Here is a 56,652-nt window from a genome sequence, read left to right as displayed (position 1 = left end):
AGATTGCCGGTCGGCTCGTCGGCGAACAGCACCGCCGGGCGCGGTGCATAGGCGCGGGCGATCGCCACCCGCTGCTGCTCGCCGCCGGAGAGCTGGCGCGGATAGTGACCGGCGCGCGCGCCCAGCCCGACCCGCGCCAACGCCTCGTCGGCGCGCGCGGCGGCATCCGGGGTATCGGTCAGCTCCAGCGGCAGCAGCACGTTCTCGCGCGCGGTGAGCGTCGGCAGCAGCTGGAAGTTCTGGAACACGAAGCCGACCCGGCCGCTGCGCAGCTCGGCGCGACCGTCCTCGTCGAGCGCGCCGAGCGGCTCGCCGCACAGCCACACCTCGCCGCTGCTGGCGCGGTCGAGCCCGGCGAGCAGCCCGAGCAGGGTCGACTTGCCCGACCCCGAGGCGCCGAGGATAGCCAGCGCCTCGCCGGCGCCGACCTCAAGCTCCAGCCCCTCGAGGATGGTCAAGCCACCAGCGGGGCCGGTAACATGTTTATCCAGTCCCACCGCCTTGGATACGGTCTGACTCCGTTGCACTGACATGATCCGTCTACTCCTGATTGCTGCTCTGTCGCTGTGTGCCCCCCTCACCCTGGCCGCCACGCCGACCCTGCTGGTGCTCGGCGACAGCCTGAGCGCCGGTTATGGCATCGACCGCGAGCGGAGCTGGGTGCGGCTGCTCGAACAACGTCTCGAGCAGGAGGCGCTGGCCTATCGTACGGTCAACGCGAGCGTGTCCGGGGAGACGACGGCGGGCGGCCTGACGCGGTTGCCGGCACTGCTCGAACGCCACCGCCCGGCGGTGGTGATCATCGAGCTCGGCGCCAATGACGGGTTGCGTGGGTTGAGCCTGGAGCGACTGCGCGCCAATCTCGACGCGCTCATCACCCAGACGCAGGCGAGCGGCAGCCGCGTACTGTTGCTCGGCGTGCGACTGCCGCCGAACTACGGTGCGGTCTACACCGATCGCTTTCAAGCGGTGTTCCGCGAGGCCGCCGCCGCACACGCGGTCCCGCTGGTGGCGGAGATGCTGCGCGGCATCGCCGAGGATCGCGCGCTGATGCAGGCCGACGGACTGCACCCCACGGCCGCCGCCCAGGCGCGCATCCTCGACAACGTCTGGCCGACGTTACACCCGCTGCTCGTCCCGCCGCGACACTGATCCCGAAGGGCCAGCGCCATTCATCACCCTTCTTTCAAGACCAGGAGAGCGCCATGCATCGCGTCACCATCGTCGGGTCGGGCTTCGCCGCCCTGACCGCCATCCAGCAGTTGCGCAAGTCGAACCCCGATGTCGAGATCACCCTGGTCAGCCCCGCGGCCGAGTTCGTCTATCTGCCCGGCCTGATCTGGGTGCCGCCGGGGCTGCGTCGGGGCGAAGACCTGCGCATCGACCTGACCCGCTTCCTGCAACGCATGCGGGTGCGCCACGTCGCCGCCGAGGCCACCGGCCTGAGCCACTGCGGGCGCACCCTGGAGACCACCCAGGCACCGATCAACAACGACGGGCTGATCATCGCCAGCGGCGGACGTTTCCTCAAGAAGCTGCCCGGCATCGAGCACGCCATCACGCCCTGCGAGGGCATCGCCGCGGCCGAGCGCATCCGCGAGCGCATCCGCGCCATGGACGGCGGCACCATCGCCCTGGGCTTCGCCGGCAACCCCAAGGAGCCGAGCGCGATGCGCGGCGGGCCGATGTTCGAATTCCTCTTCGGACTCGACAACCAGCTGCGCCAGGAGGGCCGGCGCGAACGCTTCGAGCTGGTGTTCTTCACCCCGGCGCCGCGCCCCGGCAACCGGCTCGGTCCCAAGGCGGTCGAGGGGCTGCTCGCGGAGATGCGCCGCCGTGACATCCGCACCCATCTCGGTCACAAGCTCAAGGGCTTCTCCGAGCACGGGGTGAGCACCGAGGGCGGCGACTTCGCCGCCGACCTGATCCTGTTCATGCCGGGGATGACCGGCAACACCTGGTTCGACAACACCGAGCTGCCGCGCTCGCCCGGCGGACTGATCGAGGCCGAGCGCACTTGTCGCGTGCCGGGTTACGACCGGGTCTATGTCGCCGGCGACTCGGGCAGCTTCCCGGGACCTGAGTGGATGCCCAAGCAGGCGCACATGGCCGACCTGCAGGCGCGCACCGCGGCGCGCAACCTGCTCGCCGAGTTCGCCGGTCAGACACCGACCGAGACCTTCCGCGTCGAGCTGCTCTGCATCGTCGACGCCAATCGCGACGGCATGCTGGTGGCGCGTAACGAGCGCTTCAACCTGGTGCTGCCGAGCCTGCGGGTCTTCCACTGGCTCAAGCGCTTCTTCGAGTGGAACTATCTGCGCCGCTTCCGTTGAGGGCGACGGGCGCCGGGGGAACGGCGCCGGAAGGGATCAGCTGAGGAACACGGGGCCGGCACATGCCGGCCCCGTCGCGTTCAGGGCCGCACCTCGGCCCCGGCGCCCTCCTTCTCGGGCGGCAGCAGGTCGGTCTTGTTCAGCCCCATCCACACCACCGCCGCGGTGGCGACATAGATCGAGGAGTAGGTACCGACCACCACGCCGATGATCAGCGCCAGCGAGAAGCCGCTGATCACCTCGCCACCGAGCATGTAGAGCGCGACCAGCACCAGCAGCGTGGTGCAGGAGGTGACCACGGTGCGCGAGAGCGTCTGACCGATCGAGGCGTTGATGATCTCGGTCACCGTGCCCTTGCGCATCTTGCGGAAGTTCTCGCGCACCCGGTCGAAGACCACGATGGTGTCGTTGAGCGAGTAGCCGATCACCGCCAGCACCGCCGCCAGCACCGTCAGGTCGAAGCTGATCTGGAACAGCGAGAACACGCCGAGCACGACGATCACATCGTGCACCAGCGCCACCACCGAGCCGACGGCGAAGCGCCACTCGAAACGCAGCGCGACATAGATGAGGATGCCGATCAGCGAGAACAGCACCGCCAGTCCACCCTGCTCGCGCAGCTCCTCGCCGACCTGGGGTCCGACGAACTCCACCCGTCGCAGATCCACCTCGCCTGCGGCGGCGGCGCTCAACGCCTGGAAGACGCGATCGCTGAGTTGGGCGCTCGTCCCCTCGTCGTCGCTCCCCGGCGCGAGCCGGATCAGCACGTCCTGACGCGAGCCGAAGTGCTGCACCGTGGCGCCGACGAAACCGCCGGCCTCGAGCGCCCCGGTGACTTCGGCGAGTTCGGTCGGGGTCTCGTAGCCGACCTCGATCACGGTACCGCCGGTGAAGTCCAGCCCGAAGTCGAAGCCGCGTAGCAGCATCGACAGCAGTGCGATCACCAGCACCGCGCCGGAGACGATCGCGGCTGCACGCCGCATGCCCATGAAGTCGATGTTCAGGGTCTTGGCCATAGCCTTGTTGCGCATGCCGATCTCCTCAGATGGCCAGTTTCTTGACGTTACGACGGCCATAGATCAGGTTGATCATGGCGCGCGAGCCGAGGATGGCCGTGAACATCGAGGTGACGATACCGATGAACAGGGTCACGGCGAAGCCCTTGACCGGGCCGGTACCGAAGCTGAACAGCACCACGGCGGCGATCAGGGTGGTGACATTGGCATCGACGATGGTCGAGAGCGCCTTGTCGTAGCCGGCGCGGATGCTCGCCTGCGGCGTGCTGCCGTTGCGGATCTCCTCGCGGATACGCTCGAAGATCAGCACGTTGGCATCGACCGCCATGCCCACGGTGAGCACGATGCCGGCGATGCCCGGCAGGGTCAGGGTCGCCTGCAGCAGCGAGAGCACCGCCACGATCATCACCAGGTTGACCACCAGCACCAGGTCGGCGACCAGACCGAACACCCGGTAGTAGAGCGCCATGAACAACGCCACCAGACCGAGACCGATCATCACCGAGCGGAAGCCCTGGTCGATGTTGTCCTGACCCAGGCTGGGACCGATGGTGCGCTCCTCGACGATCTGGATCGGCGCGGCCAGCGCGCCCGAGCGCAGCAGCAGCGCGGTGTTGTGCGCCTCCTCGCTGCTGTCGAGCCCGGTGGTCTGGAAGCGGCGCCCGAAGGGTTCGCGGATGGTGGCGACGCTGATCACCTCCTCGACCTTGTGGGTGCGCTTGACCGGCTCGCCGTCGACCATCTCGGTGGTGGTGCGGTTCTCGATGAACACCACCGCCATCGGCTTGCCGACGTTCTCGGTGGTCACATCGCGCATCCGCCGCGCGCCCTGGCCGTCGAGGTTGACGAACACCGCCGGGGAGCCGCTCTGACCGTCGAAGCCTGCAGAGGCGTCGGTGATCTGGTCTCCGGTGACGATCACCCGGCGCTTGAGCAGGATCGGCACGCCGTCGCGATCGCGATAGAGCCGGCTACCCACCGGCACCCGCCCGGAGACGGCATCGGCGACGCTGTGCTCGGTGTCGACCAGACGGTACTCGAGGGTCGCGGTGGCGCCGAGGATCTCCTTGAGCCGACCCGGGTCCTGGGCGCCGGGGAGCTGCACGACGATGCGCCGCTCGCCCTGACGGGCGATGCTCGGCTCGGCCACGCCGAGGGCGTTGACGCGGTTGCGCAGGGTGGTGATGTTCTGCTTGAGGGCGAAGTCCTTGATCTGCTCCTGCTCGGCCGGCTGCAGCACGGCACGGATCAGATAGGTGCCGCCCTGCTCGGCGCTGGAGAGCGCGAGGGCGCGGAATTCACGCCCGAGCAGCTTGTCGGCCGCGGCACGCGCCTCCTCGTCCTTGAACTTGACGAGGATCTCGCCACCGTCGCGCAGCACGGTCAGGTAACGCACCTTGTGCTCGCGCAACTGGGCGCGGATATCGCCGACATAGCGCTCGAGCGCCTGATCGAGCGCGCTCTCCATGTCGACGTCGATGACCACATGGATACCGCCACGCAGGTCGAGTCCGAGCGACATCGGGTTGAGCCCGAGCGCGCGCATCCACCCCGGCAGATCGGCCGAGAGGGTCAAGGCGGTGCGATACTGCTCGGCGAGGGTGCGCTCGATCGCCTCCTGACCGGCCAGCTGCTCACCGGAGAGGGCGAAGCGCGCGAGCAGCCGACCGTCCTCGCTCAGCTCGACGTCCTTGTAGGGCACCCCGGCGTTGTCGAGCACGGCGCGCACCTCGTCGACGCTCGTCTCGGTCACCTCGGCGCCGCGCGCGGCAGTGATCTCGATCGAAGGGTCCTGGGAGAACAGGTTCGGCATCGCCAACAACAGGCCGAGCAGGACCACGCCCAGGATCAGTAGATTCTTCCACAGGGGGTATCGGTTCATTGCATGTCCAAGTGCAAGGGCATTGGGGATGCCACTGCGCGCAACGGAAAAACGGGGACGCGGATCGGACACCGATCCAGGGCTGGGGGTGTGATCCGCGAGATGGGTCGGACACGATGACGCCCGAGGCCGCGACCGGCCTCGGGCGTCCGCACGATCTTAGAGATCCTTCAGCGTGCCCTTGGGCATCACCGACTCGACGGCCTGGCGACGCGCCTTGATCTGAACGCCATCGGCGATCTCGATCAGGATGAAGTTCTCGCCGAGATCGGCGATGCGCCCGGCGATGCCGCCGAGGGTCACGATCTCATCGCCCTTGGCCAGGGCCTCGACCATCTTGCGGTGTTCCTTCTGTCGCTTCGCCTGCGGACGGATCAGCAGGAAGTAGAAGACGACGGCGAACAGCACCAGAGGCAGCAGGGCCATGAAGGGGTCGCCGCCAGCAGCGGCCGCTTCGCCCTGGGCGAAGGCGTCGGAGATAAAGAAGCTCATATCGGTTCCTTCGGCGTTTGGATCGATCTCACCCGATCCAGTGGATGTGGAAACGGACCGACGCGGCCTGGACCGCGCGATCGCGGGAATTCCAGCGCGCGATTATCGCACAGCGCCGGCCAAGATACAGCGTCGCCACCGACCGCACCGGCGAGGCGTGTGCACGATGGCGCGGCACGCCATCAATCCGCCAGGCCGCGCAGCGCCTTGAATTCGGCGACGAACTCGGCCAGCCGTCCAGCGGCGATGGCCGCACGCAGCCCGGCCATCAGCTCCTGGTAGTAGTGCAGATTGTGGATCGTGGCCAGACGCGAGCCGAGGATCTCCTTGCAGCGATCGAGATGGTGGAGATAGGCGCGACTGTAGTGGCGACAGGTGTAGCAGCTGCACTCGGGGTCGAGCGGGCGCTCGTCGGTGCGGTGCGCGGCATTGCGGATCTTGATGGTGCCGTGCCGGGTGAACAGATAGCCGTTGCGCGCGTTGCGCGTCGGCATCACGCAGTCGAACATGTCGACCCCGCGACAGACCGCGGCGACGATATCCTCCGGGGTGCCGACCCCCATCAGATAACGCGGGTGGTCGACCGGCAGCTTGCCGGAGAGGAAGTCGAGCACCCGCAGCCGGTCGGCCTCGGGCTCGCCGACCGACAGTCCGCCGATGGCATAGCCGTCGAAGCCGATGCGCATCAGGCCTTCGAGCGAGTCGGCGCGCGGCCCCTCGTGCATGCCGCCCTGGACGATACCGAACAGTGCCGCGGGGTTGTCGCCGTGGGCCTCGCGCGAGCGCGCCGCCCAGCGCAGCGACAGCTCCATCGAGGCGCGCGCCTGGGCCTCGTCGGCCGGATACGGGGTGCACTCGTCGAAGATCATCACGATATCCGAGCCGAGCTCGCGCTGCACCTGCATCGACACCTCAGGGCTCATGAACACCCGACTGCCATCGACCGGGGAGCGGAAGTGCACCCCCTCCTCGGTGATCTTGCGCAGCTCGCCGAGGCTGAACACCTGGAAGCCGCCCGAGTCGGTGAGGATGGGTCGCTCCCAGTGCATGAAGTCGTGCAGGTCGCCATGACGGCGGATCACCTCGGTGCCGGGGCGCAGCATCAGGTGGAAGGTGTTGCCGAGCACGATCTCGGCGCCGAGCTCGCGCAGCTCCTCCGGGCTCATCGCCTTGACCGTGCCATAGGTGCCCACCGGCATGAACGCCGGGGTCTCGACCGTGCCACGGGGGAAGTGCAGCCGGGCACGCCGCGCCAGCCCGTCGCGGGCGAGCAGTTCGAATTCCATCAGGTTCTCCTCGGGATTATCAGGGGACGAGCCGGCCCACCACCTCGGCCAGATCGGTCGCGCGCCAGCCCGGCGGCGCCAGGCCCTCGGGCCAGGGACGCAGGTCGCGATCGATCCAGGCCGCGCGCAGCCCGCAGGCGCGCGCCGCGGCGACGTCGCGCTCGGGGTCGTCGCCGAGGTGCAGCGCCTCCTCGGGACGACAGCCGGCAAGCGCCAGAGCACGCTCGAAGAGCGCCGGATCGGGCTTGGCCGCGCCGACGTCGACGGCATTGAGCGAGTGCGCGAACAGCCCGCGCAACGGGGTGGCCTGCACCTCGGCATTGCCGTTGGTCAACGAGATCAACCGATAGTGCCGTCCGAGCATACGCAGCGCCGGGATCACGTCGGGATAGGGCGTGACCCGGTTGCGATGATCGAGGAACAGACGCAGTCCGGCCTCGGCCAGCCCCACCCGATAGCCGTGACGGGCGAGCAGCAGACGCAGCGAGCGCAACCGGATCTCGCCGAGATCATGGGCGTGATGCGGCAGGCGCTCGGCGAGCCGCTGGCGATGACGGCGCAGCGCGGTGATGTCGTGAGCCTCGGCCAGGCGTGGCGCCACCGCACGCAACCAATCGTGGAGCGCGCGCTCGGCCCCCTCGATCACCGGCTTGCAGGGCCAGAGGGTATCGTCGAGATCCAGGGTGATGAGACGCAGCGGCGGAACGGACATGCGGTGACCGGCGATCCTAAAGCTCCATTGTGCCCGTAATCGACAGCGCGCTCCAGACGCCGCGGCCAGCGGCCAGCGGCCAGCGGCCAGCGGCCAGCGGCCAGCGGCCAGCGGCCAGCGGCCAGCGGCCAGAAGATTGCACCGCGAAGGCGCGAAGCGCGCAAAGGGGTTTGGATAGGCAAGACTCCAACGCCGACGTGGGCCATCACTGGAGGCTGATCGCTGGAAGCGCATTCGAACCGCGAAGGCGCGAAGCACGCAAAGGGGTTTGGATGGGCAAGACCGCAGCGCCGACGTGGGCCATCACTGGAGGCTGATCGCTGGAAGCGCATTCGAACCGCGAAGGCGCGAAGCGCGCAAAGGGGTTTGGATAGGCAAGACTCCAACGCCGACGCGGGGCATCACTGGCGGCTGGCGGCTGATCGCTGGAAGCCCTTCTCACTCTTTGCGCCCTTTGGGCCTTTGCGGTTCAAACTTCCTGGCGGCTGGCGGCTGGCGGCTGGCGGCTGGAAGCCCTTCTCTTCTTCGCGCCCTTTGGGCCTTTGCGGTTCAAACTTCCTGGCGGCTGGCGACGCCCTACGCGAGCAGCGCGCGATGGCGTTGACGCAGCTTGGCGAGCTTGGGGTCGATCACCGCCTGGCAGTAGGGCTGCCGGGGGTGGCGGCGGAAGTAGCCCTGGTGCTCGGGTTCGGCCGGGTGGAAGGTCGGCGCCGGGGTGAGTTCGGTGACGATGGGATTGGGCCAGAGTCCGGCGGCATCGAGCCGGGCGATCATCGCCGCGGCCTGCTCGCGCTGCGCCTCGCCGTGATGGAAGATCACCGAGCGGTACTGGGTGCCGACATCGGCGCCCTGACGGTTGCGCGTGGTCGGGTCATGGAGGGTGAAGAACACCTCGAGCAGGGTCTCGTAGCCGATCACCGTTGGATCGAATCGCACCTGCACCACCTCCGCATGACCGGTATCGCCACGACAGACATCGCGGTAACTCGGTTGCTCCAGCGCACCGCCGGCATAGCCGGAGACCACCGTCTCCACGCCACGCAGCCGCTCGAATCCCGCCTCCAGACACCAGAAGCAACCGCCTCCCAGTGTCGCCGTCTCGTGCTGCATGCTGTCTCCTCCGGCGATCGCCATGTCGTTGAGCCTTCCCGGCAGGGACCGGGCTCTCGGCCCAGAGATTGCGACGCCCGGGTGGATGGACAAGGCCGGCGCCACCCCGAACGCGACCGCCCCCTGCCCGCCGGTCGGTTGCCGACTGATGGATATCAATGCGCCGCCACTACCTCATGACCGCATGCTTGACCTCGACATCTCGCTATCGGTCAAAAAAGACGTGGCTGGCGCCAGATTAGGCCCCAGAGCGGCCTTGACAAGAAAAACATTAATTAAGAAACTTATGATGTACTAAAGCTGGGGCTTTGGTGCATCCTTCAACCTCCTTTGGTGGTAATGATTTGAAGCGCGGCTCACCGCCGCGCTTTTTTTATGTCTCGCGCCCGGCCAGCAACCGCAGCCCATGCGGCAACTCGCCGGGATCGACCCGGGCACCGACCAGCAGCGCATCGATCGTGCGTTCGGCGGCGAGCCAGTCGCGCTCGGCACCACCCGGCGCGAACCCGCGCCGCTCGGCCAGATAGTAGGCCGCCTCGGCGATCATCCGCCGTCTCCGCGCCGCACCCTCCCCTGCAACCTCTTGCATCGCATGCCTCCTCGCATCGGTTCGGTAACACCTGCACGGCACAATCCTGCCTCGACACCGTCTCGACGGGATGACGACCGGCGGGCCAAGCCGCTTGCAGCGCCGTCGTGACGGCGCGATGCTTCATACACGAAACGAAGCAAAAAACGCCATCCACACTCTTGCAGAGGACCGACATGGCCGCCCCCAAGCTCTCCCTGTCACGTCGCATCCGACTCGCCCTGAAGCAGGCCTGGCGCACCCTCGGCGACTCGCGACCCGTCGCCGAACCAGACGCACAGCGCAAGCACGATGAAGGCGATCGGCGAGATGCGCAAGAGGCCGCGCTACAGCTGCTCGCACTGTTCCAGCGCGAGGGTCGTCTGGTCGATTTCCTGCAGCAGGACATCACCGCCAGCGACGACGCGACGCTTGGCGCCGCAGCGCGAATCGTGCACACAGGGTGTCGCCGAGTGCTCGACGAGCACCTGCCGCTCGCCCCGATCTGCCAAGCGCCCGAGGGCGCCCGCATCACCCTCGAGCCCGGCTTCGACGCCAACCGGCTGCACCCGAGCGGCGCACTGCTCGGCAGCCCACCCTTCACCGGCACCCTGATACACCCCGGCTGGGAGGTGCGCGCGGTCCGCCTGCCCGAGCCCGTCGCGGGTCACGACCCACGCATCATCGCCGCGGCGGAGGTGGAGCTGTGAGCACCCCGCGCCATGCCGTCGGCATCGATCTCGGCACCACCCATTGCGCCCTCTCCTGGATCGACGCCGCCAACAGCGAGGGCGAGCGGATCGCGCAGCACCAGCTGACGATCCCGCAACTGACCGCCCCCGGCACCCTGGAGGCAGGCGCGCTGCTGCCCGCCTTCCTCTATCTGCCGCACCGCGACGAGCTCGCCCCCGGCGCGCTCACCCTGCCCTGGCCGGCCGCGCCGAGCCCGATCGCCGGCGCGCTGGCCCGTGCGCTCGGCCTCGCCACCCCGATCCGGCTGGTGGCGAGCGCGAAGAGCTGGTTGTGTCACCCCGAGGTCGATCGCGAGGCGCCGATCCTGCCGCTCGAGGCCCCGGACGAGGTCGAGCGGATCTCGCCGCTGGCCGCGACCATGCAGTATCTCGCCCATCTGCAGGCGGCCTGGGACAGCGCCCACCCCAGGGACCCGCTCGCCGCCCAGGCGCTGACCATCACCGTCCCCGCCTCCTTCGATCCGGCCGCGCGCGAGCTCACCGCCACGGCGGCGCGCGCCGTCGGACTCGACGACTTCACCCTGCTCGAGGAGCCGCAGGCGGCACTCTACAGCTGGATCGCGGCAAGCGCCGGCGGCTGGCGCGAGCAGGTCGCGGTCGGCGACCTGATCCTGGTGATCGACGTCGGCGGCGGCACCACCGATCTCTCGCTGATCGCCGTCGACGCGCGCGAGGGCGCGCTCGAACTGACCCGGGTCGCGGTCGGCGAGCACATCCTGCTCGGCGGCGACAACATGGACCTCGCGCTCGCCCACCGGCTGCGCGCCAAGCTCGCCGCCGCCGGGGTCGAACTCGACCGCTGGCAGCTCCAGCAGCTCACCCACGGCTGTCGCGACGCCAAGGAGGCACTGTTCGCCGACCCCGCGCTGGAGCGCCTGCCGGTAGTCCTGGCCAGCCGCGGCGCGCGCCTGGTCGGCGCCAGCATCCGCACCGAGCTGACCCGCGCAGAGCTCGAGGAGACCCTGGTCGAGGGCTTCTTCCCCGAGGTCGCGGCCGACAGCCACCCCCAGGGTCGCGCCCGCGCCGCGCTCACCCGGGTCGGGCTGCCCTATGCGCAGGACCCGGCGATCATCCGTCACCTGGCCGCCTTCCTCACCCGTCACCGCGAGGCTGCAGCGCCCGCCGCGACGCTCGCACGACCGACGGCGGTGCTGTTCAACGGCGGGGTGTTCAAGGCCGAGGCGTTGCGCGAGCGGGTGATGGCCGTGCTTGCCGCCTGGTTGGCGCCGACCGGCGCGCCGCCGCCGCGCCAGCTCACCGCCACCGATCTCGATCTCGCCGTCGCCCGTGGCGCCGCCTTCCACGCCCATGCCCGCCGCCACGGCGGGGTGCGGATCCGCGGCGGGACCTCACATGCCTACTATGTCGGTGTCGAGGGCGCGGCCCCGGCGGTACCCGGGATCGAGCCGGAGCTTGCCGCGCTCTGTCTGGTCCCGCTCGGGCTGGAGGAGGGCTCGCCCGCAGCGGCGCCAGATCAGGAGTTCGGCCTGGTGGTCGGCGAGCCGGTGCGCTTTCGCTTCTTCGGCGCCGACCTCAGAGGCGATGACCGCGTCGGCGACCTGCTCGAGGAATGGTCGCCGGATGAGTTGAGCGAACTCGAGGAGGTCCAGGTCACCCTCACTGCGCACCGCCACCGCCCCGGCGAGGTGGTCGCGGTGCGACTGCAGGCGGCAGTGACCGAGACCGGCACCCTGGAGCTGACCGCACTGCCGAGCGACGGTGGCGATGAGCGCTGGGCGGTGGCCTTCGATACCCGCGGTCGCCACACCCGGCGTTAGGCGCCACCCGCAGCCGAGACGATAAGGGGTACACTGGATGCGTCGCGCCCCAGGGTCGCGAACCGCGCGCAACGACAGCAGCAGGAACCGAGTCGATGGCGAAACAGCCCACGGGATCGAAAACCAAGCCCAGCACCCGGCGGCGCCGCAGCGCGGCCAAGGACACGGTCGGGACCAACCCGCCGCCGACGCCGCAGACCACCGAGTCACCGATCTCGTCGGAGACGGCCAGCGCTGCGCCTGTCCCCCAGGAGCGTCCCACCACGCAATCAAGACTCGAGCCGGAGCAGCCGGAGCAGCCGGAGCAGCCGGAGCAGCCGGAGCAGCCGGAGCAGCCGGAGCAGCCGGAGCAGCCGGAGCAGCCGGAGCAGCCGGAGCAGCCGGAGCAGCCGGAGCAGCCGGAGCAGCCGGAGCAGCCGGAGCAGCCGGAGCAGCCGGAGCAGCCGGAGCAGCCGGAGCAGCCGGAGCAGCCGGAGGCTAGCCCGGTGGTGGCGCAGCCGCCAGCCCGTGAGGCTCCCGCGCCGTATCCCGAGTCCGAGCCCCCTCCCCCGGCCGCGCCGGCGCGCCCCGGGCTGTTCGTGGTCCATGTCACCCCGGAGCTGGCCACCGTGGCCAAGGTCGGCGGGCTGGCCGACGTGGTCTTCGGACTCAGCCGCGAGTTGGCGATCCGCGGCAACCATGTCGAGATCGTGCTGCCGAAGTACGCCTCGATGCGCTACGACCAGATCTACGACCTGCACGAGGTCCACCGCGACCTGTGGGTGCCCTGGTACGACGGGGCGATCCATTGCAGCGTCTATTTCGGCTTCGTCCACGACCGCAAGTGCTTCTTCATCGAGCCGCACTCGGGCGACGACTTCTTCGATCGTCCGGCGATCTACGGCTATCCCGACGACGTGCTGCGCTATGCCTTCTTCTCGCGCGCGGCCATCGAGTTCCTCTGGCAGAGCGGCAAGCACCCCGACGTGATCCACTGCCACGACTGGCAAACCGCGCTGTTGCCGGTCTATCTCTACGAGTTCTATCAGCGTCTGGGGATGACTCACCCCCGGGTCTGTCTGACCATCCACAACTTCGCCCATCAGGGCGTGGTCGACGGCGAGTTGCTGCACGCCACCGGGCTGCAGCACCCCGCGCGTTTTCATCACCACGACCGTCTCGGCGACCCGCGCTACCCGGGCATGCTCAACCTGCTCAAGGGCGGCATCGTCTATTCCAACTTCGTCACCACGGTCTCGCCGCGCTATGCCTTCGAGACCAAGGACCAGGGACAGGGCTTCGGTCTCGAAGGCGTGCTCCACGCCCACCAGATCAAGTACGGCGGGGTGGTCAACGGCATCGACTACGACCTCTGGAACCCCGAGATCGACCGCCACATCCCGGCGCGCTACGGCATCGAGACCATCGAGACCAAGTACGACGACAAGCGCGCGCTGCGCCAACGGCTGATGCTCGCCGACAACGAGAAGGCGATCGTCGCCTTCATCGGCCGGCTCGACCCGCAGAAGGGGCTCGAGCTGGTGCGTCACGCGATCTTCTACACCCTCGAGCGCGGTGCCCAGTTCGTGCTCCTCGGCTCCAGTCCGGACCCGGCGATCAATGCCGACTTCTGGGGGCTCAAGCGGATGCTCAACGACAGCCCCGACTGTCATCTCGAGATCGGCTTCGACGAGGAGTTGGCGCACCTGATCTATGCCGGCGCCGACATGATGCTGGTGCCCAGCCGTTTCGAGCCCTGCGGGCTGACCCAGATGATCGCGCTGCGCTACGGCACCATCCCGGTGGTGCGCGCCGTCGGCGGACTGGCCGATACCGTGTTCGACAAGGATCACGCCGCCCGCCCGCTGCACGAGCGCAACGGCTATGTGTTCAACGACTACGACCACGCCGGGCTGGAATCGGCCCTGGGCCGGGCGATCGCCTGTTACCACGACTATCCCGGTGACTTCCGCGCGCTGATGCACAACGCGATGCGTACCGACTATTCCTGGAACCGTCCCGGTCAGGACTATCTCAACATCTACGACTACATTCGTAACGGCTGAGGTCGGCGGCCATCAGCAGCCTGTGGCGAGTAAGGATCATGCGATGAAGCTCTACAACCTCTTCCCCCGGCTCTGTGGCCCTCTCGATGAATGGACGCCCCATCTCGAGCGTGCCGCCGACCTCGGCTTCGACTGGGTGTTCGTCAACCCCATCCAGAAACGCGGCCGCTCCGACAGTCTCTACTCGATCACCGACTACTTCGCCATCAGCCGCGACTTCCTCCGTCCCGGCTCGCGCACCCCGCACAAGCGTCAGGTCCGCGCCATGATCAGCGAGGCCGAGCACCTCGGCATGCGGGTGATGATCGATCTGGTGATCAACCACTGCGCGATCGACTCCAGACTGGTGCGCAATCACCCGGAGTGGTTCGTGCGCGAGGGACAGCGAGTGGCCAACGCCGCCTGCATCGAGGCCGACGGCACCCGGGTGGTGTGGGAAGATCTGGCGCAGTTCGACTGGCACAACACCAGCGATCGCGAGGGGCTGTTCGGCTACTGTCTGGAGGTGGTCGAGCACCTGATCGCGCTCGGCTTTCGCGGCTTCCGCTGCGACGCCGCCTATCAGGTCCCGGCGGCGGTCTGGCACCGACTGATCGAGCACGTCCAGCGCGATCACCCCGAGGTGGTGTTCGTCGCCGAGACCCTCGGCTGCTCGCCCGAGCAGACCCGCGAGACCGCCGCCGCAGGCTTCGACGCCATCTTCAACAGCGGCAAGTGGTGGGACCTCGCCTCGCCCTGGCTGCTCGAGCAGTACGACGCCACCCGCGCCCTGGTGCCCTCGATCGGCTTCCCCGAGAGCCACGACACCGCGCGACTCTATGCCGAGTCCGGCGGCAACCCTCACGCCCTGGAACAGCGCTATCTGTTCGCCGCGCTGTTCTCCGGCGGGGTGCTGATGCCGATCGGCTACGAGTTCGGCTTCGCCCGACGGCTCGACGTGGTCGCCACCCGGCCGACGCACTGGGAGACGCCCAACCTCGATCTCGGTGACTTCATCCGCCACGTCAACGCGATCAAGGACGCCCACCCGGTGTTCCAGGGCGAGGGGCCGGTGCGCATCATCCCGCTCGACAACCCGGCGGTGCTGTTGCTGCACAAGCGCGCCGAGGACGGCGCCGGCGAGGCGCTGATCGCACTCAACAAGGACATCGAGCAACGCCAGTGGCTGCACGTCGACGACCTCTACCGCCACCTCGAACGCCCGGCGCCGCTGCGCGACTGCTCCTTCCAGTGGGCGATGGACTATCTGCCCACACCCTTCGACTTCGAGCTGGGGCCGGGGATGGCGCGGGTCCTGGTCACCGGAGACTGACCCCGTCCTCGACGTCGGGAAAGCGCCAGGTCGCCGGCCCGGTACGTTCGAGCGCGCGCAACGGGTCGTCCGGCCCCCGGCCATAGCGCAGCAGGGCGACCAGATCGGCGCTCACCCGCGGATTGGTGGTGAAGTAGCCGTGTCCGAAGAAGTCGGTGCGCCGCCCCTCGTAACTGACCAGATCGATCCGACCGAGGGTCGCAAGATAACGCTGCGCGCCCGGGCGGATGTCCTCGAGGGCGATCTGTCCCACCCGGTCGCGACTGCGGAACAGGATGCGCGAGATCAGCAGGGCGCGATCGCGCGGCGAGGCATAGACGGTCAAGCGCCCGGAGAGCAGTCGGGGCAGCGGCCGGGCGGCACGCGCGCCGAGCAGGTCGGGATCGGAGACGAAGCCGGTGATCTTCTGCGCGGCCAGATCGATATCGATGTCCGGTGACATCAGCACCAGGTTGTCGATGCGATAGCGTGCGCGCGGATCCTGCCCCTGGATCAGCGCCTCGACGACCAGCTCGCGCAACGCATCGACCAGCACCAGGGTGCCGCGACTGTGGGCGAGCAGCTGGATGCGCTCGAGCCCCGGGGTGGCGGCGAGCATGCGCAGCGTCTTCTTGAGGTGCTCGACGGCGTACTCGGCCGACTCGGTGGTGGCGGTGTAGGAGGTCAGCAGATTGCCGCTCGCCGCCGCCGGCCAGGTGAAGATGGCGCAGACCGGCTCGCGGCCGAGAAAGTGACACAGCTCGGCGGCGGTGTAGGCGGCACTGGCGAAGGTCTCGTTGAAGCCGTGGACATAGAGCAGCAGCTCCTTGCGCGGCGTGGCGGCCAGACGCACCCGCAACTGCTGCTGGAGATCGGCGCGGGCGCGGGCGAAGCGACGCAGCCCGGCCGGATCGAGACGGACCCGATCGGCGGCGTCGCGGACGATGGCATAGGGCTCCTCGGGAAAGCGCCCGAGCTCCTCGACCCGCCCCAGCTCCAGGGTCACCGGTCGGGTGCGCCGCGCCAGCAGGCTCTGGCGCAACACCCCATCGCCGTCGAGTCCGGGGCCGATCCGCACCCGCGCGCTGCCATAGACCAGCCCGCGCAACCGTCCCTCGCCATAGGGCACAGCAGCATCGGTATCGCCGCCAGCACGGTCGGTGACATAGAGCAGCTCGAGATCATGGGGGTCGCGCGGCGCGCGGGTGAACAGCACCTGCTGCATTGACGGCTGCCCTGGCGACTGCCCTGGCGACTGATAGAGCAGCGGAGTCGGCATCAACTCGCGCGCCTTGCCGGCGCAGCCGCCGGTCAGCGCCCCGACCAACAGCACCCCGACCATCGTCCGCACCATCCACATGGCTCGTCTCCGTGCTCATCGCGTCACCTCGGCCCGGCTTCGAGCATAGACCAGAACCGTGCCGCGCCCCGCCGCCAGCGCCGCCTCATGCCGCGCACACGGTTTTATCGACGCGAACAATGGGGTAGATTTCGCTACAGCAGTCATCCACGAAACGAGGACCGGGCGATGGAAGAGGCGGCGCAGCAGATCGAGCTGAAGACGGCGCGGCACGTGATCGCACAGCTGCGTCTCCAGCCCACCGCCGACTGCGTGCTCGGCAGCGCGCCGGAGTGCGATGTCGAGATCCAGGGCGCCGAGGTCCGCCCCCGTCACGCCCGCCTGTTCATGCAGCGCGGCGCGCTCTTCGCCGAGCCGATCGATGGGGCACCGCTGATGGTCAATGGCCGCCCCGTGCAGGGCGCCGTCGGGGTCGGTCAGGGCGACTGGATCGCGCTCGCCGGGGTACTGGTCCAGCTCTCGACCGACACGGTCGCGCCACTGGCGCCGGCGCCCGAGAGCGCCGAGCGCATCGAGATCCTGGTCGGACGCCAGAGCGACTGCGGGCTGGTGATCGACTCGCCCCAGATCTCACGTCATCACGCCCGGGTGTCGATCATCGACGACCAGGTCTGGCTCGAGGACCTGCGCAGCACCAACGGCACCTCGGTCAACGGCGCACCGATCCGCACCCCGGTCACCCTCACCCCCGGCGACCGCGTCGCCTTCGCCAGCTTCGTGTTCGTGTTCACCGGCGCCGCGCTCGAGCCGGCCGAGATCGGCAACATGGTGCGGGTCGAGGTCAACGCCCTCACCAAGGAGGTCAAGGACCGCACCACCGGCGCCCCGCGGCGCCTGCTCGACGAGATCGACCTGGTGATCGACCCCGGCGAGTTCGTGGTCATCTTCGGCACCAGCGGCTCGGGCAAGTCGACCCTGCTCGACGCCCTCAACGGTCGCCGTCCGGCCACCTCCGGACAGGTCGCCTACAACGGCGTCGACCTCTACGGCGCCTTCGACCAGTTCCGCTCCGGTATCGGCTATGTCCCCCAGCAGGACATCGTCCATCGCAAGATCCGGGTGATCAGCGCGCTCGGCTACACCGCGCGGCTGCGACTGCCGCCGGACACCTCGCGCGAGGAGATCGCCACGCTCAGCGAGCGGGTGCTCGAGCGCGTCGATCTCAGCGAGAAGGCCCAGCTCGCCGTCGACACCCCGGAGCCGCTCAGCGGCGGCCAGCTCAAGCGCGTCAGTCTCGCTGTCGAACTGGTGGCCAACCCCAACATCCTCTTTCTCGACGAGGCCACCAGCGGACTCGACGCCGGCACCGACAAGAAGATGATGCGACTGTTCGCGCGACTCGCCGCCGACGGCAAGACGGTGGTCTGCGTCACCCACTCGCTCGAGAACATCGACTGCTGCAATCTCGTCGCCCTGCTCCATCGCGGCTGTCTGGTCTATTACGGCCCGCCCGGCGAGGCGGCCGCCTACTTCGGCGTCGAGCGTCTCTCCGACGTCTACGAACTGCTCGAACAGGGCGAGGCCGAGCAGTGGCGCGCGCGCTATCGCGCCTCACCGCTCTACCAGACCTATATCACCGCGCGCCGCGCCGCCACCCCAGCCCCGATCGAGGCCCCGCAGCAGGCCAAGGGCGCGCGCGCCAAGCGCCCCGGCACCTCGCTGCGCGCCGGGCTGCGCCAGATGCTCACCCTCACCACTCGTTATGCCGACCTGCTGCTCTCCGACCGGATCAATCTGCTGGTGCTGCTGCTGCAGGCGCCCCTGATCGCGCTGGTGGTGGGGGCGGTGTTCGACATCGGCGGCACCCTGCCCGAGCGCGCCGCCGCCGAGGGGCAGGTGACCTTCGTGCTGGTGCTCTCGGCGATCTGGTTCGGCTGTATCAACTCGGCGCGCGAGATCGTCAAGGAGCTGCCGGTCTATCTGCGCGAGCGCTCGGTGACGGTGCGCATCCCCGCCTACCTGACCAGCAAGCTGGTGCCGCTGGCGCTGCTCTGTCTGCTCCAGTGCGCCAGCTTCCTCGCCATCGTCACCCTGATGCTCGGCTTCGAGGGGCCCTTCCTCGAGCGTCTCGCCACCCTCTTCCTCGCCGGACTCGCGGCCACCTGCATGGGGCTGGCGGTGAGCGCCCTGGTCAACTCCAACGACAAGGCGATCGCCGCACTGCCGCTGCTGCTGATCCCGCAGTTCATCCTCTCCAACTCGGTGGTCGCGCTCTCCGGGGTGACCGAGCAGGTCGCCCGCTTCTCGGTGATCGCCTACTGGGGGCTGGACGCGATGCGCGCGACCCTCGACGAGACGCTGCGCACCCCGCTGCCGGGCAGCGAGAGGGCGTTGATCGAGGTGCAGGCGAGCTGGGACGACTCGATGCTCGCGCTCGGCGGCCTGGCGCTCGGCTTCCTCGTGCTCACCACCCTGTCTCTCAAGCTCAAGGACCGGCGACTGTGAGGCTTGGCGAACACGGATCCTGGGGTTAGAGTGAGGCACTGAACACGCAACGCATAACCCCGCACGCCCCCAGCAACGAGCGAGACGCGCCGTGGAAGACCAAGAGCTGAAGACCTGCCCCAAGTGCGGCGCCCAGAACCTGACCGCCGAGCTGCCGGGACGCGACTACCGCTGCGGCGACTGCGGACTCGAACTGGCCCACCTCGATACCACGGCGCAGGGGGTGATCCGCGGCGTCATCCGCTGGTTGCGCGAGCCCGGCGAGATCATCAACGAGCGCTACCGGGTCAACTCGGTGCTCGGCAAGGGCGGCTTCGGCGTCACCTACCTGGTCGACGACCTGCGCCTGCACGGCAAGCACCGAGCGTTGAAGGAGATCCCCGAGATCCTCTTCGACGAACACGAGACGCGCCTGCTCGGACGTCTCAGCCACCCCGCCGTTCCCGACATCACCGACCGCTTCACCGACAGCGAGATGGTCTGTCTGGTACTGGAGTTCGGCGGCGATCGCACCCTGCGCGGCGAGCAGGAGCAGCGCGGCGGGCGCATCCCGCTGTTCGTGCTGCTGCCCTGGATCAACCAGCTGTGCGCCGCGATCGGCTATCTGCACGACCAGGACCCGCCGGTGGTGCATCGCGACCTCAAGCCCGACAACATCCTGCTCGACGACAGCGGGCGGATCATGCTGATCGACTTCGGCATCGCCAAGGAGGCGGCGCCGGACACCGCCACCCGTACCCTCGGGCGCGCCGCCAGCCAGGGCTTCAGCCCCCCCGAACAGGTGCTCGGCACCGGCACCGATCAGCGCTCGGACGTCTATGCGCTCGGCGCCATCGTCTACAACCTGCTCAGCGGCAAGATGCCGGCGGCGGCCTACGAGCGGGTCACCGGCGCGACCCTGGTGCCGCTGTCGCAATTCCTCCCGGAGATCCCGCCGGCGGTCGACGCCGCCGTGCTCCAGGCGCTGGAGCTCAACATCAACCAGCGCCAGCAGTCGATCGCCGAGTTCGCCGAGGTCTTCGAGCGACTGGCCGGCGGCAACGGCACCAGTTCGCCGACCGTGGCCGCCACCACCGTGCTCCCGCAATCACCCGGCGGCTTCAACCCGACCGCGGCCACGCAGACCGGTGCGCAGATCCACTCCTTACCGCTGCCGACCCATGCCACCGCCGCAACCGGCCAGGTCGGCGCCACAGCCGCGCCCCCCCCGACCAAGCAGCCGGGCCGCAGATCACCGCTGGCCCTGGTGGTCGGTCTGCTGCTGCTGGCCGGCGCTGGGGCCGGGACCTGGCTGGTGCTGGACGGGTTGCCCGGCCACGAGGACGAGGCCGCCCCGGACACCGCACAACAGGACGCCACGTCAACCAAGACAGAGGCTCAATCCGAGCCCGCCACCTCCCCGACGAGCGAGGGGTCCGCGGCAACGGCCGCTGCTGCGGCCGCAGCAGCGGCCGGCGCGGGTGCCGCGCTGGTCGCGCCCCGCAGCGAGCGCCCCACACCACCGCCACAGACCGCCAGCATCCCCAGCGGCCCGCTGCCGAGCATCTTCTCCGATCAGCAGCCCGACGCCCCGAGCACCTCGACCCGCCGCCCCGGATCGCTGCAGGACCTCTTCGAGCAGCAGCGCGCGCCCAACCTCTCGCAGCCGGTGGTCTCGACCCCCAAGCCCGAGACCAAGGCGGCAGAGGAGCCGGCACCAGCCGTCGAGCCCAAGCCGCAACCCAGGCGCGAACCGGTGGTGGTCGCCAAGCCACCACCCGAACCGCCCAAGGCGCGGCCCCGGCCCGCGCCCAAGCCCGCGCCCAAGCCAGCCCCATCGAGTGGCGGTAGCTCGGGGTGGGGATTCAAGTACAAGGGGGCGGAGCGCAGCTACTGACCTCGCCCGCCCCGGACAGGGATCGTTCGTCGCCCGCGTCGAGGGACCGGGCGGCGGCACGAGTGACGCCACGCCCGGCGTGGCGTTCGGCCCATCGTGTGATACATCGAGGAATCGCCCATGCAATCAGCTCGTCCCCGAACCACCCGCCGTCCGTGGCTGCGCCACGCGCTCCTGGCCCTCACCACCCTGATCCTCGCCCTGACCGGCAGCGGCGCCGCGCTGGCCCAGAGCGGCTACGGCTTCGCCGCACCCGGCGGTTACGGCCTCAAGATCTACCGCACCGACTATACGCTCTACCCCTTCGTCCAGGTCTATCTGCGCACCTTCGACTCGGACATGCAGCCGCTGATCAACCTCAACGAGCTCAACATCGGGCTGATGGTCAAGGGCCGTCCCTACAACCCGATGAAGCGTCAGTACGGCATCCAGTCGATCCGTCAGCGCGAGGAGGCCACCCGCAGCGTGCTGGTCATCGACGCGAGCAAGACCATGTCCGGCGCACCCTTCGAGGAGACCCTGCGCGCCGCCATCGGCTATATCGAGAGCAAGCGTCCGCAGGACGAGATCGCGGTGCTGGCGGTACGCGACACCAAGCAGGGCTACGAGCTGGTCTCGCAGTTCGAGCGTGACGAGCGGGTGCTCGCCCGGCGCATCGCCGACATCCAGCCCGACGGCATGAAGACCCGGCTCTACGACACCATCGGTGCCGGCATGCAGATGTGCGCGATGAGCGCCCAGGGCTCGGTGGCCGGCGGCAACTACGTGGTCTCCTGCTCGCTGGTGGTGTTCTCCGACGGCAAGGACGAGGGCAGCTCGATCACCCGCAACGAGCTGATGACCCGTATCTCCAACCTCAGCGTGCCGATCCCGATCTACTCGCTCGCCTATTCACGCATCGACCCGAGCCACTTCCAGAACCTCGAGGCGCTGTCGAAGAACTCCTTCGGCGTCTACTACCTGGTCGGCGAGACCACCGCACGCATGCAGCGCATCGTCGAGGAGATCCAGAACATCCTCCAGAGCGACTACGTGGTCACCTTCCGCTCCTACATCCCGGTCGACGGCGAGAGCCACAGCCTCAAGCTCGGCGTCGAGTACCCGAGCGGCAGCGGCAAGTACGTCTATGACGACACCAGCTTCGAGGCGATCCAGCCGCCGCCGATCCCGGCGATCCGCTCGGCCATCACCAAGTTCGAGCAGGCCATCCCCAAGCTCCCGGCGGGTCAGACCCCCTATTGGGATGATCCCGCAGCGGCCCCCGAAGCGGCCCCGACCATGCCCCAGTGAGGCACGCCGGTCCGGGCCGCTCGGCCCGGACGGCCCTCGACACCGAATCGACAGCATCGCGAGGAAGCAGATGATGAAAACACCATATCGTAAGGGTCTGACCGCGGCGGCGCTCGCCGCCACGGTGGCGGTCAGCGGTTGCCAGACCACCGGCGATACCCAGGATCAGGCCGCCGGCGCCGGCATCGGCGCGCTGGTCGGCGCCGGCATCGGCGCGCTGGTCACCGGCGATGCGCGCGGCGCGGCGGCGGGCGCGGCCATCGGTGGCGCGCTCGGCTGGAGCGTGGTCGCACTCAATCAGTACCAGTCGCGTCAGGTGCGCTCGAGCGCCGCCGACAGCCGGGTCTACGGTCTGAGCAAACCGGTCGAGCGCACCCAGGTCAAGATCCGCCGCGGCTCCAACTCGCCGCGTACGGTCGGCCGCGGCCAGTCGGTCGATCTGGTCACCGACTACTCGGTGATGCTGCCCCCGAGCGTCTCGCGCACCTCGGTCACCGAGAGTTGGACGCTGAAGAAGGATGGCCGCTCGGTAGCACGCCTGCCGGCCAAGACCAGCACCCGCTCCGCCGGTGGCTGGGCCGCCCAGGCCGAGATCACCATCCCCAGCGACGTGCCACCGGGGACCTATGTGATCGAGCACCGCGTCAAGGCCGGGTCGAGCTACGACACCGACGAGTCGACCTTCGTGGTGCGCGGCTGAGCGCGGCACCGACCGGACGATGCCGCTCCACTGGCTGCTCGGACTGGCGCTGTTCGGTGGGCTGTTCGGCGGCGGCGCGGACCAGGGCTGCGCCACCGCCGAGCGGACCATGCAGCGCATCGAGCGCGACTGGCCGCTGCGCGCCTCGGGCGACCCGCTGCGCCGTCACGTCCAGGCCCTCGGCGCCCGACTCGGCGCGATCGCCGGGCTCGACACCGAGGTGCGAATCCACCTGGTACGCAACCTCGAGCCGCTCGCCTTCGCCCTCGGCGGCGGCCAGTTCCTGGTCAGCGACGGTCTGATCGCACTGGTCGGCGACGAGGCCCAGCTCGCCGCGGTACTCGCCCACGAGATCTCCCACCAGCGGCTCGGTCACTTCTGCTCCGCCCCCGACTCGGCCGATCAGCGCATCGATCTCGGCGCCGTCGTCCAGCACTTCGACCTGCAGCGCGAGATCGCCGCCGACCGGGCCGCCGAGGCACTGCTCGCGCGCGCCGGGCTCGACCCCGGCGCCATGGCCGGGGTGCTCGTCTGTCTGCAACAGGGTCACGGCGCCAGCGCCCAGCTCAGCGCACGAATCGGCGCGCTCGCCCCGGCGCCACCGCCCCACCCCGAGCACGACTCGCCCGCCTTCACCAGAGTGCGCGCGCAACTCGTCGACGAACTCGACGGGCTCTGGTCGGAGAGCGGCGGCTGTCGTCCACGCTGAGCGCCGCATCACCGCTCAGCGCAACAGATCCTCGCGTCGGCGCTCGAACTCATCGTGCTCGATCTCGCCGCGCGCATAGCGCGACTCGAGGATGCGCAGCGCCTCCTCGCTGGCACATCCCTCGCGGCCGCGCCCATCGCGCCGCCCGGCACGCAGTGCCCAGACCACGCCCAGGATCACCAGGACCCAGAAGATCCAACCCAACCCACCGGGTATCCAGCCATGATGCATCGTTCGTTGCTCCAGAAGTCAGAGTTTCAGGGATTTGAGCCGCAGCGCGTTGGCGATCAGATCAAAAACTGAGGCCCACCGCGGCGGCGGCGACGATCGGCGAGCGCAGCAGGCCAAGGGCCGGATACAACACCCCAGCCGCAACCGCGACACCGAGCGCGTTGTAGACGAAGGCGAGGATCCGGATCGGCGCGGAAAGGCGCTGCAGAATCGATGGACAATGCCGCGATGACGGTGGACACGGGTCGGGTCGTGGGCAACGCTCATGCCACAGCACAGACCCGTCGCGGCATCGCTGGCAGACCGCATGACCGACCTCGGTGCTGGCCGCATGGAACGGGCGCGCCCGTGGGCGCGCCGGCCTGGGCTCAGTCGCCCTTACGCTGTGCTTCGACCAGCGCCTCGAGCAGACGTTCGATATTGGCCATGTGACGCTCCATGCGCTCCATGTGCGCCTGCTGCATCTCCCAGCGCGAGCGCATCATCGGCGGCGGCATGCCGGGGCCCATGCCCATCGCACCCGGGGACATGCCCGCGGGCGGCATCGGCCCCGGGCCTCCCATCGGCATCGGTGTGATCGCCGGGACCGCCTCTCCCTCCTCGGCCGGCACCGGCATGGCGAACAGCAGCGCGAGAAGCGCGGCGCCGAGGATGCGCACGGCAGACACATGCGTTGCAGACATCATCTCTGACCTCCCTTGATCGGCTGGTTGCAAACCTGCAGACGAGACATGTCCTCGTCAGGGTGAGTCGGAATCTCCCGACTCACCCGCGACACTGGGCGCAGAGGGCAAGGATTCAACCAGGCGGAAGGATCAGGCGGGGAGGTGATGCTGCAACCAGAAACGATGCAGGGCCGCGACATTCTGGGCGCAGAGCAGCGGCATCGCCGCCTCGAGCTGCTCGGGTTCCCAGTCCCACCAGGCAATCTCGAGCAGCCGCTCGATCTCCTCGGCGGTGAAGCGGACCCGGATCGGACGCGCCGGATTGCCGGCGACGACGGTATAGGGCGGCACATCGCGGCTGACCAGGGCGCGGCTGGCGACGATGGCTCCGTCGCCGACCCGCACGCCGGGCATCAGCATCGCCTCGCTGCCGATCCAGACATCGTTGCCGATGACGGTGTCACCGGCCGGGACATAGCCATCGAGGGCGCCGGCGAAGGGGGTGTCGTCGCGATAGAAGAAGGGATGGGTGCTGATCCAGTCGCTGCGATGGCCCTGGTTGCCGGCCATCATGAACACCGCACCACTGCCGATCGAGCAGAAGCGCCCGATGATCAGGCGGTCGACATCGTCGCGATCGGGATCGAGATAGCGCACACACTCATCGAAGGAGTGATGGTGATAGTAGCCCGAGTAGTAGCTGTATTCGCCGACCTCGATATTGGGGTTGCTGACCTGCTCGCGCAGTGACTTGCCGGCGAAGGGGCTCTCGAAATGGTTGCGCATCCTGACGCTCCGATCCATGACGCACGCGACACGAGGTGCGTCGACTCGCTGAAACCTCCGAGTGTAACCGCCCGTCGCGCCGCGCTGCTATCATCGACGCCCAGGTCCAGCCGCAGCCAGAGCGCGTCATGATCCCCCGCCCCTTCGAATACCGCTTCACCGTCCAGCTACACGACACCGATGCCGCCGGACGCCTGTTCTTCGCCCATCTGTTTCGTCATGCACACGACGCCTACGAGGCGCTGATGCGCGAGATCGGCCAGCCGCTACCGCCGATGATCGCCGCGCAGACGCTGCTGCTGCCACTCACCCACGCCGAGGCCGACTATCTGCAACCGATGCAGCACGGCGAGCGGATCTGCGTCGAGGTCGAGGTGCTGGAGCTGCGCCAGCGCGCCTTCAGCCTCGGCTACCGGTTCCTCGACGCCGCCGGCCGCCTCGCCGCGCGGGCGCGCACGGTCCACGTACAGATCGCCCTGGAGCCGGGGAGCGCGCGCAGCCTCGCCCCCGAACTGCGCGCGGCCCTCGAACCCCACCTCGCCGCCGCGCCGACCGAGTGAGGACCCGCGACGCCAGCGGCCAGCGGCCAGCGGCCAGCGGCCAGCGGCCAGCGGCCAGCGGCCAGCGGCCAGCGGCCAGCGGCCAGCGAGATTGAACTGCAAAGACGCCGAAGAGTCACCAGCCCCCGGCCATCAGCCCCCAGCAAGGAAGGATCGGTGGCTTGCCTTCAACCGCCGTGATCGACCGAAACCTCCACTGGCGGCAGGAAGCCGAAGGCTGGTGGCTGGTGGCTGGTGGCTGAAAGCTGACGGCTGACCTCAGCGCCCCGGCAACGGGCATTTGTGCCCATCCTCGTCGACCCGCACGAAGGTGATGCAGGTCGAGAAGATCTCCTGTTCGGCGCCGGTCTCGAGGTCGTCGGCGAAGACACTCACCGCATAGGTCAGCGAGCTGGTGCCACGGCACGACTCGACGGCCTCGAAGCGCAGCACCGCCCCTTCGCGCACGCTGTGATGGAACTCGACCCGATCCATCCCGACGGTGACCAGGCGACAACCGGGATTGTCGCGACTGGCGGCGATCCAGCCGATCTCATCGACCCACTGCAGCAAGAAACCACCGAACAGATAACCATAGTGGTTGAGATGTCCGGGTCTGACGACCTTGTAGTTTTCCATAAGTGTCCCTCGATGCAACAAAACCTTCAAAAAACCGCGTTTAACTGCGCTGGATCTATATAAAGCCCCGCACGACTTGGGTATTTTTCGCCCCCGCATTCGCTAACGACCTGATCGAGGGGGAAACATGCCCGACACCGCGGCCCTGGGCTGGATCGACATCGTCGTCATTCTGACCTATCTGTTGACGACCGCCTATCTCGGCTGGCTCGGTTATCGCGGCACTCGCTCGGCGGCCGATTTCCTCGTCGGCGGGCGTGGCACCCATCCGGTGGTGATGGCCATTTCCTATGGCGCCACCTTCATCTCCACCGCCGCCATCGTCGGTTTCGGCGGAGTGGCCGGGTTGTTCGGCATGAGCCTGTTGTGGCTGGTGTTCACCAACATCGCCGTCGGCATCCTGCTCGCCTTCGCGCTGCTCGGCGAGCCGACCCGTCGACTCGGCCATCAGCTCGGCGCCCACACCTTCCCCGAGCTGCTCGGCAAGCGTTACCAGAGCCGCGCCATCCAGCTCTTCTCCGGCGGGCTGATCTTCCTCTTCATGCCGCTCTACGCCGCCGCGGTGATGACCGGCGGCAGCGTCTTCGCCGCCACCCAATTCGGTATCGACTTCGAGGTCGCGCTGCTGGTCTTCGCGCTGATCACCGCCGCCTATGTCATCCCCGGCGGGCTCAAGGCGGTGATGTACACCGACACCCTGCAGGGGCTGGTGATGATGGGGGCGATGCTGTTCCTGCTGGTGTTCACCTATTCCTCCCTCGGCGGCATCGGCGAGGCCCACCAGGCGCTCACCGACATGGCCGACCTGGTGCCGGCGCCCCTGCAGGAGATCGGCCACCGCGGTTGGACGGCGATGCCCGAGTTCGGCTGGGGTTCGCACCAATATGACCTGTGGTGGATCGTGGTCAGCGGCATCATCCTCGGGGTCAGCATCGGCGTGCTCGCCCAACCGCAGCTGGCGGTGCGCTTCATGACCGTGCGCAGCCGCCGCGAGCTCGATCGCGCGGTCCCGATCGGCGCGGTGTTCATCCTGCTGATGGTCGGCACCCCCTATCTGGTCGGCAGCCTGTCGAACGTCTGGTTCGCCAAGAACGGCCCCGAGATCCACGGCCAGCTGGTCGAGACGCTCGACGGCGAGCACGACCACGCCCTGGTCCAGCCGATGGTGCAGGACGCCACCGGCCACTGGTCGGTCGACCCGGCGCGCGGCCCGGTGCCGCTGATCGTCGCCAGCCGCGATCCCGCACGCGATGCCAGCGGCGCCACCTTCACCCTGCTCGGCGGGCGCTCCACCGCGATCACCGCCGTCGGCGGCGATGCCGACCGCATCATCCCGGCCTATATCGGCGCGGCGCTGCCGCGCTGGTTCGGCGTGGTCTTCCTGCTCGCGCTGCTGGCCGCGGCGATGAGCACCATGTCGAGCCAGTTCCACACCATCGGCACCGCCGCCGGGCGCGACCTCTACGAGCGCATCAGCCGCGGCCGCCAGCGCGAACCGAGCCTCATGGTGATGCGTCTGGCGGTGATGCTGGGACTGCTGATCGCCGTCACCATCAGCTACGCGGTGCGTCAGGAGTACGTGGTCGCGCGCTTCACCGCGATCTTCTTCGGGCTGTGCGCGGCGAGCTTCCTGCCGGCCTATTTCGGCGCGCTGTTCTCGCGCCGGGTCACCCGCGCCGGGGCGCTCGCCTCGATGCTGGTGGGGATGGGCGTGTCGCTGTTCTGGCTGGTGCTGATCAAGTCCAAGGAGGCCGCCGCCATCGGTCTGGTACAGCACCTCACCGGCGGCGAGACCAGCCTGCTGGCCGATCACCCCAACTGGCCGATGGTCGACCCGGTGCTGATCGCACTGCCGGCGGCCACCCTGACGCTGATCTTGGTGAGCGCGATCACCCGCCCGCCCGAGCCCGAACACCTGGCCCGCTGCTTCCCGGAGCGCGCCGCCCGAGACTGAAACACCGGTCGCCATCACCAGCCGGCGCCCCGGACGACGCAACGACGCCCGGCCCGACCGGGCCCCAGCAGGAGAAGACGCATGCTCGGCATCGAAGACCCCTGGGTATGGCTCGCCTATCTCGGCAGCATCCTGGTGACCCTGATCTGTCTGCTCTATGGATGGATCCGACGCAACACCGCGGACGACGAACCCAGCGCCGCGGACCGACTCTGGGCACTCGAAGAACAGCAGGTGGAAGATGCGCTGCGCTAGGCTCACCCGTCCCCTCATCGCGCTCTCGGCGCTGCTGCTCGCGGCCCCGACCCAGGCCGCCGACGACGCCTTCGACTGGGGCGCCGACCTCAGACTGCGCCATGTCTCCATCGGCAACGTCGGCTTCAACAGCGACAGCCCCACCGCCGAACGCAACTTCCAGCGTTATCGCGCCAGGCTCTGGGGCGGCTATGAGATCGACCCCGGCGTGCGCCTCGACGCCCGGCTGATCTGGGAGGGGCGTCACTATGTGCTGCCGACCCCGGGCGCCTGGCCGTTGCCGGGGTTCGAGCGCAACTACAGCGGCGGGGTGCTCTTCGACCGGCTGGTGTTCACCCTCGAGGAGCCGGGCGGGCTGCCGCTCACCCTCAAGCTCGGTCGTCAGGACCTGATCTTCGGCAACGGCTGGCTGGTGCTCGAGAGCAGCCCCTTCGACGGCTCGCGCTCGATCTATTTCGACGCCGCCCGCGCCACCCTCGACCTCCCCGGCGACACCCAGCTCGACCTGGTCTACATCGACCAGAGCGCCGACACCGGACGCTTCCCGCAGGCGCTCAACGGCGAGCTCGAGGATCAGGTCGAGCAACACGAGAGCGGCGTCATCCTCTATGCCCGCAACCGCGCGCTGATCCCCGGCGCCGATCTCGACGGCTACTTCATCTACAAGCACGCACGCCCCAACGAGACGCCCGGCAACCTGCGCTTCAACAACGGCTATCCCTTCACCTCGCCCACCGAGCACGGCGACGTCTATGCCGCCGGCGCGCGCATCGACACCCCGCTCGCCGAGCGCTGGCGGCTGCGCGCCGAGGGCGTCTATGAATGGGGCACCCGTAACGGGCGCGATCTCGACGCACTCGGCTTCAACAGCCGGCTGACGCTGAACCTCGGCGGCGGGCTCGACAGCAAGCTCCATCTCGACTACGAGTATCTCTCCGGCGACGACCCCGACAGCGCCGGCGACCAGGCCTTCGACCCGCTGTGGGGACGCTGGCCGCAGTGGAGCGAGCTGATGATCTATCAGTGGCCGCTCGAGACCCGGGTGGGCGAGGCGAGCAACCTGCACCGCGCCAACCTCGGCTGGATCGCCCAGCTGCTGCCCTCGACCCGCCTCACCCTCGACTACCACGCCCTCTGGGCCGATCAGCACAGCACCCGCAGCGCCGCGCAGCTGGCCAACATCAGCGGCGCGGGCGACTTCCGCGGTCATCTGTTCACCGCCTGGATCAAGACCCGATTCAATGACCATCTCGCCGGCCACCTGATGGCCGAATACCTGCAACCGGGCGATTACTACGCCGCCCACCGCCGCGACAACGGCTACTTCGTCCGCGCCGAGCTCACCCTGAGCTGGTAGGGGCCGCGGTCCCCTTGGTTGCTGCGACGCAACAAGGGGACCGATAATGCAACCAGAATCCTTCTGCACTACGAGAGCGAAACCGAGACCATGACTGGAGAACGGCTTTTGTTGAGCGGCGACGACGCGGTCGCCCTGGGAGCACTGCACGCTGGCGTGCGGCTGGGCACCGGCTATCCCGGCACGCCCTCGACCGAGATCCTCGAGACCTTCGATCGCATCGGCGGCCGCGCCCAGTGGTCGCCCAACGAGAAGGTCGCGCTCGAGGTCGCCTGCGGCTCGGCCTTCGCCGGCGCGCGCACCATCGTCACCATGAAGCACGTCGGCCTCAACGTCGCCGCCGATGCCCTGTTCACCGCCACCCACACCGATGTCGACGGCGGACTGGTGATCGTCTCGGCCGACGACCCGGGCATGGCCTCGAGCCAGAACGAGCAGGACAACCGTCACTACGGTCGCGCCGCCGCCGCGCCGGTGCTCGAGCCGATCGACTCGCAGCAGGCCTACGACTTCACCTGGCTCGGGCTCGAACTCTCCGAGCGCTGGAAGATCCCGGTGATCCTGCGTCTGACCACCCGCGTCTGTCACGCCAAGACGGTGGTGCGTCCGCGCGCACCGCATCAGGACGACAGCGCACTGCGTTTCCGCCGCGACGTCCCGGCGCGGGTGATGATCCCCGCCTTCGCCAAGCCGGCACACCGGCGGCTGCGCCAGAAGCTCGCCGAGATCACTGCCTGGAACGAGGCCGAGGGGCCGATCGAGGAGCACCGGGGCAACCGTGAACTCGGCATCGTCGCCACCGGCGTGGCCGCCGTGCACGCCCGCGAGGCCGCGCCCGATGCCTGCCAGCTGACCATCGGCCTGACCTACCCGCTGCCGCTCGAGCGCATCCGTGCCTTCGCCGCCAGCGTCGACCGTCTGGTGGTGATCGAGGAGGGCGACCCGGTGCTGGTCGACAGCCTGCGCGCCGCCGGCATCGATGCCGAAGGCAAGGCCGAGCAGTATCGCTTCGGCGAGCTCAATGTCGCGCGCGTGCGCCGCATCCTCGCCCGCGACACCAGCCCCGAGAGCGAGCCGCCGGCGGGCAAGCCGCCGGAGCTCTGTCCCGGCTGCTCGCACCGCGCGGTGTTCGAGACCCTGCGTGATCTCGACTGCATCGTCTCGGGCGACATCGGCTGCTACACCCTCGGCGTACTGCCGCCCTTCTCCGCCATGGACACCTGCGTGTGCATGGGCGCGAGCGTCGGCGTCGGGCTCGGGCTGCGTCACGTCCTCCCCGAGGACGAGGCACGCCGGGTGGTCAGCGTGATCGGCGACTCGACCTTCGTCCACTCCGGGCTCACCGGCATCGCCGAGATGGTCTACAACCCGCCGGCCACCGGCCACGTGGTGCTGATCCTCGACAACGCCACCACCGCGATGACCGGCCAGCAGGAGCACCCGGGCACCGGTCGCCTGCTCGACCACAGCCCGACCAAGCGCATCAGCTTCGAGTCGGTGTGCGAGTCGATGGGCGTCGACAACGTCCACGTGCTCGACCTGCACCGCAACGCCGACGGGCTGCGCCCGCTGCTCGAGGAGCTGCTCGCCCGCGACGAGACCTCGGTGGTGATCACCCGTCAGCCCTGCGTGCTCGCCGCGCCGAAGATCCGGCTCTACGAGAAGGCCGCGGCCGAACAGGCCGAGTGCGCCGCCGCGACCCAGGACTGAACCCGGTCGTCGGCGCCCACCCGGCGCCGACGCCGCCCCGAACCCGGGGCGCGCGCCACGGCACGCGCCCGCACCTTGAGCGAGAAGATTCGATGCAACAGGTCAAGAACATCGTGATCGCCGGACTCGGCGGCCAGGGGGTCATCAAGGCCTCCGACATCCTCGCCGACGCGGCCTTCCGCGCCGGCTTCGACGTCAAGAAGAGCGAGCTGCACGGGATGAGCCAGCGCGGCGGCTCGGTGAGCAGCGACGTGCGCTACGGCGAGGGCGTGCTCAGCCCGATGGTACCGCCCGGCGAGGCCGACGTGCTGCTGGTGCTCGAGGCCACCCAGGTCGAGATCAACCGCCCCACCCTGCGCGCCGGCGGACTGCTGATCGGCCCGGATGTCATCGAGCCCGGCGCGCTGCGCAACCGCAAGAGCCTCAACGTCGCCCTGCTCGGCGCGCTCTCCACCGCGCTCGAGATCGATCAGGCACACTGGGAGGCAGCGCTCCACGCCAACCTCGCCGAGAAGCTCCACGCCATCAACGAACAGGCCTTCGCGCTCGGTCGCGAGGGCGCGGCGCGCCACCTCGGTCAATAACGATCGGCAGGGGCGCGCCGCGCCCCGCCATCCGCCAGCATGGGTCGACCGGGCACGCCCACGGTCGATCCGGATCAAGAGGACACCCATGTTTAAAGAGCTTTGGAACGACGCCGCCGGTGGCTTCCACCCCGCGAGCGCCCCCGACTACCTGCCCGAGCAGGCACTGCGCGAGGTGCAGCTGCGCCGACTGCGCGCCGTGGTCGAGCATGCCTACAAGAACGTGGCGCTGTTCCGCAGTCGGATGGAGGAGCGTGGTCTCACCCCGGAATCGGTCCAGAGCCTCGCCGACATCGCCAAGCTGCCCTTCACCGTCAAGGCCGACCTGCGCGACACCTATCCCTCGGGGCTGTTCGCCGTGCCCATGAGCGACGTGGTGCGGCTGCACGCCTCCTCCGGCACCACCGGCAAGCCGATCGTGGTCTCCTACACCCGCGAGGACATCCAGGTGTGGTCGGAGGTGATGGCCCGCGCGCTGGCCTGCTACGGCCTGCACCGCGGCGACATCATCCAGAACGCCTTCGGCTACGGTCTGTTCACCGGCGGGCTCGGCGTGCACTATGGCGCCGAGACCCTGGGCGCGACCGTGGTGCCGATCTCCGGCGGCAACACCGACCGCCAGCTGATGGTGATCCGCGACTTCGGCGTCTCGGCGCTGTGCTGCACGCCGAGCTACTTCGCCCACATGCTCGAGCGCGCCGAGGAGCTCGGCGTCGACCTGCCGGCCTCGCCGCTGCGCGTCGGCGTGTTCGGCGCCGAGCCCTGGAGCGACGCGATGCGCCGTCACATCGAGGAGGCCGCCGGGATCCGCGCCTACGACATCTACGGGCTCTCCGAGATCGTCGGCCCCGGGGTGGCGAGCGAGTGTACCGAACAGCACGGCCTGCACTTGTTCGAGGACCACTTCTACCCCGAGATCATCGACCCCGAGAGCGGCGAGCCGCTACCCGACGGCGAGGAGGGCGAGCTGGTCATCACCACGCTGAGCAAGCGGGCGATGCCGATGATCCGCTATCGCACCCGCGACATCACCTCGATCATCCCCGAGCGCTGCGCCTGCGGTCGTACCCTGCGGCGGATGCGCCGCATCGAGCGCCGCTCCGACGACATGTTCATCATCCGCGGCGTCAACGTCTTCCCCTCGCAGGTCGAGGCCGCGCTGCTCGCCGTCGAGGGCACCCTGCCGCACTACCAGATCATCCTCACCCGCGATCACGGTCTCGATCAGATGGCCGTCGAGGTCGAGGTCACCGCCGAGGTGTTCAGCGACAAGGTGCGCGCACTCGAGGAGGTGCGCGCCCGTCTGGCACAGTCGATCGAGCGCATCATCGGCATCCGTGTCATGCTCCGTCTGGTCGAGCCGCGCACCATCGAGCGCAGTCAGGGCAAGGCCAAGCGCGTGATCGATCGCCGCCACGACTGAGCGGCCCCGTCGTCGGTGACGACGGCCAGGAAGATGCACAAAGGGGAGTCGAACCCATGAAACTGCAACAACTGTCACTCTTTCTCGAGAACCGTCCCGGCCAGCTCGGGGCACCGCTGGAGGCGATCGCGGCCGAGGACATCAACATCCTCACCCTGTCGCTCGCCGACACCGCCCAGTTCGGCATCCTGCGTCTGATCGTGCGCGAGTGGGAGCAGGCCAAGCAGATCTTCGAGCAAGGCGGCTGGGTGGTGAAGCAGACCGAGGTGGTCGCCGTCGACGTGCTCGACCGCCCGGGCGGCCTGGCCGGCGCGCTGGCGGTGCTCGAGGCCGCCGAACTCAACATCGAGTACATGTATGCCTTCTCGCTGCGCCGCGACGACAAGGCGATCCTGATCTTCCGTTTCGAGGACCCCGACCGCGCCATCGAGGTCCTGCTCGAGCACGGGCTGCACGTGGTCGAGGCCGAGGAACTGATGCGTCACGTCGGCTGACGCCAACCACAGACCCAATGCCAATGTCCAACCAAGACCCCGACTGGTCGAGCGAGAACCGTATCTGGAACCGCAGCGCCGAGACCCTCCCGCGCGAGGAGATCGCGGCGCTGCAACTCGAACGACTGCGCGCCATGGTCGAGCGCGTGGCCCAGGTGCCCTTCTACCGCGATCAGTTCAAGCACGCCGAGATCGGCCCGCAGAGCATCCGCTCGCTGGCCGATCTGCGGCGCCTGCCCTTCACCACCAAGGACGACCTGCGCCGCCACCAGCCGCTCGGCTTCCTCGCCGTGCCGCGCAAGGAGCTGGCGCGCATCCACGGCTCCTCGGGCACCACCGGCGTGCCCACCTTCGTCGCCTACACCGCGCAGGACCTGCGCACCTGGTCGGAGCTGTGCGCGCGCTTTCTCGTCGCCGGCGGGCTGCGCCCGGCGCACACCGCCCAGGTCGCCTTCGGCTATGGCCTGTTCACCGGCGGGTTCGGCCTGCACTACGGCATCGAGCGGGTCGGCGCGGCGGTGATCCCGGCGGCGGCGGGCAACACCCGACGCCAGATCGACATCATGCGCGAGCTCACCCCCGAGGTGCTGATCTGCACCCCGAGCTATGCGCTGACCATCGCCGATACCGCGCGCGAACTCGGCATGGATCCGGCCACCCTGCCGATGCGCTACGGCCACTTCGGCGGCGAGCCCTGGACCGAGGACATGCGCCGCGAGATCGAGGACCAGCTCGGGCTGCAGGCGTTCAACAACTACGGGCTCTCGGAGGTGTTCGGCCCCGGGGTCGCCGGCGAGTGCCCGCTGCACGACGGCATGCACATCCAGGAGGATCACTTCATCGTCGAGTGTCTCGACCCCGAGACCCTGGAGCCGGTCGCCGAGGGCGAGCCGGGTGAGCTGGTGATCACCAACCTCACCCGCGAGGCCACCCCGCTGATCCGCTACCGCACCCGCGACATCGCCCGGCTCTATCGCGAGCCCTGCGCCTGCGGCCGCACCACCATGCGGATGAGCCGGGTGACCGGGCGCACCGACGACATGCTGATCATCCGCGGCGTCAACGTCTTCCCCTCGCAGATCGAGGAGGCGCTGTTGCGCGTCGAGGGCACCACCCCGCACTATCTGATCGAGGTCGACCGCCCGGGCACCCTCGACGAGGTCCACGTCAAGGTCGAGATGCGCCCGGAGATCTTCTCCGATCGCATGGACCGGATGCAGGGGCTGTGCGAGCACATCAGCCGCGAGATCCAGACCGTCGCCGGCATCCGTGCCCATGTCGACCTGGTCGAGCCGAGATCGATCGAGCGTTTCGTCGGCAAGGCCCGGCGCGTACTCGACAAGCGCCGGCTCAACGACTGACCCAAGGGCCACATCCCAGGAGAGAGCATGACCATGATCCATACCGCGCGCCGAACCCGACTCCCGGCCGGGCTGCTGCTCGCCGCCCTGCTGCTGCCGCTGCTCGCCGTCGCCGGCGACGGCTACTATATCGAGACCGTCAATCGCGGCTCGGCGGTGATGACCGAGGGGCCGCAGGAGAGCCTCACCAAGACCTACATCGCCGCGGGCAAGATGAAGGTGGTCAACAGCGGCGAGAACGCCGACAGCATGATCCTCGACCCCGAGTCCGGGGTGATCACCTTCCTCAACGACGGTCTGCAGCAGTACTTCACCATCAACGTCGACGACGTCGCCAAGGCGATGGCCGACCCGAGCATGGCGCAGATGCGCGCGATGATCAGCGAGACCAAGGTGAGCGTCGAGGACACCGGCGAGACCCGCCAGATCGGCGACTGGGAGTGCCGCAAGTACGCAGTCACCAAGCAGGGCATGATGCAGGTCGAGCAGGAGGTGTGGGCGACCGAGGAGATCGATCTCGACGTCCGTCCCTACACCCGGATGATGCGCATGGCCGGCGCCGGCGACATCCCCGGCGGCGCCGAGCAGATGGCCGAGCTCGACAAGATCAAGGGCTTCCCGATCCTCACCATCAGCACCATGAACATGATGGGCACCGAGGTGCGCACCGAGACCGAGGTCACCGCGGTACGCCAGGAGACGATCGCCGACGACTTCTTCACCGTCCCCGACGACTATCAGCTCAAGGAGATCGGCATGGGCATGGCGCCCCCAGCCGGACACCCGCCGGCGCAGTGATCCGCGCCCCGTGGCCGGCGCGCGCCGGCCACGGCACCCGACTCAGCCCGACCCCGTCCGCGCCAGCGAACCGATCGCCACCCGATCGTACTTGCCCGAGTCGAGCAACGGCAGCGCCGCCACCCGCAGCCAGCTCCGCGGACGCTCCGAGCCCGACAGCGGCCCCGCGCACCACACCGCCAGCTCATCGGCACTCGCCTCGCCACTGTAGACGGCCACCAGCCGATGCCCCCACACCGGGTCCTCGAGCGCGACCACGGCGAGCGCCGTGACCCCGGGCGCCCCGGCCAGCACCGCCTCGACGCGGGCGAGCGAGACGTTGTTGCCGGCGATCACCCGCAGGTCGTCGGCGCGTCCCTGCACCCAGAGCGCGCCCGCGTCGGCGACCCAGCCGAGGTCGGAGGTCTCGAACCAGCCATCGCGCAGCCCCTCGCCGGGGCGCCTGTCGGGGTTGGCATAACCCTGCATCAGCACCGGCCCACGCAGCCACAGCCGCGCCGGCGCCTCGGCCTTGCCACCGCGCGCCGCACAACCGGGTAGCAGCGGCCCGATCCGTCCGGGCGACGGCGCCGCGTGCAGCCGCGCCGAGGTGGCGATCTGCGAGCCGGTCTCGGTCATCCCGTAGGTGACGTGCAGCGGCCAGCCGGCCTCGAGTGCGCGCGCGGCGAGCGCCGGGCTCAACGCCTGACCACCGACCATCACCACCCGCAGCGAGGCCGGTGGCCGCACGCCGTGATCGAGCAGACGCGCCAACATCGGCGGTACCAGCGAGAGATGGGTGATGGCGTGCGCATCGAGATCGTGCGCCACCTGCTCGACGGCGAACCCCTGGTGCAACACCAGGGTCGCGCCGGCCAGGGCGCAGCGATAGGCGATGGCGAGACCGCCGACATGACTGGTGCGCAGACAGCACAGCCAGCGATCGCCGCCCCCGAGCCCGAGGCTGTGGTTGCAGCCGAGCGCCGAGGCGAGCACGGCATCGGCGCCGAGCATCGCCGCCTTGATGCGCCCACCGCTGCTGCCGCTGGTACGGATCAGCAGCGCCGGGGGGCGCGCCGGGGTCGTCCCGGGCCCCGGGCCGAGCCGTTCGAGCCGGGCGCCGAGCGGATCCCAGTGCCACTCGACCGCGGCCAACCGCGCCAGGTCGGCGCGGGCCTCGCGGTCGAGTCCGGCACGATAGGGGAAGAGCGCGGCACCGAGCCGCGCCAGGGCGTGCTGCATCAGCAGCAGATCGAGCACCGGGGCATCGGGGGCGAGCACCAGCTCACCGGCGGCCAGCCCCTGATCGCAGAGCAGCCGGGCACGCGCTGCGACCTCGACGCCGAGCCGATCGTAGTCCCAGCGCTGATCACCACAGACCAGCGCCAGCCCGGTGCCCGAGCACCAGGGGGCGGCGGAGAAGTCGGGGGAGCGAGTGCGCACCGGCATGCCCCGCGGGGCATGCGAAAGTGCATCGGACATCGGTCTACCAGCGGACCTCGAAGACGCAGGTCTCGGCGCCCTTGGCCTGGCAGGCGGTCTCGGTGACCCGCGCCTCGCGCTGCACCAGCTTGCGGTAGAGACGCTCGAAGGTCCCGGCGTAGAAGTCGCAGAGGGGATGCTCGGCGCGGGCGCCGGCACAGATCGGGCCGTCCTCGATGATGAAGCGCGGCGGATAGGCCGGCAGCGCCTCGAACCGACCGGAGCCGGCGAAGGTCCAGGCGTTGCGCCGGATCGCGGTCATCAGCACGCGGCTGGCCAGGGGCGCGGGCAGGATCTTGAGCAGACGTTGCGCCGGGCGCGGGATGCGCCGGGCGAGCAGATAGTCGCCGGTGCGCACGCCGGCATCGCGCGAGACCGCCTTGGCGCCCTCGACCCCGATCAGCTCGCGCAGCGCGACATGGAGCCGGGTCACCTCGCGCTCGTCGACCATGGTCTCGGGCATGGCATCGAGATAGTGCGCAAGGCCCGCGGCCTCGAGCAGCGCCTCGACGCGCTCGCGTCCTTCGAAGGACTCGAGCGCCTCGGCGATGCGAATGATGGCGTTGGGACCGACTCGCCCCGGGGCCGGGACGGTGGTATTGACTGGTTGATTCATTGGACTAGGATCGATCGCCACTGCGTACTGCCCCAGCCACTCGAACCGCCCCGCTCGACACAGAGTCCGTGGAGCAGATAGCGCCCCTCGGGGGTGACCCGGATACCATCCTGGCTGACCTCGACCAGCCCACCGTCGCCATCGCACAGCAGACGATCCTGGTCCTCCTTGAGCGCGGCGGCCGACGCGGCGGGCAGACGCATGTTACACATCAGGGAGACCAGCGCATCACGGCGCCGACGCTCCCGCTCACCCAGTCGCCGTCCCGCGGCGACCGGCAGTTGACCGGCATCGAGCCGTCCCCGCCAGGCACGCAGATCGGACTCGTTCTGCACCAGCACCTCACCCAGCTCACCGACACCGCTGGGGCCGAAGGCGAGGACCCGCGAGGCCGGCAACGGGGTATAGCCGATGGCGGTGCGGTGAAGCTGACCAGCACGCTGGGCGACGGCCAGCTCATCGCCCTCGCGCACGAACAGGTCGAGACCGACCCAGCGATAACCGGCCTTGGTGAAGGCCTCGACGGCCTGGCGGAACAGTGCCAGCTTCTGCTCGGCGCTCGGCAGCATCGCGGCGTCGATGGCGTGCTGGTGGGGACGGCGAACCGGATCGTGATTGTAACTGAAGCAGGAGATGCGGTCGGGGGCGAGATCGATCACCTGATCGAGGGTGGTGCGGAAACCCTCGGCGGTCTGGAAGGGCAGACCATAGATCAGGTCGAAGCTGATGTTCTCGAAGCCGGTGTCGCGCGCGGTATGGTAGACATCGCGCACCATCCCCAGCGACTGCAAGCGGCCGATGGCGCGCTGCACATCGGTGTTGAGGTCCTGCACCCCGAAGCTGACGCGCTTGAAGCCGAGCCCGTAGAGCAGATCGAGCTGGCCGGCCGAGGCCCGACGGGGGTTGCACTCGATCGAGGTGCAGGCATCGGGGGCGAGTGTGAAGTGATGCTCGACGATCTCCATCAACCGGGCGAGCTGGGGCTCGTTGAGATGATTGGGGGTCCCACCGCCGACATGCAGCTGCACCACCCGGCGTCCCCGCCCGATCAGCTCGGCGACCCGCCCGAACTCACGCTCGAGGGCGTCGAGATAGCCGTCGACCTTCTCCTCGCTATGCGTGATGGTGGTATCACAGGCGCAGTAGAGACAGCGCACGTGACAGAAGGGCACGTGGACGTAGAGCGCGAGATCATCATCCGGGGCACTTGCCAGCTCGGCGAGTGCTTCTCGGTAGAGGGTTTCGCAGAAGGATCGGTCGGAGACCAGACCCGAGGGGGAGAACGGACATCCGCTCGAGGATTGGCCATACCGGTCGAGCAACTCGAACGGCACACTGGTAGAGAGAGGCGCCATGTGTCAAACCTGTCTTCAGGTTGTGCCGCGAACATCCGGGTACCGACGCGACGGACCAGGCCGTGGCCACCCCAAAGTGTCGCAGTCTCGAATCCATCCATATCCGACTCGGAATGTCCGGCGGATTCACGGACCTCGTGGACGAGGGCGCGCGAGCGCTGGACGGCCAGCACGACTCAATGAATCTCTCCGCGAAGAACCTGGCTCAGGATGTCTCGGCACCCCGTCGGGCCGCCGAAGGCATCTTGCAAGCGCTTGTCCAAGCGGGATTTTCCGAATGGATCGAGCACACCGACGGTCTCGTCGATCTGCGCTCAGGACTCCATGCGACCGCGCCGCGCTCGCCATGGCTGGCACCGAGGATTATACGTCGACTGCAGACGAAGCTCTACCTTGTCACGGTGACCGACGAAAAAGTTCCCGGCACCCATGCGGCGCGATGCCGACCACCCCGCTCGACACCTTGCACAGGTAGACCGAAACCCTCAGAGCCCGGAGGCCCATCCGGTTCGTCGGCCACAGGCGGGGGCGGCATAATCACCGCCCTCGCCGCCCTGCGAGCGGGTGCGCGAAACCGCCGAGCGCAGCGCGCCACCGTCCGCACCCGAGCCACCCTGATCATCCTTGGCCGCATCCTGGCGATTCGGCAACGCCCAGGACCAGAGCGCCTCGTCGGGCAGCGGCAGCACCAGCAGCCAGTGCTCGAGCAGCGCCAGCGCGAGCAGTGTGGTGGCCAGGCTCAGGCGCACCGCGGCGGCGCCGGCCGAGTGTGGCGCAATCGCCTCGAGCACCATCAGCACCACCACCACGGTGGAGACAGTGATCGAGATCGGGAAGAGCAGGTTCATGCCGCGATTGGGCATGTAGCTCTTGAGATAGCGCAGATGCTCGGGGAGCCAATCCTCGTTGAGGTTGGGCACACCGAAGAAGAGATTGAGCTTGGCGCTCCAGCGCATCAGCCACAGCACCATGAAGGTCCAGACCCCGACCTGGTTGGGCTGCTCCCAGGCGATCAGGATGAGGAACACGGCGGTGGCGATGATCGCCAGCTCATGATAGAGGCTGGTGAGCACCGCCAGCCAGAAGCGACGCCAGCCACGACAGTCCCGGGGGCAGGCAAGCTTGCGCGGACCGGTGAGAAAGCCGGTGAAATAGCTCATCTCCAACACCCCCCAGATCACCAGACCACAGGTGAAACCGGCATAGGCGGCGAGACGGCCGTCGTGCAGGCTGCTCAGGGCGAAACCGAAGATCGCCACCGCCAGCACCACGATGCCGCCGAGCATGGTCCAGCGGAAGGTGCGACGCGGCAGATTGTCGAGATAGAGCACCACGCCGGTGCCCAACCACCACAGCCCGAGCGCGAAGAGGACTGGGAAACCGAAGTCGGTCATGCGATGCGACCCATTCTGCTGCTGAGGCGAGCCGCAGGGCTCGCCGATATCACCGAGACCATCCGCTGCCCGGTCGCATCAGGGTCGATACGCGCGAGCAGGCGCGTCCCCGCGGGGACGCGCCACGAATGGGCTCACTGGGAGACCGGCTCGGCGTCCAGGAGTTCGGCGAACACGCCTTCGTTGCTCTCGCCAAAGGCGCGCAACCGGATCAGGATCTCGGTTTCCGGATCCTCCAGGGTGATCGCACCGTCGGCGCGACGCGCCACCTGGAAGGGTGCCCCGGCCTCGGCCTGGTGCAGCATGCGCTCGCGCCCCATGCTGCGCAGCACGCCACGCACGAAACCGCCCTCGACGGGCGCGAAGGTCTCGATCAGTTCGCCGGTGGTGTCGTCGTAGACGGCGAGCACGTCCTCGGGCTGCGACTCGAAACGCAGATCCCTGGTCTCGACCGCCGGGGCCACCGGGATCTGCTCCGGCGACATGCCGGTGAGACGCGCGATGCTGATCATCAGGATGATCGAGCCGAGCAGGATCGCGACTGCGATCAGCACGCCCCGCGGAAACGGGCGTTCACCAAATGGATCACTCAAGATGAGACCTCGTCAGGAAGCGGCTGCGGGACTGGACTCGGCCTCGCTGTCGCTCGCGGAATCCTGCTCCTCGCCGCTCTCGGCGAAGGCCTTGAGGGCATCGGCCAGGATTCCGGCGACCCGGTCGACGTCCGGGATCGCCCGCAGCATCGGGCGTGGAGGCGAGAAGGTCCAGGGGCGGACATGGGGCCAGAAGAGCACGTAGGAAGGACGCGCGGACTCAGCGAGCAGCAGGGGGATGTCGCCACAGCCATCGGCGTAGCGACGCAGATCAGCGGTGCGGATCTGCGCGAAGGGCAGATTCATCATCATCGGCAGCGCCACACCGATCCGCATCACCACCCGACGCGAGGTGATGGTGTAGACGGTGGTCCGCGCCATCCCCCAGGCCAGCAACACGAGGGCGCCGATGGCCAGCGCCGCCAGCATGGCGATCCACAGCGTTCCCTGCACCACGGCGGCAACGCCGCCCTGATCCGCCCACCCGAATGCCAGCAGCACTGCCAGCAACAGGAAGTAGACGGCGATCTTCCTGACGTGGAAGACGCGCCGCGCCAGGACGTTCCAGCGCGGCGCGCCCTGCCAGAGCAGCTCCTCACCAGGAGGAAGCTGCTCGGGCAAACCCCGAATAGGCTCGAAGTCGTATTCCTTCACAGCAGGGGCTCTGCACGCTCTTCGGTGGCGTAGAGTTTGCCCGCGGCATAGAAGGCGCAGACCTTGTCCTCTTCATAGAGGGTGACCTGATCCGGGCTGGCCAGGGTCGGCACCTTGGCGAAGTGCTCGCCGCGCAGCGACACCACCTTGACCTTGCCTTCCTTCTTGTTGAAGCGGCAGAAGTTGATCGGCAGCAGCACCTGCTTGCCACCCTGAGCGGTCTTCATCTCGAGGTAACGGATCTGCGGCTCGGAGCGATCGACCCAGACGTCGGTGATGGTGCCGCCGTTGGCGCCGTCGAGACCGACCACGGTCATGCCGCGCGGATCGGGATCCTTGCTGGAGATGGAGAAGTCGGTGGCCACGCGCAGCGGCACGATCTTCGGACGACCGTCCTCGGTGAGGTCGGGGTGCTTCTCACGGTTGGGCGAGGAGCCCGGGCCGACGCCAGCGGTCATCGGATCGCCGATCGGCTCGATCGGGGCACCGAGGAAGGGCGCGATCGGCTTGGCCTTGAGGTTGGTCTCCGGTGCCTTCGGGTTCGGCGCCTGCACGGTACCGCCGTTGTGCGGCAGGATGAAGGTCTTGGGCGCGGGCATGCCGGGGAAACCGACAACCTTGACGCGACCACCCGAGCGCTCGGTGCGATCGGAGTCGAGCGGATAACCCTCGCGCTTGTCTTCCTGACGCAGGTAGTAGATCAGACCGGCGAAGAAGAACCAGAAAGCCCAGATCGTGAGCTGGGCGACATCGATGTATTCAGTGATGGCAGCATTCATGTTGTGACCTCCGTAGGACAAATGGCCAGCCGGCTAACCGGCCAGACCGAAGCGCGATGACCGCCTTGGACCGGGTCGATGGGCCAGACCCGCAAGCGCACCAGTGACGACCAACGTGGCAGATGAAAAAACGAACTCGCGTGATGTGACAACTCCATAACCGGCCGACAAACCGGTCTCGACCGGACCCCTCTCCGCCCCGTGGCGCGACCCGAACACAGCCACGCGCGGCGTGGACAGTGCGCACTGCACCCTGGGGCAGGCACTCATGCCGGCACCAGCTCCAGGGCCTGAGAGGTGTAGAAGCCGACCATCACCCGGTGGGTGCGCCCTGGCTTCCAGCCACTGAGCCTGGGCTCGGCGGCGATCAGCGCCTGCAGTCGCTCCAGGCTCACCGGCACGATCGCCGGCGAGCGATCGCTGCGCGGGAACCACTTGCCGACGGCGTGCATCAGTGCCAGCAAGGGCGTCCGTGGCGCAAAGGTGAACAGGATCGATCCGCTGGTGCGCTCGGCGATCCCGGCGAGCACATCCACCACATCCTCGGGGCTGTAGTGGATCAGCGAGTCCATGGCCACCACGTAATCGAAGCGACCGTGGGCCGGGTCGAGCATGTCACCGGCCTCGAAGTGGACCACACCGGGCCCGAGATCGGCCGGCAGGCGCTCACGCGCCACCTCGATCAGACTCGGCGCCACATCGATGGCGCAGACCTCGGCACCGCGGCGCGCCGCCTCGACCGAGAGCATCCCGGTCCCGCACCCGGCGTCGAGCAGACGCTTGCCGGCGAGATCGCCCGGCAGCCAGCTGAGCAGGGTGTTGCGCATGTCGTCGCGCCCGGCGCGCACCGTCTCGCGGATACGCGAGACCTTGGCATCCGAGGTCAGCTTCGACCAGGCCTCGGAGGCGGTGCGGTCGAAGTAGGTCTTGATCTGACTCCGACGCTGTTGATAGGAACCCTCGGCCATCAGTCAAACCCCAGAAAATCGAAGATGTCGCGATCGCGCATCGGTCGCGCGTCCAGCGGCTCGACCCCGTTCCAGAGCTGCTGGGCGAGCTGCAGATACTGCTGCTGCGCGGCCTCCAGCCCGGAGTCCGGCTCCGGCTGCATCTCGAACACGGTCGACTTCTTCAGTCGGCTGCGACGGATGATGTCGAGGTCGGGCAGGTGTGCCAGACGCTCGAGACCGACGGCCTCGATGAAACGATCGATCTCGTCGGTCTGACGGCTACGGTTGGCCACCACGCCGCCGAGACGCACCTTGTAGTGCTTGGCCTTGGCCTGGATGGCCGCGGCGATGCGGTTCATCGCGAAGATCGAGTCGAAGTCGTTGGCGGTGACGATCAGCGCGCGATCGGCATGCTGCAGCGGCGCGGCGAAACCGCCGCAGACCACGTCGCCGAGCACGTCGAAGACCACCACGTCGGTGTCCTCGAGCAGATGATGCTGCTTGAGCAGCTTCACCGTCTGACCGACCACGTAGCCGCCGCAACCGGTGCCGGCGGGCGGGCCGCCGGCCTCGACGCACATCACCCCGTTGTAGCCCTCGTAGACATAATCGGAGGGGCGCAGCTCCTCGGCGTGGAAGTCGACCGACTCGAGCACGTCGATGACCGTCGGCACCAGGCACTTGGTCAGGGTGAAGGTCGAGTCGTGCTTGGGATCGCAGCCGATCTGCAGCACCCGCTTGCCGAGCTTCGAGAAGGCGACCGACAGGTTCGACGAGGTGGTGCTCTTGCCGATCCCGCCCTTGCCGTAGACGGCAAAGACCTTGGCCGACTCGATCTGCAGGTTGGGATCGAGCTGCACCTGCATGCTGCCCTCTCCGTCCAGGTACTTCGTCACGCGGCAGCCTCCTCGACGACGCCTTCAAGGCGATCTTCAAGCTCTTCGCCCGCCTTGCGCAGGGCCTCGAGCGTCGCCTCGTCGGGCGACCAATAGTTACGTTCGTGCGCCTCGATCAGTCGGTTGGCGACCTTCGCCGAGGCGGTGGGGTTCAACTGGGCCAGCCGGTTGCGCATCTCATCGTCGAGCACGAAGGTCTCGGTGAGCTGCTGGTAGACCCAGGGGGCGACCTGACCGGTGGTGGCCGACCAGCCCATGGTGTTGGTCACATGGACCTCGATCTGGCGCACGCCCTCGTAGCCGTGCTTGAGCATGCCCTCGTACCACTTGGGGTTGAGCATGCGGGTGCGGGTCTCGAGCGCGACCTGCTCGGCCAGGGTCCGCACCACGCCGTCGCCACGGGTCTGGTCGCCGATGTAGACCGGCACCTCGTCGCCCTTGAACTGACCGACGCTCTTGGCGATGCCGCCGAGGGTGTCGAAGTAGTGGTCGACGGTGGTGACGCCGAGCTCGACCGAGTCGAGGTTCTGATAGGCCAGCTGCACCTTGCCGAGCACGTCCTTGAGCAGCTCGGTCTGCTGCATCGGCTTGCCGGAGCGGCCGTAGGCGAAGCTCTTGCGCCGGGTATAGGTCTCGGCAAGCTCACCGTCCTCGTCCCAGCTGCTGCTGTCGATGAGGTTGTTGACGTTGGCGCCGTAGGCCCCGTCGGCGTTGCTGAACACCCGCAGCGCGGCGGTCTCGAGGTCGCAGTCGTGCGCTTCCATGTACTCGAGCACGTGCTTGCGGATGAAGTTCTGCTCGACCGGCTCGTCGGCCTCGGCGGCGAGGAAGGCAGCCTCGGCGAGGAGCTTGGTCTGCAGCGGCAGCAGGTCGCGGAAGATGCCCGAGAGGGTCATCACCACGTCGATGCGCGGGCGTCCCAGCTCCTCGAGCGGGATCAGCTCGGCGCCGCACAGCCGGCCGTAGTTGTCGAAGCGCGGGCGCGCGCCCATCAACGCCAGGGCCTGACCGATCGGGCCACCCTCGGTCTTGAGGTTGTCGGTGCCCCAGAGCACCAGCGCGATGCTCTCGGGGAAGCCGTTGCCCTCGGCCTGGTGACGCTCGATCAGCAGCTTGGCCTGCAGCGCGCCGTCGCGCTGGGCGAAGCGGCTGGGCATGCGGAAGGGGTCGAAGCCGTGCAGGTTGCGACCGGTGGGCAGGATCTCCGGGGTGCGCAGCAGATCGCCGCCGGGCGCCGGCGGGATGAAGCGTCCGTCGAGCGCGGCGAGGATCGCCGGGGTCTCGGTGTCCTGCTGCAGCTGCAGGTTGATCCTGGCCAGCTCGCGGAACAGCTCGACGTTCTCCTCGGAGGTCGCCATCTTGGCGGCCTTGAGCGCCTTCTCCGGCGACTTGCCGGCGACCAGTGCCGCGACCGCGTCGCGCTCCGGGCGGATGTCGCGGGTCGACTCGGCCACCGCCACCAGGGTGTCGATGCGCTCCTCGTCGGTCGGCGCCTCGCCGACCACGTGCAGACCGTGCGGGATCAGGGTGTACTCGAGCTCGAGCACCTCCTCGTTGAGGCGGGTGATGCGCGAGTCGATCTCGGTGCCGGCCCACTGCGGCTCGAGCTCGGCGAGCTCCAGCTCGGCGGCCTGGGCCTGGATCACCTCGGCGAGCTGAGCGCGCTCGTCGGTCTCGCTCGGCGGCAGCGAGCGCCACCGCTCCATCGACGACTTCAACTCGACCAACCCCTTGTAGAGACCGGCATGCGCGATCGGCGGGGTGAGATAGCTCACCAGGGTCGCAGCCGCGCGACGCTTGGCGATGACGCCCTCGGAGGGGTTGTTGGAGGCGTAGAGATAGACGTTGGGCAGATCGTTGATGAGACGATCCGGCCAGCAGGCGCCGGACAGACCGGCCTGCTTGCCCGGCATGAACTCGAGCGCGCCGTGGGTGCCGAAGTGCAACACCGCGTGAGCGCCGAAGTCCTCGCGGATATAGCGATAGAAGGCCGAGAAGGCGTGGGTCGGGGCGAAGCCCTTCTCGAACAGCAAGCGCATCGGGTCGCCCTCGTAGCCGAACGAGGGCTGGATGCCGACGAAGACGTTGCCGAACTGGGCACCGAGCACGAAGATCGAGGCGCCGTCGCTCTGCTGACGACCCGGGGCCGGACCCCAGTGGGCCTCGATCTCGGCGAGATGCGGCTCGCGACGGACGTGATCGTCGGTGGCGATGCGGGTGTGGACGTTGGCGTGAGCACCGAAGCGCGAGGCGTTGCCGTTGACCACACGCTCGCGCAGGTCATCGACGCTCTCGGGCAGCTCGACGCCATAGCCGGCCTCCTTCATCGACACCAGGGTGTGATAGAGCGAGGAGAACACCGACAGATAGGCCGCGGTACCGGTGTTGCCGGCGTTCGGCGGGAAGTTGAACAGCACCACCGCGACCTTGCGCTCGGCGCGCTCGGCGCGACGCAGCCGCACCAGCTTGGCGACACGGGCGGCGAGCATCGCGGCGCGATCGTCCTTGGCGTTCATGTCGCGGTTGGCATCGCCGCTGCCGTCGCCAGTACGACCACCGAAGACCATCGGGTTGGTGGCGCCGTCGAGCTCGGGGATGGCCACCATCATGGTCGACTCGACCGGCATCAGCCCCTGGTCGGAGTCCTGCCACTGATCGAGGGTCTGGAACTCCACGGCGAGGGTCGACATGTAGGGCACGTCGAGCTTCTCGAGCATCTCCTCGGCGGCCTTGGAGTCGTTGTAGGCGGGACCGCCGACCAGCGAGAAGCCGGTAAGCGAGACCACCGCATCGACCGTCGCCTTGCCGTCCTTCATGAAGAACTTCTCGATCGCCGGACGGGCGTCGAGCCCACTGGCGAAGGCCGGGACCACCTGCAGACCGTGGGCCTCGATCGCCTTGATCACGCCCTCATAGTGCCCGGAGTTGCCGGCGAGTACGTAGGAGCGCATCAGCAACAGGCCGACACGTCCCTTGAAGCCACCCTTGCCGGGATTGGGGAGCTGGGCGAGCTGCTCGGTGATGCGACCCTTGACGGCGGGGTGGAAGAGCCCGACCTCGGGATATTCGATGGGCGCGCCGACCTTGAGGGTGCCGCGCAGATGGCGCCGCTCGCCGTCGGCGTAGCGGTCGACCAGGAAACGGATCATGTTGCCGAGGTTGTCGGCGGAGCCGGCGAGCCAGTACTGCAGGGTGAGGAAGTAGGCGCGCACGTCCTGCGCGGTGCCGGGGATGAAGCGCAGCAGCTTGGGGATGCGGCGCAGCATCGACATCTGCTGGGCGCCGGCGCTCTGCTGCTTGCGTTCCTTGTTGCCGCGCAGACGCTTGAGCAGCGCCATCGGGCCGCCCTGGGCGCTGCCGTCCATGGTGAAGCCGCCGAGCTTGGTCAGGCGCATCAGCTCGCTGGCCGACATGCACACGATCATCGCGTCGCAGTCGTCGCGACGCGCCTGCAGCGCCGGCAGGATGGGGCGGAAGTGCTCCTCCATCACCAGCATGGTGACCATGATGATGTCACCCCGGGCGATGTCGGCGTGGCAACGCTCGAGCGACTCGGCGTCACCGGCCCAGTCGGTCGCCGCGTGCAGACTCAGCTCCAGACCCGGGAGGTCGCGCCGCACCTCCGGCAGTGCGCGCTCGGTGGTTCCCGCCAGATGCCCGTCAAGGTTGATGATGACGACGCGAACCGGAGTCTCATCGGGTTTCTTGGCGCGCTGATCAGCGGCCGAAATGCGCTTTGGCATCGTAGAGCGTCTCCACAGTAATGGTCTGGATCCCGCGCTCCGTGGCATAGCGCTCGGTGTTGCGCTTGGCCTTGCCGCGCACGAAGAACGGGATCTTTTTCAGTTCCTGCTCGGCTTCCGGTGCCCAAGCCATTGCAGCGGGGTCGCCAGCCGCGGCGGCGGGCGTCTCCTCCGGCTGTGCGGACGCGGCGGCTTCAGGGGCCCGTCCGGGGCTCGCGCCATGTCCCAGATGCGACGGGGTCGACGCGTCGTTGAACTCGAAGTCCTCCCTGAACATGGTGATCAGGTGCTCCTCGAGACCCATCATCAGCGGGTGGACCCAAGTGTCGAAGAGGACGTTCGCGCCCTCGAAGCCCATCTGCGGGGCATAGCGCGCAGGGAAGTCCTGCACGTGCACCGGCGCCGAGATCACCGCGCACGGCACCCCCAGACGCTTGGCGATATGGCGCTCCATCTGGGTGCCGAGCACCAGTTCCGGGTGCGCCTCGGCCACCCGCGCCTCGACCTCGAGATAATCGTCCGTGATCAGCGGCTCGACACCATACTGCTTGGCCGCGGCGCGGACCTCGCGGGCGAACTCGCGCGCATAGGTGCCGAGCCCGACCACGGTGAACCCGAGTTCCTCGCTGGCCACCCGCGCCGCGGCCACCGCATGGGTGGCGTCGCCGAAGATGAAGACCCGCTTGCCGGTCAGATAGGTCGAGTCGACCGAGCGTGAGTACCACGGCATTCTAGACCAGTCGGGCATCGGAATGCTGCCCGTATCGATCCCGGCGACCCGACCGACCTCGGCGATGAAGTCGCGGGTGGCACCGATGCCGAGCGGCACCGTCTTGACCGTCGGCTGACCGAACATGCGTTCGAGCCAGAGACAGGTCTGGTCCGCGGTCTCGGGATAGAGACAGATGTTGAAATCGGCCTCGGGCAGACGCAGCAGGTCGGCCGGCGCAGCGCCGAGCGGCGCGACCACGTTGACGTCGACGCCGATCATGTCGAGCAGCCGGGTGATCTCGGTGACGTCGTCGCGACAGCGGAAGCCGAGCGAGATCGGCCCGAGCAGGTTGGCGCGCGGGCGCTGCCCCTCGGGGCGCGGCGGACGCGACTCACCGGGTGCCGGACGACGCTCGTGCAGCAGGCCACGGACCAACTGGTAGAAGGTCTCGTTGGCGCCCCACGACTCCTTGCGGGTATAGGCCGGCAACTCCAGCGGCAGCACCGGGATCGGCAGCCCCATGCCCTGGGCGAGCGCGCCGGGCTGATCCTGGATCAGCTCGGCGGTGCAGGACTCGCCGATCAACAGCACCTCGGGCGAGAAGCGGTCGTAGCAGGCCTGGATGGTGTCCTTGACCAGCTCGGCGGTATCGGCGCCGAGTTCGCGGGCCTGGAAGGTGGTATAGGTCACCGGCGGGCGCGAGTCGCGCCGCTCGATCATGGTGAACAGGAGATCGGAATAGGTATCTCCCTGGGGCGCGTGCAGCACCAGATGCACGCCTTTCATCGAGGCGGCGACGCGCATCGCGCCGATATGAGGCGGCCCCTCGTAGGACCAGAGCGTCAGCTGCATGATGTCAAACCTGTAACAGCGCACCGCGGGTGAGCGGGCGCGCGAACAATTCTGCGAGATCCGCCGCTTGGTCGAATCCGTGCACCGGCGAGAACACCAGCTCGATCGACCACTTGGTACGCAACCCTTCGGCCTCGAGCGGGTTGGCCAGCCCCAGTCCACAGACGGTGAGGTCGGGACGCGCGGCGCGCACGCGGTCGAGCTGGGTCTCGAGGTCCTGGCCCTCGGTGACCCGCACGCCCTCGGGCAGCAGCGCCAGCTCGGGTTCCATCAGCTGACGATCGATGAAGGGCGAGGCGACCTCGACCAGCTCCATGCCGAGCTCGCGCTGGAGGAAGCGCGCGAGCGGGATCTCGAGCTGGGAGTCGGGCATGAAATAGATGCGCTTGCCGGCGAGCTGCTCGCGATAATGCTCGAGCCCGCGGCGGGCACGGGCCACCGCCGGCGCGGCAACCTCGTCGACGCGCTCGGGGGTCACGCCCCAGGCGGCGGCGGCGGCCTTGAGCCAGGCCAGCGTCCCCTCGACGCCGAAGGGATAAGGGGCCGAGAGCAGCGCCGCGCCGCGCTTGTGCAGCGCGCGCGCGGTCTCGCCGAGGAAGGGCTGGGCGAGCAGCACCGAGGTGCCGGGGCCGACCGGGGGCAGCTCGCTGGCCTGACGCGGCGGCAGAAAGTGCACCGGGCCGATCTCGAGGGCCTCGAACAGCCGGCGGAACTGGTCCTCGACCACGTCGGGCAGGGTGCCGAGCACCAGCAGCGAACGCTCGATGCTGGGCAGTGCCGGCAGGCGCGGCACCAGCGCGCCAAGACAGGCGTCCTCACCCTGGGTGAAGGTGGTCTCGAGGCCGCTGGCCGAGTAGTCGATGACCTGGACGCGGTCACTGTAGCGCTCGGAGAGACGCTCGGCGGCCTTACCCAGGTCGAGCTTGATCACCTCCGAGGGACAGGAGCCGACCAGAAACAGGGTCTTGATGTCGGGACGACGCTCGAGCACGTCGGCGACCACCCGGTCGAGTTCCTGGTTGCAATCGGCCATACCGGCGAGATCGCGCTCCTGGAGGATGGCGGTGGCAAAGCGCGGCTCGGCGAAGATCATCACCCCGGCGGCCGACTGCAGCAGGTGCGCGCAGGTGCGCGAACCCACCACCAGGAAGAAGGCGTCCTGGATCTTGCGGTGCAGCCAGACGATACCGGCCAGACCGCAGAAGACCTGGCGCTGACCACGCTCGCGGGTGATCTCGGGCAGCGCGCAACCGCCCTGCTTGGGTTCGCTGACCAGGCTCATTCGGCCACCTCGGCGAGCTTGGCGTTACGATTCCCCTCGAGCCGCGCCGCGCGCAGCTTGATCAGGAACTGCCCGGCATTGATCACGTAGGTGGCATAGGCGGCGAGCGCGATCCACATCTGTCCGGTCACATCGACCCAGTTGGTGGCCAGGGCGACCAGATAGGCGGTGTGCAGCGCCAGCACCAGCATGCTGAAGACGTCTTCCCAGAAGAAGGCGCGCGCGAACAGATAACGCCCGAACACGACCTTCTCCCAGATCGCGCCGGTAATCATGATGGTATAGAGGATCAGGGTCTTGATAACGATGGAGACCGTCGCCGCCAGCGCACCCTCGCCGGTTGACAGGTAACGCAGCACCAGGTACAGACTAACCAGAAAGACCACGAATTGAACGGGCGCAAGAATCCCCTGAACCAGCGTCCAAGGCGATTCGTCCCGGCGCCTGCGCTCTTCTGGGGTATAAAGCGGCGGGCGCGGGATTTGCTTTGATTGACGGAGACTCATCGTTGGCCGGGCTCGCTTCGATCCTTAGTCGTTATGTCATGCATGAGGAATCTAGTCCGCTTTCCAGGATGCGTCAACCAAACTTTACGTAAACCTGACTTGACAACCCGGCACAAGCCACCACAATAGGGTTGCGAGTCCAACGAGGCCGCTCGCGATGCCCCGGCATCAGCGTGCACGGTACGTTCGGCATGGCCCGTCCAGACCGGCGACCGCCTCCTCATTGAGCTCGAGAGTTGAGAGGGCGGGCCTCGATCCATTCGCAGTATCGAATACGGAGACGAGCCCGCGCGTCGCGCCTTGGCTTGGTTTCCGTCGAAACACCTGATTTCGGCAGCGAGCATCGCGCATCCGGGCCTGATTTGTCACCCCCCGCGTGCGCGCGCCGGGCGACTTCTGGAGGTCTCGGTGCGTGGCAAACGGGCTTCAGCGCCCGGGGTGCCGGGAGGCTTGTTGATTCATATGGGATCTCGTTCGGTGAGCCTGCCACTGCGGCCCTGACGTGGAACCTGCTAAACGCGCCCATAGGCAGTGGAGGGTCTGGTCGCCGTGAGTCCGTTCAGAGACCCAAGGGAATCCCTGGGCGTCCTCAACGCCGAAACAGCGGCGCTGTTAATCGAAGGCACAGCGGACATCGCCATCGTGATCGACGACCAAGGCGTAGTGAGCGATATCGCATACGGGAGTGACGATCTCTCCTCGGAGTTCAGCGACGAGTGGATCGGCCAGCCGTGGCTGGCGACCGTCCTCCCGGAGAGCCGCCCCAACCTCGAGGCGCTGCTCGCCGAGGCCGAGCACGATGCCATCACCCACTGGCGCCAGGTCACCCACCCCACCGCGCGCGGCACCGACATCCCGGTGCAGTATCGCGCGATGCGTCTCGGCGAGGACGGTTCGGTGGTGGCGCTCGGACGCAACCTCCAGGGGATCGCCGCACTGCAGCAGCAACTGGTCGACGCCCAGCAGGCGCTCGAGCGCGACTACTGGCGCTTCCGCCAGGTCGAGACCCGCTACCGGCTGCTGTTTCGCATGGTCTCCGAGGCCATCCTCATCATCGACGCGCCGACCCAGCGCGTGGTCGAGGCCAACCCGGCCTCGGGCCAGCTGCTCGGCGAGGCGCCCGCACGGGTGATCGGTCGCCCCTTCCCCGAGGGCTTCGACGCCGACAGCACCCAGGCCATCAACGGCCTGCTCGCCGGCGTGCGCGCCGCCGGACGGGCCGACGACGTGCGCGCCCGGCTGCTCGACAGCGGTCAGGAGTTCCTGGTCTCGGCCTCGCTGCTGCGCCAGGAGAACGTCTCCTTCCTGCTCGTCAGACTCTCGCCGCTACCGGCCGACAGCAGCTCGGGCACAGCCCACCCGGAGACCAGCTCGCGCTATCTGCGGGTACTCGAGAACGCCCCCGATTGCGTCGTCATCACCGATGGCGATGGGCGCATCCTCACCGCCAACGGCACCTTCCTCAATCTCGCCGAGGTGGCCACCGAGCAGCAGGCCCGCGGCGAGTCGCTCGACCGCTGGCTGGGCCGCCCCGGTGTCGATCTCAACGTGCTGATGGCCAACCTGCGCCAACACGGCACGGTGCGGCTGTTCGCCACCACCCTGTGCGGCGAGTACGGCTCGACCACCGAGGTCGAGATCTCGGCGGCGGCCATCCGCAACGGCGAGCGCCCCTATTTCGGCTTTTTCATCCGCGACGTCGGTCGCCGACTCGGCGCCGAGCCGGCCCCCACCCCGGAACAGCCACGCTGGCTCGAGCAACTCACCGAACGCGTCGGTCGGGTGCCGCTCAAGGAGCTGGTGCGCGAGTCGACCGACACCATCGAGCGACTCTGCATCGAGGCGGCGCTCAAGCTGACCGGGGACAACCGCGCCTCGGCCGCCGAGTTGCTCGGCTTGAGCCGCCAAAGCCTGTACGTCAAAATCGACCGCTACGGCATCACCGATCAAGCGTCCGAGGCCACGGCGCCGGACAAGAAATAGCGCCGACCTCGACACCCATGCAGCCCGACCCGATCATCACCGCGCGCAGCGTCGGCGCCTCCCGGCGGCGCCTGCACCCCTGCCCCGGGCCGAGACGCGCACCCAGTTCCACCCACGACCGCATGGCGGCATCCCCGGCCGGATCGCCGCCGCGCCCCCTGATAGGCTTTAGGTTTCCGGCATGAATCAATCGACGCTGTCCGCCACCCCCAAGCGCCCCGCCTTGCCCGCGGTACTCGAGGTCCTTCACCCCATCACCTGGTTCCCGCCGATGTGGGCCTTCGCCTGCGGCGTGGTCTCCTCCGGCGCGCCGATCCTCGACCAGCTGCTGGTGGTGTTCGCCGGTATCCTGCTCGCCGGGCCGCTGATGTGCGGCACCAGCCAGGTGGTCAACGACTGGTACGACCGTCATGTCGACGCCATCAACGAGCCCGATCGCCCCATCCCCTCCGGGCGCATCCCCGGCAATTGGGGCTTCTATCTGTCGCTGATCTGGACCGCCGCATCGCTGCTGCTCGCCTACGCGCTCGGCCCCTGGGTGTTCGGCGCCTCGCTGGTCGGCATGGCCCTGGCCTGGGCCTACAGCGCCCCGCCCTTCCGCCTCAAGGGGAACGGCTGGTGGGGCAACCTCGCCGTCGGCATCTCCTACGAGGGACTGGCCTGGGTGACCGGCGCGGCGGTGATGATCGGCGGCGCCATGCCCGACTGGCAGATCCTCGTGCTCGCCCTGCTCTACAGCATCGGCGCCCACGGCATCATGACCCTCAACGACTTCAAGGCGATCGAGGGCGACATCAAGATGAACGTGCGCACCCTGCCGGTACAGCTCGGCGTCGACCGCGCCGCTCAGCTCGCCTGCGTGGTCATGGGGCTGCCGCAGGCGATCGTGATCGCGCTGCTGTTCTCCTGGGACAAGCCGGCGCACGCCATCGCCGTCGGCGTGGTGCTGCTGATCCAGGTCGGACTGATGATCCGCTTCCTCGGCGACCCGCGCGCCCGCGCCACCTGGTTCAGCGGACTCGGTGTCAGCGTCTATGTCACCGGGATGATGATCAGCGCCTTCGCGGTGCGCGCGCTGGCCGGCTGATCCGGCGCCGCCGCCCGCCCCGCGCAGCAACCTCAACCCGGGGCGCCGGTGTACCGCGAGCGGCGGGCACAGGCGCCTCCCAACCAGGGTAGGACCCTCATGACTGAGCTCGAAACCTTCGACGTGGTGGTGATCGGCGGCGGCCCCGCCGGCGCCACCGCCGCCACCGACCTGGCCAAGCGCGGCCGTTCCGTGCTGCTGCTCGACCGTCCCGGGCGAATCAAGCCCTGTGGCGGCGCCATCCCGCCGCAGGCGATGCGCGAATTCGACATCCCCGAGGCCCAGCTGGCCACCCGGGTCTATTCCGCACGCATGGTCGCGCCCTCCAACCGCACCGTCGACATGCCGATCGACGGCGGCTATGTCGGCATGGTCGACCGCAAGGACTTCGACGAGTGGCTGCGCGAGCGCGCCGCCGAGCACGGTGCCACCCGTCTCGACGCCACCTTCGAGGCGATCGAGCGCGACGCCGACGGCACCGCCCTGGTGCGCTACCGCCCCGGTCAGGGCCGCGATTCGGGCGAGCCGCTGCAGGTGCGCGCGCGTGCGGTGATCGGCGCCGACGGCGCCCACTCGGCGGTGGCCAAGCAGTGCGTGCCCGGCGCCGAGAAGATGAAGTACGTCGCCGCCTATCACGAGATCGTACGCACCCCCGAGGGCTTCGACGGCACCCGCTGCGACGTCTACTACCAGGGCGACATCTCCCCCGACTTCTACGGCTGGGTCTTCCCCCACGGCGACACCATCAGCGTCGGCGTCGGCACCGAGATCAGCGGTTTCTCGCTGCGCTCGGCCTGCACCGAGCTGCGCAAGCGCGCCGGACTGGCCGAGGTCGAGACGCTGCGCTGCGAGGGCGCGCCGATCCCGCTCGAGCCGCTGCGCTGCTGGGACAACGGTCGTGACGTGGTGCTCGCCGGCGATGCCGCGGGCGTGGTCGCACCGGCCTCCGGCGAGGGCATCTACTACGCCCTGCTCGGCGGACGTCTGGCCGGCGAGGCGGTCGAGGAGATGCTGGCCACCGGCAAGGCCTCGGCGCTCAAACTCGCACGCAAACGCTTCATGAAGGATCACGGCCGGGTGTTCTGGATCCTCGGCATCATGCAGCGCTTCTGGTACGCCAACGACAAGCGCCGCGAGCGCTTCGTCAGCATCTGCGCCGACCCCGACGTGCAGTACCTGACCTGGGAGGCGTACATGAACAAGCGTCTGGTGCGCGCCAAGCCGACGGCGCACATCCGTATCTTCTTCAAGGACCTCGCCCACCTGCTCGGCGTCGTCTCGCCGCGCTGAACCAGGGGCCGGGCGTCGTGGAGTCGCTGTTCACCAGCGCATTGGTGATCGACCTGAT

Annotated in this window: 51 protein-coding genes (2 of these 51 running past the window's edge); 25 read left to right on the top strand and 26 right to left on the bottom strand. The window is 68.5% G+C overall.

Annotated features, from left to right (window positions below; genetic code table 11):
- Nucleotides 1-533 carry the 5' portion of an ABC transporter ATP-binding protein gene (locus EDC29_RS04035; protein ID WP_123139928.1) on the bottom strand. It extends 157 nt beyond the left edge of the window, so 533 of the gene's 690 nt are visible here — the first part of the coding sequence; its start codon is at nucleotides 531-533; its stop codon lies off the left edge, out of view.
- Here EDC29_RS04035 and EDC29_RS04030 point away from each other — a divergent pair.
- On the top strand, nucleotides 532-1,152 hold the full coding sequence (locus EDC29_RS04030) for an arylesterase (protein WP_123143249.1): 621 nt from the start codon (nucleotides 532-534) through the stop codon (nucleotides 1,150-1,152). The two genes, EDC29_RS04035 and EDC29_RS04030, sit on opposite strands and share 2 nt — an antisense overlap.
- A 53-nt stretch (nucleotides 1,153-1,205) precedes the next feature.
- A complete protein-coding gene (locus tag EDC29_RS04025; RefSeq protein WP_123143250.1) occupies nucleotides 1,206-2,333 on the top strand; it encodes an NAD(P)/FAD-dependent oxidoreductase in 1,128 nt (375 codons plus the stop codon).
- Nucleotides 2,334-2,413: 80 nt separating this feature from the next.
- Here the strand turns inward: EDC29_RS04025 and secF are convergent, their stop codons facing one another.
- The 7 genes from secF to EDC29_RS03990 all read right to left on the bottom strand — a co-directional run bounded on the left by secF (nucleotide 2,414) and on the right by EDC29_RS03990 (nucleotide 9,420).
- Nucleotides 2,414-3,364 (bottom strand): protein translocase subunit SecF, encoded by a 951-nt coding sequence (gene secF, locus EDC29_RS04020; RefSeq protein WP_123139931.1) that lies wholly within the window; start codon nucleotides 3,362-3,364, stop codon nucleotides 2,414-2,416.
- 10 nt (nucleotides 3,365-3,374) lie between these two features.
- Nucleotides 3,375-5,231, bottom strand: coding sequence for a protein translocase subunit SecD (gene secD, locus EDC29_RS04015; protein ID WP_123139932.1), 1,857 nt, complete (start codon nucleotides 5,229-5,231; stop codon nucleotides 3,375-3,377).
- Nucleotides 5,232-5,390: 159 nt separating this feature from the next.
- On the bottom strand, nucleotides 5,391-5,723 hold the full coding sequence (gene yajC, locus EDC29_RS04010) for a preprotein translocase subunit YajC (RefSeq protein ID WP_123139933.1): 333 nt from the start codon (nucleotides 5,721-5,723) through the stop codon (nucleotides 5,391-5,393).
- A gap of 182 nt (nucleotides 5,724-5,905) precedes the next feature.
- Nucleotides 5,906-7,009: a tRNA guanosine(34) transglycosylase Tgt gene (tgt, locus tag EDC29_RS04005; RefSeq protein ID WP_132228661.1), complete on the bottom strand. Its 1,104-nt coding sequence runs from the start codon at nucleotides 7,007-7,009 to the stop codon at nucleotides 5,906-5,908.
- A 19-nt stretch (nucleotides 7,010-7,028) separates the two neighbouring features.
- Nucleotides 7,029-7,721: an HAD family hydrolase gene (locus EDC29_RS04000; protein WP_123139935.1), complete on the bottom strand. Its 693-nt coding sequence runs from the start codon at nucleotides 7,719-7,721 to the stop codon at nucleotides 7,029-7,031.
- A gap of 576 nt (nucleotides 7,722-8,297) precedes the next feature.
- Nucleotides 8,298-8,831: a peptide-methionine (S)-S-oxide reductase MsrA gene (gene msrA, locus EDC29_RS03995; RefSeq protein WP_123139936.1), complete on the bottom strand. Its 534-nt coding sequence runs from the start codon at nucleotides 8,829-8,831 to the stop codon at nucleotides 8,298-8,300.
- A gap of 373 nt (nucleotides 8,832-9,204) precedes the next feature.
- The gene (locus tag EDC29_RS03990) at nucleotides 9,205-9,420 is read right to left on the bottom strand and encodes a DUF2934 domain-containing protein (RefSeq protein WP_123143252.1); all 216 of its coding nucleotides are present in this window, start codon (nucleotides 9,418-9,420) and stop codon (nucleotides 9,205-9,207) included.
- Nucleotides 9,421-9,596: 176 nt separating this feature from the next.
- On the opposite strand from EDC29_RS03990, the gene EDC29_RS03985 reads away from it, so the two are divergent.
- The 4 genes from EDC29_RS03985 (at nucleotide 9,597) to EDC29_RS03970 (ending at nucleotide 15,286) form a co-directional block, all read left to right on the top strand.
- Nucleotides 9,597-10,109: a DUF2760 domain-containing protein gene (locus EDC29_RS03985; protein ID WP_132228659.1), complete on the top strand. Its 513-nt coding sequence runs from the start codon at nucleotides 9,597-9,599 to the stop codon at nucleotides 10,107-10,109.
- A complete protein-coding gene (locus EDC29_RS03980; RefSeq protein ID WP_132228657.1) occupies nucleotides 10,106-11,929 on the top strand; it encodes an Hsp70 family protein in 1,824 nt (607 codons plus the stop codon). Before EDC29_RS03985 ends, EDC29_RS03980 begins: the two co-directional genes overlap by 4 nt.
- A gap of 95 nt (nucleotides 11,930-12,024) precedes the next feature.
- Nucleotides 12,025-13,974, top strand: coding sequence for a glycogen synthase (locus tag EDC29_RS03975; protein WP_132228655.1), 1,950 nt, complete (start codon nucleotides 12,025-12,027; stop codon nucleotides 13,972-13,974).
- Nucleotides 13,975-14,017: 43 nt separating this feature from the next.
- On the top strand, nucleotides 14,018-15,286 hold the full coding sequence (locus EDC29_RS03970; RefSeq protein ID WP_123143435.1) for an alpha-amylase family glycosyl hydrolase: 1,269 nt from the start codon (nucleotides 14,018-14,020) through the stop codon (nucleotides 15,284-15,286).
- Here EDC29_RS03970 and EDC29_RS03965 read toward each other — a convergent pair.
- Nucleotides 15,273-16,619, bottom strand: a complete 1,347-nt coding sequence (locus tag EDC29_RS03965; protein WP_338086181.1) for an alpha/beta hydrolase — start codon at nucleotides 16,617-16,619, stop codon at nucleotides 15,273-15,275. The genes EDC29_RS03970 and EDC29_RS03965 overlap by 14 nt on opposite strands.
- A gap of 174 nt (nucleotides 16,620-16,793) precedes the next feature.
- Here EDC29_RS03965 and EDC29_RS03960 point away from each other — a divergent pair, with 174 nt between their 5' ends.
- From EDC29_RS03960 to EDC29_RS03940, 5 genes are all read left to right on the top strand, one after another.
- On the top strand, nucleotides 16,794-19,070 hold the full coding sequence (locus EDC29_RS03960) for an FHA domain-containing protein (protein ID WP_132228651.1): 2,277 nt from the start codon (nucleotides 16,794-16,796) through the stop codon (nucleotides 19,068-19,070).
- 91 nt (nucleotides 19,071-19,161) lie between these two features.
- Nucleotides 19,162-20,946, top strand: coding sequence for a serine/threonine protein kinase (locus tag EDC29_RS03955; RefSeq protein WP_132228649.1), 1,785 nt, complete (start codon nucleotides 19,162-19,164; stop codon nucleotides 20,944-20,946).
- A 120-nt stretch (nucleotides 20,947-21,066) separates the two neighbouring features.
- Nucleotides 21,067-22,236, top strand: coding sequence for a vWA domain-containing protein (locus EDC29_RS03950; RefSeq protein ID WP_123142050.1), 1,170 nt, complete (start codon nucleotides 21,067-21,069; stop codon nucleotides 22,234-22,236).
- 70 nt (nucleotides 22,237-22,306) lie between these two features.
- Nucleotides 22,307-22,936: a glycine zipper domain-containing protein gene (locus EDC29_RS03945; protein WP_123142049.1), complete on the top strand. Its 630-nt coding sequence runs from the start codon at nucleotides 22,307-22,309 to the stop codon at nucleotides 22,934-22,936.
- Nucleotides 22,937-22,955: 19 nt separating this feature from the next.
- Nucleotides 22,956-23,645 (top strand): M48 family metallopeptidase, encoded by a 690-nt coding sequence (locus EDC29_RS03940; RefSeq protein WP_132228647.1) that lies wholly within the window; start codon nucleotides 22,956-22,958, stop codon nucleotides 23,643-23,645.
- 15 nt (nucleotides 23,646-23,660) lie between these two features.
- Here EDC29_RS03940 and EDC29_RS03935 read toward each other — a convergent pair whose 3' ends face one another.
- From EDC29_RS03935 to catB, 3 genes are all read right to left on the bottom strand, one after another.
- Nucleotides 23,661-23,849, bottom strand: a complete 189-nt coding sequence (locus tag EDC29_RS03935; protein WP_200189243.1) for an SHOCT domain-containing protein — start codon at nucleotides 23,847-23,849, stop codon at nucleotides 23,661-23,663.
- 395 nt (nucleotides 23,850-24,244) lie between these two features.
- On the bottom strand, nucleotides 24,245-24,559 hold the full coding sequence (locus EDC29_RS03930) for a hypothetical protein (RefSeq protein ID WP_165913432.1): 315 nt from the start codon (nucleotides 24,557-24,559) through the stop codon (nucleotides 24,245-24,247).
- 132 nt (nucleotides 24,560-24,691) lie between these two features.
- Nucleotides 24,692-25,327, bottom strand: coding sequence for a type B chloramphenicol O-acetyltransferase (gene catB, locus EDC29_RS03925; RefSeq protein WP_123139950.1), 636 nt, complete (start codon nucleotides 25,325-25,327; stop codon nucleotides 24,692-24,694).
- A gap of 128 nt (nucleotides 25,328-25,455) precedes the next feature.
- On the opposite strand from catB, the gene EDC29_RS03920 reads away from it, so the two are divergent.
- The gene (locus EDC29_RS03920; RefSeq protein ID WP_123142046.1) at nucleotides 25,456-25,887 is read left to right on the top strand and encodes an acyl-CoA thioesterase; all 432 of its coding nucleotides are present in this window, start codon (nucleotides 25,456-25,458) and stop codon (nucleotides 25,885-25,887) included.
- Between the two features lie 258 nt (nucleotides 25,888-26,145).
- Here the strand turns inward: EDC29_RS03920 and EDC29_RS03915 are convergent, their stop codons facing one another.
- Nucleotides 26,146-26,505 carry an acyl-CoA thioesterase gene (locus tag EDC29_RS03915; RefSeq protein WP_123139952.1) on the bottom strand — a complete coding sequence of 120 codons (360 nt, stop codon included), beginning with the start codon at nucleotides 26,503-26,505 and terminating at the stop codon, nucleotides 26,146-26,148.
- Between the two features lie 127 nt (nucleotides 26,506-26,632).
- Between EDC29_RS03915 and EDC29_RS03910 the strand changes: the two genes are divergently transcribed.
- From EDC29_RS03910 to EDC29_RS03875, 9 genes are all read left to right on the top strand, one after another.
- A complete protein-coding gene (locus EDC29_RS03910) occupies nucleotides 26,633-28,459 on the top strand; it encodes a sodium:solute symporter family protein (RefSeq protein WP_132228643.1) in 1,827 nt (608 codons plus the stop codon).
- A gap of 81 nt (nucleotides 28,460-28,540) precedes the next feature.
- Nucleotides 28,541-28,714 (top strand): symporter small accessory protein, encoded by a 174-nt coding sequence (locus EDC29_RS17255; protein ID WP_165913431.1) that lies wholly within the window; start codon nucleotides 28,541-28,543, stop codon nucleotides 28,712-28,714.
- Nucleotides 28,701-30,071, top strand: coding sequence for an alginate export family protein (locus EDC29_RS03905; protein ID WP_132228641.1), 1,371 nt, complete (start codon nucleotides 28,701-28,703; stop codon nucleotides 30,069-30,071). The genes EDC29_RS17255 and EDC29_RS03905 overlap by 14 nt, the downstream gene beginning before the upstream one ends.
- A gap of 90 nt (nucleotides 30,072-30,161) precedes the next feature.
- Nucleotides 30,162-31,781 carry a thiamine pyrophosphate-dependent enzyme gene (locus EDC29_RS03900; protein WP_062272371.1) on the top strand — a complete coding sequence of 540 codons (1,620 nt, stop codon included), beginning with the start codon at nucleotides 30,162-30,164 and terminating at the stop codon, nucleotides 31,779-31,781.
- Between the two features lie 92 nt (nucleotides 31,782-31,873).
- Complete coding sequence (locus EDC29_RS03895; protein WP_062272373.1) at nucleotides 31,874-32,365, top strand: indolepyruvate oxidoreductase subunit beta; 492 nt, start codon at nucleotides 31,874-31,876, stop codon at nucleotides 32,363-32,365.
- Between the two features lie 88 nt (nucleotides 32,366-32,453).
- The gene (locus EDC29_RS03890; protein WP_132228639.1) at nucleotides 32,454-33,788 is read left to right on the top strand and encodes a phenylacetate--CoA ligase family protein; all 1,335 of its coding nucleotides are present in this window, start codon (nucleotides 32,454-32,456) and stop codon (nucleotides 33,786-33,788) included.
- Between the two features lie 56 nt (nucleotides 33,789-33,844).
- Entirely contained in the window at nucleotides 33,845-34,282 is a 438-nt protein-coding gene (locus tag EDC29_RS03885) for a hypothetical protein (RefSeq protein WP_005221249.1), read from the top strand.
- Between the two features lie 23 nt (nucleotides 34,283-34,305).
- A complete protein-coding gene (locus EDC29_RS03880) occupies nucleotides 34,306-35,643 on the top strand; it encodes a phenylacetate--CoA ligase family protein (RefSeq protein WP_123142042.1) in 1,338 nt (445 codons plus the stop codon).
- 27 nt (nucleotides 35,644-35,670) lie between these two features.
- Nucleotides 35,671-36,441 (top strand): DUF4412 domain-containing protein, encoded by a 771-nt coding sequence (locus EDC29_RS03875; RefSeq protein ID WP_123139956.1) that lies wholly within the window; start codon nucleotides 35,671-35,673, stop codon nucleotides 36,439-36,441.
- Nucleotides 36,442-36,483: 42 nt separating this feature from the next.
- Here the strand turns inward: EDC29_RS03875 and EDC29_RS03870 are convergent, their stop codons facing one another.
- The 13 genes from EDC29_RS03870 to bchF all read right to left on the bottom strand — a co-directional run bounded on the left by EDC29_RS03870 (nucleotide 36,484) and on the right by bchF (nucleotide 52,234).
- Nucleotides 36,484-37,902 (bottom strand): AMP-binding protein, encoded by a 1,419-nt coding sequence (locus EDC29_RS03870; RefSeq protein ID WP_132228637.1) that lies wholly within the window; start codon nucleotides 37,900-37,902, stop codon nucleotides 36,484-36,486.
- Between the two features lie 4 nt (nucleotides 37,903-37,906).
- The gene (bchJ, locus tag EDC29_RS03865) at nucleotides 37,907-38,518 is read right to left on the bottom strand and encodes a bacteriochlorophyll 4-vinyl reductase (protein WP_123139958.1); all 612 of its coding nucleotides are present in this window, start codon (nucleotides 38,516-38,518) and stop codon (nucleotides 37,907-37,909) included.
- Entirely contained in the window at nucleotides 38,515-39,873 is a 1,359-nt protein-coding gene (gene hemN / locus EDC29_RS03860) for an oxygen-independent coproporphyrinogen III oxidase (RefSeq protein ID WP_123139959.1), read from the bottom strand. Before hemN ends, bchJ begins: the two co-directional genes overlap by 4 nt.
- 485 nt (nucleotides 39,874-40,358) lie before the next feature.
- On the bottom strand, nucleotides 40,359-41,267 hold the full coding sequence (gene puhE / locus EDC29_RS03855; RefSeq protein ID WP_132228635.1) for a putative photosynthetic complex assembly protein PuhE: 909 nt from the start codon (nucleotides 41,265-41,267) through the stop codon (nucleotides 40,359-40,361).
- 134 nt (nucleotides 41,268-41,401) lie between these two features.
- Nucleotides 41,402-41,821: a photosynthetic complex assembly protein PuhC gene (gene puhC, locus EDC29_RS03850; RefSeq protein WP_223806025.1), complete on the bottom strand. Its 420-nt coding sequence runs from the start codon at nucleotides 41,819-41,821 to the stop codon at nucleotides 41,402-41,404.
- 51 nt (nucleotides 41,822-41,872) lie between these two features.
- The gene (gene puhB, locus EDC29_RS03845; protein ID WP_123139962.1) at nucleotides 41,873-42,514 is read right to left on the bottom strand and encodes a photosynthetic complex putative assembly protein PuhB; all 642 of its coding nucleotides are present in this window, start codon (nucleotides 42,512-42,514) and stop codon (nucleotides 41,873-41,875) included.
- Nucleotides 42,511-43,293, bottom strand: coding sequence for a photosynthetic reaction center subunit H (puhA, locus tag EDC29_RS03840; protein ID WP_123139963.1), 783 nt, complete (start codon nucleotides 43,291-43,293; stop codon nucleotides 42,511-42,513). Before puhA ends, puhB begins: the two co-directional genes overlap by 4 nt.
- Before the next feature lie 266 nt (nucleotides 43,294-43,559).
- Nucleotides 43,560-44,261 (bottom strand): magnesium protoporphyrin IX methyltransferase, encoded by a 702-nt coding sequence (bchM, locus tag EDC29_RS03835; protein ID WP_123142040.1) that lies wholly within the window; start codon nucleotides 44,259-44,261, stop codon nucleotides 43,560-43,562.
- Nucleotides 44,261-45,109, bottom strand: a complete 849-nt coding sequence (gene bchL, locus EDC29_RS03830) for a ferredoxin:protochlorophyllide reductase (ATP-dependent) iron-sulfur ATP-binding protein (RefSeq protein ID WP_207301277.1) — start codon at nucleotides 45,107-45,109, stop codon at nucleotides 44,261-44,263. Before bchL ends, bchM begins: the two co-directional genes overlap by 1 nt.
- Nucleotides 45,110-45,135: 26 nt before the next feature.
- The gene (locus EDC29_RS03825; RefSeq protein WP_123142039.1) at nucleotides 45,136-48,882 is read right to left on the bottom strand and encodes a magnesium chelatase subunit H; all 3,747 of its coding nucleotides are present in this window, start codon (nucleotides 48,880-48,882) and stop codon (nucleotides 45,136-45,138) included.
- Entirely contained in the window at nucleotides 48,857-50,446 is a 1,590-nt protein-coding gene (gene bchB, locus EDC29_RS03820; protein ID WP_123139967.1) for a ferredoxin:protochlorophyllide reductase (ATP-dependent) subunit B, read from the bottom strand. The genes EDC29_RS03825 and bchB overlap by 26 nt, the downstream gene beginning before the upstream one ends.
- 4 nt (nucleotides 50,447-50,450) lie before the next feature.
- Nucleotides 50,451-51,728: a ferredoxin:protochlorophyllide reductase (ATP-dependent) subunit N gene (locus EDC29_RS03815; protein ID WP_123139968.1), complete on the bottom strand. Its 1,278-nt coding sequence runs from the start codon at nucleotides 51,726-51,728 to the stop codon at nucleotides 50,451-50,453.
- A complete protein-coding gene (gene bchF, locus EDC29_RS03810; protein ID WP_062272403.1) occupies nucleotides 51,725-52,234 on the bottom strand; it encodes a 2-vinyl bacteriochlorophyllide hydratase in 510 nt (169 codons plus the stop codon). Before bchF ends, EDC29_RS03815 begins: the two co-directional genes overlap by 4 nt.
- Nucleotides 52,235-52,783: 549 nt before the next feature.
- On the opposite strand from bchF, the gene ppsR reads away from it, so the two are divergent.
- From ppsR to EDC29_RS03790, 4 genes are all read left to right on the top strand, one after another.
- On the top strand, nucleotides 52,784-54,217 hold the full coding sequence (ppsR, locus tag EDC29_RS03805; protein ID WP_123140041.1) for a transcriptional regulator PpsR: 1,434 nt from the start codon (nucleotides 52,784-52,786) through the stop codon (nucleotides 54,215-54,217).
- Between the two features lie 181 nt (nucleotides 54,218-54,398).
- On the top strand, nucleotides 54,399-55,304 hold the full coding sequence (gene chlG, locus EDC29_RS03800) for a chlorophyll synthase ChlG (RefSeq protein WP_123139969.1): 906 nt from the start codon (nucleotides 54,399-54,401) through the stop codon (nucleotides 55,302-55,304).
- Between the two features lie 99 nt (nucleotides 55,305-55,403).
- Nucleotides 55,404-56,594 carry a geranylgeranyl diphosphate reductase gene (locus tag EDC29_RS03795; RefSeq protein WP_062272407.1) on the top strand — a complete coding sequence of 397 codons (1,191 nt, stop codon included), beginning with the start codon at nucleotides 55,404-55,406 and terminating at the stop codon, nucleotides 56,592-56,594.
- A 17-nt stretch (nucleotides 56,595-56,611) separates the two neighbouring features.
- Nucleotides 56,612-56,652: the 5' end (the start) of a hypothetical protein gene (locus EDC29_RS03790; protein WP_123139970.1), read on the top strand. It continues 229 nt past the right edge of the window; 41 of the gene's 270 nt are visible here — the first part of the coding sequence; it begins with the start codon at nucleotides 56,612-56,614; its stop codon lies off the right edge, out of view.

Origin of the sequence: Marichromatium gracile (genome assembly GCF_004343155.1) — a bacterium.
GTDB classification, from domain to species: Bacteria; Pseudomonadota; Gammaproteobacteria; order Chromatiales; family Chromatiaceae; genus Marichromatium; species Marichromatium gracile.
This window is presented reverse-complemented; position numbering and strand designations above follow the sequence as displayed.

What these genes read in the sequence shown, in the direction of transcription:
- EDC29_RS04030 (WP_123143249.1), top strand. Translation starts at nt 532, where the DNA reads ATGATCCGTCTACTCCTGATTGCTGCTCTGTCGCTGTGTGCCCCCCTC.
- EDC29_RS04025 (WP_123143250.1), top strand. Translation starts at nt 1,206, where the DNA reads ATGCATCGCGTCACCATCGTCGGGTCGGGCTTCGCCGCCCTGACCGCC.
- secF (WP_123139931.1), bottom strand. Translation starts at nt 3,364, where the DNA reads ATGCGCAACAAGGCTATGGCCAAGACCCTGAACATCGACTTCATGGGC.
- secD (WP_123139932.1), bottom strand. Translation starts at nt 5,231, where the DNA reads ATGAACCGATACCCCCTGTGGAAGAATCTACTGATCCTGGGCGTGGTC.
- yajC (WP_123139933.1), bottom strand. Translation starts at nt 5,723, where the DNA reads ATGAGCTTCTTTATCTCCGACGCCTTCGCCCAGGGCGAAGCGGCCGCT.
- tgt (WP_132228661.1), bottom strand. Translation starts at nt 7,009, where the DNA reads ATGGAATTCGAACTGCTCGCCCGCGACGGGCTGGCGCGGCGTGCCCGG.
- EDC29_RS04000 (WP_123139935.1), bottom strand. Translation starts at nt 7,721, where the DNA reads ATGTCCGTTCCGCCGCTGCGTCTCATCACCCTGGATCTCGACGATACC.
- msrA (WP_123139936.1), bottom strand. Translation starts at nt 8,831, where the DNA reads ATGCAGCACGAGACGGCGACACTGGGAGGCGGTTGCTTCTGGTGTCTG.
- EDC29_RS03990 (WP_123143252.1), bottom strand. Translation starts at nt 9,420, where the DNA reads ATGCAAGAGGTTGCAGGGGAGGGTGCGGCGCGGAGACGGCGGATGATC.
- EDC29_RS03985 (WP_132228659.1), top strand. Translation starts at nt 9,597, where the DNA reads ATGGCCGCCCCCAAGCTCTCCCTGTCACGTCGCATCCGACTCGCCCTG.
- EDC29_RS03975 (WP_132228655.1), top strand. Translation starts at nt 12,025, where the DNA reads ATGGCGAAACAGCCCACGGGATCGAAAACCAAGCCCAGCACCCGGCGG.
- EDC29_RS03970 (WP_123143435.1), top strand. Translation starts at nt 14,018, where the DNA reads ATGAAGCTCTACAACCTCTTCCCCCGGCTCTGTGGCCCTCTCGATGAA.
- EDC29_RS03965 (WP_338086181.1), bottom strand. Translation starts at nt 16,619, where the DNA reads ATGGTGCGGACGATGGTCGGGGTGCTGTTGGTCGGGGCGCTGACCGGC.
- EDC29_RS03960 (WP_132228651.1), top strand. Translation starts at nt 16,794, where the DNA reads ATGGAAGAGGCGGCGCAGCAGATCGAGCTGAAGACGGCGCGGCACGTG.
- EDC29_RS03950 (WP_123142050.1), top strand. Translation starts at nt 21,067, where the DNA reads ATGCAATCAGCTCGTCCCCGAACCACCCGCCGTCCGTGGCTGCGCCAC.
- EDC29_RS03945 (WP_123142049.1), top strand. Translation starts at nt 22,307, where the DNA reads ATGATGAAAACACCATATCGTAAGGGTCTGACCGCGGCGGCGCTCGCC.
- EDC29_RS03940 (WP_132228647.1), top strand. Translation starts at nt 22,956, where the DNA reads ATGCCGCTCCACTGGCTGCTCGGACTGGCGCTGTTCGGTGGGCTGTTC.
- EDC29_RS03930 (WP_165913432.1), bottom strand. Translation starts at nt 24,559, where the DNA reads ATGTCTGCAACGCATGTGTCTGCCGTGCGCATCCTCGGCGCCGCGCTT.
- catB (WP_123139950.1), bottom strand. Translation starts at nt 25,327, where the DNA reads ATGCGCAACCATTTCGAGAGCCCCTTCGCCGGCAAGTCACTGCGCGAG.
- EDC29_RS03920 (WP_123142046.1), top strand. Translation starts at nt 25,456, where the DNA reads ATGATCCCCCGCCCCTTCGAATACCGCTTCACCGTCCAGCTACACGAC.
- EDC29_RS03915 (WP_123139952.1), bottom strand. Translation starts at nt 26,505, where the DNA reads ATGGAAAACTACAAGGTCGTCAGACCCGGACATCTCAACCACTATGGT.
- EDC29_RS03910 (WP_132228643.1), top strand. Translation starts at nt 26,633, where the DNA reads ATGCCCGACACCGCGGCCCTGGGCTGGATCGACATCGTCGTCATTCTG.
- EDC29_RS17255 (WP_165913431.1), top strand. Translation starts at nt 28,541, where the DNA reads ATGCTCGGCATCGAAGACCCCTGGGTATGGCTCGCCTATCTCGGCAGC.
- EDC29_RS03905 (WP_132228641.1), top strand. Translation starts at nt 28,701, where the DNA reads ATGCGCTGCGCTAGGCTCACCCGTCCCCTCATCGCGCTCTCGGCGCTG.
- EDC29_RS03900 (WP_062272371.1), top strand. Translation starts at nt 30,162, where the DNA reads ATGACTGGAGAACGGCTTTTGTTGAGCGGCGACGACGCGGTCGCCCTG.
- EDC29_RS03895 (WP_062272373.1), top strand. Translation starts at nt 31,874, where the DNA reads ATGCAACAGGTCAAGAACATCGTGATCGCCGGACTCGGCGGCCAGGGG.
- EDC29_RS03890 (WP_132228639.1), top strand. Translation starts at nt 32,454, where the DNA reads ATGTTTAAAGAGCTTTGGAACGACGCCGCCGGTGGCTTCCACCCCGCG.
- EDC29_RS03885 (WP_005221249.1), top strand. Translation starts at nt 33,845, where the DNA reads ATGAAACTGCAACAACTGTCACTCTTTCTCGAGAACCGTCCCGGCCAG.
- EDC29_RS03880 (WP_123142042.1), top strand. Translation starts at nt 34,306, where the DNA reads ATGTCCAACCAAGACCCCGACTGGTCGAGCGAGAACCGTATCTGGAAC.
- EDC29_RS03875 (WP_123139956.1), top strand. Translation starts at nt 35,671, where the DNA reads ATGACCATGATCCATACCGCGCGCCGAACCCGACTCCCGGCCGGGCTG.
- EDC29_RS03870 (WP_132228637.1), bottom strand. Translation starts at nt 37,902, where the DNA reads ATGTCCGATGCACTTTCGCATGCCCCGCGGGGCATGCCGGTGCGCACT.
- bchJ (WP_123139958.1), bottom strand. Translation starts at nt 38,518, where the DNA reads ATGAATCAACCAGTCAATACCACCGTCCCGGCCCCGGGGCGAGTCGGT.
- hemN (WP_123139959.1), bottom strand. Translation starts at nt 39,873, where the DNA reads ATGGCGCCTCTCTCTACCAGTGTGCCGTTCGAGTTGCTCGACCGGTAT.
- puhE (WP_132228635.1), bottom strand. Translation starts at nt 41,267, where the DNA reads ATGACCGACTTCGGTTTCCCAGTCCTCTTCGCGCTCGGGCTGTGGTGG.
- puhA (WP_123139963.1), bottom strand. Translation starts at nt 43,293, where the DNA reads ATGAATGCTGCCATCACTGAATACATCGATGTCGCCCAGCTCACGATC.
- bchM (WP_123142040.1), bottom strand. Translation starts at nt 44,261, where the DNA reads ATGGCCGAGGGTTCCTATCAACAGCGTCGGAGTCAGATCAAGACCTAC.
- bchL (WP_207301277.1), bottom strand. Translation starts at nt 45,109, where the DNA reads ATGCAGGTGCAGCTCGATCCCAACCTGCAGATCGAGTCGGCCAAGGTC.
- EDC29_RS03825 (WP_123142039.1), bottom strand. Translation starts at nt 48,882, where the DNA reads ATGCCAAAGCGCATTTCGGCCGCTGATCAGCGCGCCAAGAAACCCGAT.
- bchB (WP_123139967.1), bottom strand. Translation starts at nt 50,446, where the DNA reads ATGCAGCTGACGCTCTGGTCCTACGAGGGGCCGCCTCATATCGGCGCG.
- EDC29_RS03815 (WP_123139968.1), bottom strand. Translation starts at nt 51,728, where the DNA reads ATGAGCCTGGTCAGCGAACCCAAGCAGGGCGGTTGCGCGCTGCCCGAG.
- bchF (WP_062272403.1), bottom strand. Translation starts at nt 52,234, where the DNA reads ATGAGTCTCCGTCAATCAAAGCAAATCCCGCGCCCGCCGCTTTATACC.
- chlG (WP_123139969.1), top strand. Translation starts at nt 54,399, where the DNA reads ATGAATCAATCGACGCTGTCCGCCACCCCCAAGCGCCCCGCCTTGCCC.
- EDC29_RS03795 (WP_062272407.1), top strand. Translation starts at nt 55,404, where the DNA reads ATGACTGAGCTCGAAACCTTCGACGTGGTGGTGATCGGCGGCGGCCCC.